Genomic DNA, 57,671 nt, shown 5'->3' with positions numbered 1-57,671 from the left:
CGTTGCCTTCGCTCGCGGGTGACAAATGCAACGTCGCTCCGGCACACAACGCCGGCCAGACCTCCCACGCCATCGCGTCAAAACCGAAGCCGGCCAGACTCGACGTGTGCTGGCCGGGGCCGAGAGCGAATGCCGCGCAGTGCCAGTCGACCAGATTACCCAGCGTGCGGTGCTCGACCATCACGCCTTTGGGCAACCCGGTCGAGCCGGAGGTGTAAATCACATAGGCGAGGTGGCTGGTGTTCAACCCCGGCACGTCGGGATCGGTCACGTTGTCGAGCGACCATTCTCGGCGATCAAGCTCGATCACTGGCAGCGCTGTGGCGGGCAAGCGATCACGCAGATCACTTTGCGTCAGTATCGCCACCGGAGCGCTGTCGCCGAGCAAGTAACTCAGGCGCTCGGGCGGATGCGCCGGATCAATCGGCACATAAGCGGCGCCAGCCTTGAGAACCGCCAGCAGCCCGACCAGCGTTTCCAGGCCGCGGCGGGCAACGATTGCAACCCGGTCATCCGGCCGCACACCGAGGCCCAGCAGATGATGGGCCAACGCATTGGCTTGCCGGTTCAGCTCGGCATAACCAAGGATTCGTCCCTGACACGTCGCGACCACGGCGTCCGGTTGTTCGGCCACTCGCGATTCGAATCGCTGATGAATCAGTTGCCCTTGCGGATAACTGACGCGAGTGTCGTTCCACTGATTGAGCCGGGCCAGTTCTGCCGGGCTATTAAGGTTGAAATCGGCGATTGCCAGTTCCGGACACTCCAGCCCTTGCTCCAGTATCAGCACCAAGCGCTCGGTCAACGCCGCGATCTCGTCAGCCGTGAAATAGGCCGGCGAATACACCAGATGCAACCAGGCCTTGTCGTTGTAACGGTTGCTGCGCAGGTGAATGGCCAGCGGTGTCGCCTCGTGCTGGTTGGAGACTTTGACCACGTGCCCCGGCGCCTCAGCGTAACGGTAGTCATGGTCGTCCTGCTCGTAGGACACCGACAGCTCGAACAGTTGCGAGCGATCTTCGCGTAACAGACCCAGCGCGCGGTTCATCTCGCTCAGCGGGTAGCGTTGGTGGCGGAAGTCCTGTTTGAGGCCATCGCCGATCGCCTTGATCAAGTCAGCGAATGACAGCTCACGGCCAAAGTCCATGCGCATCGCACTGACCTGGGTGAACAAGCCCAAGGTGCTTTTGAAACGGGCACCGGAGCGATTGAGAATCGGCAAGCCGACAACCCACTCATCACGCTGGGCGGTACGACTGAAATACACGTGCAGCGCCGCCAACAATACGTGAAAGGCCGAACCACCGAGGTGTCGCGCGGTGTCTTTCATGCGCTCGTGCAGCAGGGCCGGAAAAGCCTCGACGTGGATGCAACTCGGCGCCGCTTCAGGGTCAAGGGGTTCGCGATGACGGGGAATCAACAAGGGTTCGGGAAGGCTGCGGTATTTGTCCAGCCAGTAGCGCTGATCGAGTTCATAGCGTGATGACTGATGATAGCGCGCGTCATCTTCGATAAAGGCGACATAGGACGGTGCCGCCACATCTGGACGCTCGCCACGGGACAACGCGCTGTAAATGTCGCCCACCGATTTGAACAGCAGACCAAAACCCCAACCATCGATAATCAAATGGTGGGCCTGCGCCGCCAGCCAGTGGCGGTGCTGATCGAGGCGAATGAGACAGAAGCGGAACAGCGCTTGCCCGCTCATCACATAAGCCTGGGCCATTTGCTCTTTGACCAGCGCCCGAGCCGCCGACTGGGGATCGGGGTGCCCGCTGAAATCAAACAGCGGCATGGGCACCGGCAACGTCTGTGCAAACCCTTGCAACGGCAGCCCGTCGTGACCGACGTCCGCCAGCAGCACAATGCGCAAGGCGTCGTTCGCCGCAACCAGGCATTCGAGTGCCGATTGCATCAATGCCGGATCCAGCGGCCCGCTCAGTTCGACGTAACCGCCAATGTTGTACAGCGGCGAATCTCCGCGGCTCAGTTGGTCCAGCCAGATATCCCGCTGAGCGGCAGTCAGCGCGAATGTCTCGACAGGCACGGACAGATCGTCCGCCACGTTGGCAGAAGTAGGCTGCATAAGGTCCTTCTCATGAAATTTTGCCGGTATTCAAGCATCGGCCCCGCCACCGACATGACACCTGAAACCCGGACAACCACCACCCTGGTACGCGCTATGGGCGTGGTTATCGCAGGCACTGTCTAAAAATTCGGAGAGGAAATACTGAAAAGCTTGTAGGAAAAAAACCACATAGCAGCGCCGCCATTTACCCGAGCACTGCCGATCAGTATTCATCATCGCCCGGTTTCCGGGGCTTGAGCGTGACTGAACAGTCACTCTCGCCGTTACGCCGGCGTTCAACAGCGTCAGAACCCCGGCGCCAATATTCAGAAATAGTGGCACTTTGTGTCCCTGTTTTCCCCTACAGACGTAGGACAAATCCATAGGCTTAAATCCCGCTCCAGATCATGTTCAAGGAGAAATGACTGCGTGGGCGGCTTTTACAGAGACGGCAGACGATTCAGTGATGGCTCTGAACCAAGGATGAAGGATATGAATCTGACCGGCAGCATTCGTAATATGGAAAACCCGCACTTCTACTGGCAACTGGGTGAGTTGATTGCCAGCACCGGCGATGATCACTTCGCCACGAACATGTTCCAGTTGGTCGACACGCTGGTGCCGGTCAACCGGGTAGATCTCAGTGAGTGGACGCTGGATGAGCGTCAGGCCAGCGTGGTCGACATCAAACCGCTGGGCAGCGCCGGTTTGGCGCAGACCTGTGCCGCGCCCGATCCGCTGGAGAGCCCCGACGATCATCCGCTGCTGCAGAAGATGATCGAGATGAACGATTCACTGCTGATTCAACTGAAAGCCTCGCTCCAGCCTCGCCATCCGCAACACAGCGCACATCAATGCAATCTGGTTTCGCGCACGTCCAATCGCCGTTGCGTGATCTCGTTTTACCGACCGCATACCCAACGGGTGTTTTCCTTGCCCGAGCTATCGTTTCTCAAGCGCCTGTCCGACACCTTGCTGCCACTGATCGAACGCCACGCGCAGATCAGCCGGCAAATCCTCGCCAGACAACCGCGCCAGCCCCTGGCCGAACTGGATCAGGCACCGTTGGCGCAGGTGTTCGATGAACGCTTGGCGATCAGCGACATCGCCCTGTCAGTGCGCGAAAAAGAAGTCTGTCTGGGCCTGTTGACCGGCGGCACAGTGCCGCAAATGGCCGAACAACTGCGAGTCAAAAACAGCTCGATCGAGACATATCTGAAACGCGCCACGGCCAAACTCGGGGTCAGTGGTCGCCATGGTCTGGCGAAATGGATGGCCGGGGCCTGAGCACAACGCTCTTTTAATGCATGAGGCAGTTCGATGTTGACGTTGCGACTTTCCCTGCTGTCCATGGCGATGCTGATGGGCGGTTGTTCATTGATTCCCGAGTACCAGCGCCCCGCTTCACCCACTGCCGCGCAGTATCCCGCAGCCACGCAGCCAGCCACGAGCAGCGAGGACTGGCGCACGCTGTTCACTGATCCGGCGCTGCAACAGTTGATCGAAAGCGCGCTGGTCAACAACCGCGACCTGCGCGTGGCGGCACTCAACGTCGAAGCGTTCCAGGCGCAATACCGCATTCAGCGCGCCGACCTGCTCCCGGCGGTGTCGGCCAACGCCAACGAGTTACGCCAGCGGATGCCGCCGAGCGTGACCCAGGGCAAAGCGCTGATCAATTCGACGTACTCGGTCAACCTCGGCATCAGCGCTTATGAGCTGGACTTCTTCGGTCGCGTGCGTAGCCTCAGCGAGGAGGCCTTGCAGACCTGGCTCTCGACTGAAGAAGCGCGGCGCAGTGCCGAGCTGAGTCTGGTGGCCAACGTCGCCAACGCCTACCTGACCTGGCGCGCCGATCAGGAGTTGCTGGAGCTGACCCGCGACACCCTCGCCGCCGATGAACAGAGCCTGCACCTGACCACCCGTAATCGCGAGGCCGGCAAATCGTCGGCGCTGGAACAGGCGCAAGCGAAGACCAGCGTCGACAGCTCTCGGGCCAATCTGGCGCGCTACCAGCGCCAGGTCGCCCAGGATTTGAACAGCCTGACCTTGCTCGTTGGCGCGCCGGTGCCAGTGACCCTGCCCGCCCGTCCGCTGGCCAGCGATCTGGTGCAACAACTGCCCGCCGGGTTGCCCTCGGATCTGCTGCAGCGTCGGCCGGACATCCTTCAGGCGGAGTACAAACTGAAAGCGGCCAACGCCAATATCGGTGCGGCGCGGGCGGCGTTTTTCCCCAGTGTCAGCCTGACGGCGAATGCCGGCACGTCGAGTCGCGATCTGTCCGGATTGTTCGGCGGCGGCTCTGGCGCCTGGACCTTTCAGCCGCAGATCAACCTGCCGATTTTCAACGCCGGCAGCCTGCGCGCCAGTCTTGATTATTCGAAATTACAGAAAGATGTGGCGGTGGCCGAATACGAAAAATCGATTCAAACCGCGTTTCAGGAAGTCGCCGACGGCCTCGCCGCGCGCAGCACCTATCAGCAACAATTGCAGGCGCAGCGAGATCTCGTCGCAGCCACGCAGACGTATTACAACCTGGCGCAGAACCGCTATCAGAATGGCGTCGACAGCAGCCTGACGTTCCTCGATGCGCAGCGTTCGCTGTTCAGTTCGCAGCAAGGCCTGATCACCGATCGCCTCGCGCAACTGGTCGCCGAGGTCAATCTGTACACCGCGCTGGGCGGGGGCTGGAGCGCCGCTGAATCACGCGTGCAGTAAGCTGTGGTCACTTTTTCTTACACCTTTTGTCGCTCGATCCTGCGCCGTGCGGCGATCCGTGGCCGGCCTCTGCCTTCAGTTTGGTATCATGCGCCGCTTTTACGGTTAACCCCCCGCCAGTCCTGCTGACTGACGGGCTGCAAAAGGCGGTATTAGATGACGGCTTTGTTGACTCGCCGCAAGGTGCTTGCGGGAATGGGCGTGCTCGGGCTAGGCCTGCTCGCCGGCTGCGACACCCGTGGCCAACTGTCGTACAAGTACGGCAAGGATCTGAGTAACAAGATCATGGGGCGCACCTTCAAACTGAAGAACACCGATGGCGAAACCATGACGCTGTCGAGCTTTCGCGGCATGATGCCGATGGTCTTCTTCGGCTTCACCCAGTGCCCGGCAGTCTGCCCGACCACCCTCGCCCGCGCGGCGAAAATCAAAAAGCTGATGGGCGCCGATGGCGATCGCTTGCAGGTGATTTTCATCACCCTCGATCCCGAGCGCGACACCCCGGAAATCCTCGATGCCTACATGAAAGCCTTCGACCCGACGTTCGTTGCGCTGTACGGCACGCTTGAGGAAACCGCGGCCACGGCCAAGGAATTCGACGTGTTCTACGAGAAAGTCCCGGCCGGCGACACCTATACCATCTCGCACACTGCCACCAGTTACGTTTACGACTCCAACGGCGGCTTGCGCCTGGGTCTGTCCACGTCGCTTTCGGCAGAACAATGTACGGAAGATTTGCTTACTGTTATGGAGGTTTGCTGATGCAACCTGTTCTGAACCACCTCAAACGCGCTGTCATCGGTTTTTCTCTGCTGGGTCTGGCATTCCAGGCGACCGCAGCGACCAAAGTCGACGATGCCTGGGTCCGTGCCACCGTGCCGACCCAGTCCGCCAGCGGCGCGTTCATGACCCTCACCGCCGACAGCGACAGCAAGTTGCTCAGCGTCGCGACGCCAGCGGCCAAAGACGTGCAGATCCACGAAATGACCATGAAGAACGACGTCATGAGCATGGGCCCGGTGAAGTTTGTCGAGCTGCCGGCCGGCAAAGCCGTCAAGCTTGATCCGAACGGCTACCACGTGATGCTGATGGGCCTGACCGCTCAGTTGAAGGAAGGCGAAACTGTGCCGCTGACCCTGATCGTGGAAAACGCCAAGGGTGATAAAGAAACCCTCGAGGTTAAAGCGCCGGTTCGCGCGCTGACCAACATGGAAGGTCACGATCACAGCAAAATGCATTGATCTGACTGAGCAGCAATAAAAAAGGGGCGGCCTGATCGATGATCAGGCCGCCCCTTTTTTTGTTTTTGCTGTGCGCCACATTAATGCCTGCGGGCCAATGCCTTGCGTACGCTTTCCCGTGACATCCCCGAGCCGGAACGGGGCACGGCTTTATCTACGGGCGCCTTGGCCAACTGTTTCTTGCGCTTTTCCACCTCACGCCACTGGTAACCGAGATATCCGCCTGCCACCACAATCCCCAGCCAACCGAACACCGAACTGACGAAGAACCACAACCCGAGGGTGATCCACACGGTTTTCGAGGTGAATAACTTCAAGCTGTTATCGGCAGGCACCGGTTCAACCGGTTCAACCGCAGCCTGCTGCGTCACCGGTACTCTATGCACCCCATCCAGATCAAAGCGCAAAGCGAAGTCCGCCCCGGCCACCGGAACATCTAGCTGATTGCCTTCAGCACGATGCACCCGAATTTCGCCATCGACGAGCGACGTGGAGCTGAAACTGATCCGGGTTTCATAGCGAATCTCGCCGTTGACCTGGGTCACGATCGTTCGTTTTTGGTCAATGGGGGTGTCGCGCATATCGATTCCTTGAGCGTTCCACGTCGGACGACGTGCGAAGGGATAATCCGTTGGGCTCGAATGCTACTGAGTGGCTATTACGCTGTCCAGAAAGTGTGCTTTTAAGCTACTGACCTAGGCGAAATCCTCCGGCATGAGTCTGTTCGAGGCTACCAGCCATGATGGAAAGCGTGCTTTACATCGGATAAATCTTCGGCGACCATGTAAAGGCTCTTTTACATAGGAAGTGAAGAATGAACCGGTACTACCTCGAATTGGGCGCAGCATTAATCATCTACATGCTGGTCCTGACAGCCTCATTGATTGCCTCGCAATACCTGATGGACGCCCCCATCGTACTGCGCTCGGCCGTCGCACTGACGCCGATCGTTCCGGCGGGACTGATGTGCTGGGCCATCGTGCGCAATATGCGGCGCATGGATGAAATGCATCTGCGCATCCAGTTCGAAGCCTTGGGTTTTGCCTTTGCCGCCTCGGCACTGCTGACGTTCAGCTACGGTTTTCTGGAAAACGTCGGCGCTCCGCACATTCCGTGGACGTGCGTGTGGCCGGTGATGGGTCTGATGTGGATTGTCGGCCTGCACATTGCGCGACGCCGTTACCAATGAAAAACCGCCTCAAGGAATTGCGCGCCGAGCGCAAATGGTCGCAGGTCGATCTGGCTGAACGCCTGAGCGTGTCGCGTCAGACGATTAACGCTATAGAAAACGAACGCTACGACCCGAGTCTGCCACTGGCCTTTCAGATTGCCCGGGCATTCGGGTTATCAATCGAAAGCATTTTTGATGATGGCATGAACTGAAACGCTCCCCTCGCGTCCTCGCTACTTGCAAAAACGGACTACGCTCGGAGACACCACGGCATTGCGTGGCATCCGTTTTTCTATTGTCAGCGAGGACGACAACATGAGTCCCTTTGGCCCGGTTTTGAGCTTTCGCGGTATTCAGAATCAGAAATACTGTGTATCTGCCCTGCTGGTGCAAGACCTCAACGCGCCGGCACCCACTACACAGGTCGCGCAGGCACACAATCCGACGATCAAACGGATTGCCCGGATTCCTTTGATCAAACCGCGCATGGCCGTCTGGCGACTGGACATGCAGATCCAGCAAAGTAAAACGCAGTTGAAGATCGACTATGACTTGGGAGATGTGTCGGGCTCATTTCACGTCCCGCCTCTGGATCAGGCGCCCCGCATCGCTTACACCTCCTGCAACGGTGTGTCGGATGTCAAATACCTCAATTCGTTGGCAGATCGTTATGCCGAACGCTGGAGTCATCTCGCGCAGACCCACAAACAAGCCGAGTACCATCTGTTGGTCATGGGAGGCGATCAGATTTACAGCGATGAACTGTTGCAGACTCAAGGCCCCTTGAATGAATGGTACAAACAGTTCTCCTGGAATCGCGATGACACTCTGTGGACTGAAGAAATGGAGATTCAGGCAGACGAGTTTTTCGCCAGTGTTTATCCGCGATACTGGGCCCGACCACAGATACTGAACATGCTCAGCTGCGTTCCGACCCTGATGATGTGGGACGATCACGACATCATTGACGGTTGGGGTTCCTATCCTCAAGCCCTGCATGAAAGTCCCGTACACCAGGGGCTGTTCCGCATTGCCAGTTATTATTTTCGACTCTACCAATTACAGGTTGACGAAACCGAGAGCCGCCCGGGAGCAATTACTCGTCAAGGGCATACCTTCGCTTTTGAAGGCCTCGGTGGCCTCGCCATTGTCGTTCCCGACCTCAGGTCTGAACGCGCGCCCGACATCAAAGGCAGAAACGGCCAGCTCAAACAGCCCACGCAAATCATGTCGCAAAAAAGCATCTCGCAGATGTTTACCTGGATCAAAAGCCTGACGGTCAGCAAACCTTCACACCTGCTGTTCATCTCCAGCGTTCCGGTATCGTTCGTCAACCTTGCGCTGCTTGAGGCCCTGATCGGATGGATTCCAGGGGAGATCGGGCCGGAGGATGATTTCCGGGACCACTGGCGCCATCAGCCGCACAAAAACGAGCGTAAGCAACTGATCAATGGATTGCTCGATTTTGCCAAGTTGGCGAAATGCAAAGTCACCATTGTCTCCGGGGATGTGCATGTAGCCGCCGCCAGCGTCATTCGTTCGGCCAACCCCCGACATATCGACAATGGTGCAGAAGTCATCCATCAGTTGATTTCAACCGGCATCGTCCATCCTCCTCTGCCTGTGCTGACGATCAGAAGCCTGGAAACGATCACCGGTACCCGGGAAAAGATCGACACCGACCTTACTGCCGAAATGCAAGCCATTGGATACGACGGAAATTGCCTGATTGCCAGTCGTAACTGGCTGTCCATCGAGCCAGATAAAAGTTCCGACGGACGCAATCGGTTGTGGGTGAAATGGCACGTCGAGGGGCACGATCACCCCATTACGCGACTGATCGAGCCTGCCGGTTGAGTTCCGGAAATCCCCTGCACCGGGCCGGGTTCTTCAGCTACCGGCCCCACCATGCGCCTCTTCAAAGAAGTAATCCTTCCAACTGTCGGCCTTGTTCTTCAGCACGCCCAGCTCCTGCAATTTCTCGGCGTAGATGAACGTACGCTGCGGCACCACAGTGAAATCGATTTCCGGATCCTTGACGATTTGCTCGACCAGAGCCAGCGGCAGTTTCGACTGCTCGACACGAATGTACGCCTGAGCCGCCGCCGGCTTATCAGCCTTGATGATCTTCTCGGCCTCGGCCAACGCGTCATAGAACGCCTTGTAGGTTTTCGGGTTTTCGTCGTGGAATTTTTCTGTGGTGTAGAGCACGTTGAACGTCGCCTGCCCGCCAAGCACGTCGTAGGAACTCAGCACTTTGTGCACGTTGGGATTCTGCAGGGCCTGGTACTGGAACGGCGGGCTGGAGAAGTGCGAGTTGATTTCCGAGCCGCCGGCGATCAGCGCGGCCGTCGCATCGGGGTGCGGCAGGCTGACTGAAATGTCGTCGAATTTCTTGTACTGCGCGTCACCGAACTCCTTGGCGGTTTCGATCTGCAAAGTGCGCGACTGGAAGCCGACGCCGGCGGCCGGCACGGCAATCCGGTCCTTGTCGGTGAAGTCCTTGAGCGTTTTGATGTTCGGATTGTTGGTCAGCAGATAGTTGGGCATCGAGCCCAGTGCGGCGATGGCTTTGACATTCTGTTTACCCTTGGTGCGATCCCACACGGTGAGCATTGGCGGCACGCCGGCGGAAACCACGTCGAGCGATCCGGTGAGCAACGCTTCGTTCATCGCGGTGGCGCCGGAGATGCTGTTCCAGTCGACCTTGATGTCGAGGCCCTGTTCCTTACCGTGTTTTTCGATGAGGTTCTGATCGCGCACCACATCGAGAATCAGGTAACCGATGCCGAATTGCTGGGCGATGCTGATCTTGCCTTCGGCCTGAGCGCCGGCGCTGAACAACGCACTCGCGGCCAGAGAAGCGGCCAACAGAGTCAGTGCGGGACGTTTGAACGGTGTGGCCATGACAACCTCGCAGCATGGGGTGGTTTGCTGAAAGGCCTGACTTTATCGCTATAAAAAATAGAAATTAAATATCTTTATCGCATATCGATAGCACGGGTTGTTAAGCGAAATCGGGCTGCGCGCTTTTGATTGTGAGGTTTAAAACGATCGCAGCGTTGCACAGCTCCTACATTGGATGCCGGTGATGGTTAGGCACCTTAAACAGCCTGAAACAATAAATCCGTCGGCAGCAATATCGCCAATGGTCGTGCAACACGAGGGCCGGTCAGGCCTGCGGACGCACCATCTCCTTGATTAGCCCGCACGCCAGCGCATCAGCTGAGCGTTTAAAAGGGCGATCAGACAGCCCACCCTTGGTATCATCGCGCACACTTTTATGACGATTTAATGGCTGGAAGGTCTTTTTTGTGAGTGCTCTTTTTAACCGGTTGCGGCAGCCGCATGCCCGCCTCTTTTCGCTGATTGTTCTGGTGCTGGTGGTGCCGGTGTGCCTGCGTGCGGCGCTGGGCTGGTCGGCGCCGTTGGGCTATTTATCGGATCTGGCCATTGGCAGCCTGTTGGTGGTGTTGCTGCATCGCCGGGCGTGGTGGCTGGCCTTGCCGGTGCTGCTGTTCTGGGCCTTGCTGGCGGTGGCGACCGCTGAACTGGTCAGCGCCGTCGGGCGTCTGCCGACACCTTCCGACATTCATTACCTGATCGATCCGCAGTTCGTGGAAAATTCCACCGGTGGCGGCCTGGCCCATCCTGCACTGGGCATCACTTTGCTGCTGGCTCTGGTGTTCTGGCTGCTGACCCAATTTGCCGGCCGTGGCATGCCGCGCCCGCCCCTGCCCCGCGCAGCCTGGAGCGCGCCACTGCTATTGTTCGCCGCGCACTGGGGTGCGCAAAACCTGTGGCCGAGCGAAGCCGATCCGTGGCGCCAGTACAACCTGCCACACCAGTTGCTGGCCAGCGAGGCCGCTGATCTGCAGATCCAGGCCGAGGAGTGGCTGGACGGTGACGTCGAAGAACCCGCGCCGGCCATGGCCGGACTCACCGACGTCGACCTCAACGGGCAGAAATTGCTGGCCGCGCCGGGGCAAGCGCGCAACGTACTGATCATCGCGCTGGAAGGCATTCCCGGTGCTTACATCCGCGCCAACCGCGAGGCGATCGGCAGCCATTATCAGGAAGACCTGATGCCCAACCTCAGCCGCTGGGCCGAGCGCGGCATGAACACCCCGGATTACGTGCTGCACACACACCAGACCATTCGCGGTCTGTACGCGATGCTCTGCGGCGATTACGACAAGCTCAACAACGGCACGCCCAAAGGCGTGGAAATGCTCACCCTCAACGAGCGCAATCAGGCCTGCCTGCCGGCGCAACTGCGAGATCACGGCTTCAGCACTCACTACTTGCAAGGTGCCGGGCTGCGTTTCATGGCCAAAGACAAGATCATGCCGCACATCGGTTTCGATGCGACGCACGGTCTGGAGTGGTTCACCAACAGCAACTATCTGGAGTTCCCGTGGGGCAAGGATGACAAGGCATTTTTCGAAGGCGCGCTGGACTATGTCGGCCAACTGAAAAAACAGAAAAAACCGTGGATGCTGACGTTGCTGACCGTCGGCACGCATCAGCCCTACTCCGCACCCGAAGAATATCTGGAACGCTACGAAACGCCAAAGCAGGCGGCCGTCGGTTATCTCGACGATGCGCTAGAGCAGTTTCTCAACGGCCTCGAACGCCAAGGCATTCTGAAAGACACGCTGGTGGTGATCACCTCGGACGAGTCCCACGGCATCGACGGTGTCCGCCTGGCTTCTTCGTGGGGCTTCAACCTGACCCTGGCACCGGAGCAGGCACAACTGCCACGGCTGAACAAAGGCGTGTATGGCCACGTCGATCTGAGCACCTCGATTCTCGATTACTTCGACTTGCCGGTGCCTTCCGCCCTGAGCGGTCGCTCGCTGTTTCGCGATTACGACAGCGGCCGCGAAATCATGTCGTTCACCAACGGCAAGCTGCGCTATCACAATGGTCAGGGGATCTTCTCCGAGTGCGACATGCCGCGTCGCTGCCGCTATTACGAAAGCGCCGGCTTCATCGCCGACAGCGCCATCTATAAAGGCAACTACAGCGGTCATCCGGCCCGGCAGATCGCCGCCCGCGCCAACGCGTTGGACCTGTCGCTGCTGCGCACGCCGCTCAATCATCGCTATCAATTCGGCAGCACCAACGTCATTCCGCTGCAAGCGCAGATCAACGATGACTGGGCCGACAACCTGATCGGCGCGCAATACCTGGAAATGCCCAAAGGCTCGCACACGCGCGTGCGTCTGACCGTGCGCTCGGTCGATCCGCAGCAGGCGGCGTATATTCAGCTCAAGGCCAAGGAGTTTGAACAGGACGTGCAGATCGGTTTGCCACAGGAGATGGTGGCAACCGCCGAGCAGCCACTGGAAATGAACTTCAGCTTCGACAACCCGCAAGAGCGCAAAGCGTTTTCTTTCCATTTGCTGGGGTATGGGTTGGGTGCGGTTGAAGTGACGGACTTCAGTGTGATTACTGAATTGCCGGGGCAAGAGGATATTCTCGACGACGTGCCGGATGACGACACCGCCCAATCCACCTGATCACGCCCGTGTAGGAGTTGCCGCAGGCTCGGGCCGCGATCGGACGATCTTTTGCTTTTAAAATAAAGATCAAAAGATCGCAGCCTGCGGCCGCTCCTACAGTGGGAATCAGTGATTATCAGAACGTCGTGCGCAACCCGACCTGAATGCTGCGCCCTTCTGCCGGCGCAATGTCGCGCAGGATCGAACTGGCGTAACGCACGGTTTGATTGGTCAGGTTCTCGGCATTGACGAAGGCCAGCCATTTACTCTGGCCGACATCAAAGTGATACCCGACATTGGCGCCCAGCGTGGTGTAGCCGTCGGTGCCGCTTTCGTTATCCGGCACCCGATGTTGTGAACTGGCGTGCTCTACATCGATGCGCGCCTGCCAACGATCCAGTTCCCACAACAGACCACTGTTGAGCCGCAGCGGCGCGATTCGCGGTAAATCTTCGCCGGTGTCCAGGTTCTTCGCGCGGGTGTAGTCACCGGACAACTCCAGGGCAAACTTGCCGTAGGCATTTTCGCCAAGGTTCCAGCGGTCCTGCGCCTCAATACCGCTGAAGCGCGCCCGCACGCCGGAGTAGGTGTATTCAGGGATGCCATCGGCGTCCTCCTCGCCTTCATCATTCAATGTGCGACCCGTGCCGAGTAAACCGATGTAATTGGAGAAGTGGCTGTAGAACACACCGACACTGCCCTTGTGCGTGCCGTTATCGAAACGCAACGCCAGATCACTGGACACGGCTTTTTCTTTCGACAGCCCGGCATCACCGACTTCATAGGTGCCGGTCGCCACATGGGCACCGTTGGCGTAAAGCTCATAGAACGTCGGTGCGCGCTCGGTGTAGCCCAGCGTCGCAGCCACCGACCAGATCGGCGTCAGCGTGTACACCGCGCCAGAGGAAAGACTGCCAGCGGTGAAACTGCTGGAGCGGTCGGCGCTGGCGAAGCGTTCGTTACCCTTCGCGTCCGGGTCGACCGAGGTGTGCTCAAGGCGTCCGCCGAGGGTGAACAGCAGTCGATCGGTGGCTTGCAACTCCTCAAGAATGAACAGCGCAGCGGCATTGGTATCGGTCTTCGGCACAAACGCCTCTTCACCCAATGCCGAAAACTCGTTGCGGCTGACCTGTGCACCAATCACGCCATTGAACGGCCCCAACGGCTGATGCCGCGCCTCGACCCGTGCCTCGTAACCTTTGTTCTTGAACGTCGTGCCAACCTCGCCGCCTTCGATTTCGCGGTGCTCGTAATCGGTGTAACCGGCATCCAGTTTGATCGAGGTGAATGGCCCGTCGAGATTGCGTATCTCCGAGGCAAAGGCGTAGTGCTCCTGTTGCATGCGAATACGTACGTCTTGTTCAGCGGGCGAACCGTAATTGGAATCGTAGTTGCTGTAGGACAGACCGGCATAACCGTCATCCCAGGTGTACGACCCGCCGACCGCGCCGCCATCCTGGCGACCATCGCTGTTGGCCAGGCGATGTTTTTTCGAGTCGCCGTCGTCGTTTGCGCGTTCGCGAGCGGTTTTCGCGTAACCGGGTATTTTCAGGTCATTGAACTCGCGGGCGCTAGCGTCCAGATGCAAGGCGAATTGTCCGTTACCAGCCTCCAGTTTGCCGGCGCTGCTGCGCGTGGTGTCGGCACCGCCATAGCGCAACTCACCAGCGCCATGAATGCCATCGATGGCCTCAGTCGGGATGCGGTTATCCAAGGTGTTGACCACCCCGCCAATGGCACTGCCGCCGTACAGCAGAGCCGCCGGGCCACGGACGATTTCAACGCGCTCGACGTTGACCGGGTCCAGCGGCACGGCGTGGTCGTAAGACAGCGACGAGGCATCCAGCGCGCCGACTCCGTTGCGCAGAATACGGATGCGATCACCGTCCTGGCCACGAATAATCGGTCGACTCGCACCCGGGCCGAAGTACGACGAGGACACGCCGGGTTGCTTGTTCAGGGTTTCGCCGAGGCTGCCCTTCTGTTGGAACGTGAGGTCGTCGCCGCTAAGTACCGTCGAGGGCGAGGCAAGTGTCTGGCTGCCGAGCGGATTGCCGGTGATGACTTGCGGTTGCAGTTCGAGGGTGTCGGCGGCGAATACCGGCGACGCAAAAAGCAGCGCGGCGGCCAACGGATTGAGGCGTCGTTGCAGGGGGTGGGAACGGGCAGGCATTGCAAAATTTCCATGCGCTGAAATGTGAGGATCGCTGCCAGCGTTTTGCTTTAACGCTGGTAGAAACAGAATGAAACGAATTTTATGTTATACAATAACATTTCTTCCTGTCATCCCGATTTTCACATTTTGTTTTTTGCAGAGGCTCAACAACGCATGTTTCAAGCAGGCAGCCGCTATCGGCTCATCCGTGAAGTGCTCCGAAAGAAGCTGAAAGACTTTGCCTATCACCCTCCAATAGTCGGCCTATTAGCTGACTCTCCAAGTCGGGTCTAGCCTTACTAGTCCGAAGTCGGCACGAGCCGGCCGTAGCAGACCTGATAAGGACCCGAACATGGCAAACGAATCGAAATGCCCGTTCAACCACGCCGCCGGTGGTGGCACGACGAACCGTGACTGGTGGCCGAATCAACTCAACCTGAAAATTCTGAGTCAGCACTCGCCCAAGTCCGATCCGTTGGGCAAGGACTTCGACTACGCCAAAGCCTTCAAGAGCCTCGACTTTCAAGCCCTGAAACAAGACCTCAACGCACTGATGACCGACTCCCAGGATTGGTGGCCGGCCGACTTCGGCCATTACGGTCCCCTCTTCATCCGCATGGCCTGGCACAGCGCCGGCACCTATCGCACCGCCGATGGCCGTGGTGGCGCCGGCTCCGGGCAACAACGTTTTGCGCCGCTGAACAGCTGGCCGGACAACGTCAGCCTCGACAAGGCCCGGCGCCTGTTATGGCCGATCAAGCAGAAATATGGCCGCAATATTTCCTGGGCCGACCTGATCGTTCTCACCGGGAACGTCGCGCTGGAATCCATGGGCTTCAAAACCTTCGGCTTCTCCGGTGGCCGCCCCGATGTGTGGGAGCCGGACGAAGATGTCTATTGGGGTTCCGAGCACGAATGGCTCGGTGGCGACAGCCGTTACGGCAAAGACAAGTCAGCCATGCAGGAGCCCGGTGACGGCACGCTGGTCGCCGAGCCGGATCTGCACGGCAAAGAAGAGAGCCGCACCGATCAGGGTGAACGTAATCTGGAAAACCCGCTCGCTGCGGTGCAAATGGGCCTGATCTATGTGAACCCAGAAGGCCCTGAGGGCAATCCGGACCCGGTCGCATCGGCCCACGATATCCGCGAAACCTTTGGCCGCATGGCCATGAACGATGAAGAAACCGTCGCGTTGATCGCCGGCGGTCACGCCTTCGGTAAAACTCACGGCGCCGGCCCTGCCGATAACGTCGGGCCTGAGCCGGAAGCGGCCGGCCTCGAAGAACAGGGCCTAGGCTGGCGCAACGCGTTCGGTACCGGCAAGGGTGGCGACACCATTACTAGCGGTCTGGAAGTGACCTGGACCACCACGCCGACGAAGTGGAGTAACAACTACCTGGAAAACCTGTTCGGCTTCGAGTGGGAGTTGACCAAAAGCCCGGCTGGTGCGCACCAGTGGATTCCGAAGAACGGCGCCGGCGCTGGCACCGTTCCGCATGCCCATGATCCAAACAAGAAACTCTCGCCAACCATGCTCACCTCTGACCTGGCGCTGCGTTTCGATCCGGCCTACGAGCAGATCTCGCGGCGCTTCCTCGCCAATCCCGATCAACTGGCCGATGCGTTTGCCCGTGCCTGGTACAAGTTGATCCACCGCGACATGGGTCCGCTGTCTCGCTACCTCGGCCCGGAACTGCCGAACGAAGAACTGCTGTGGCAAGACCCGATTCCGGATGCCACGCACCCACTGATCGACGACAGCGACGCTGCCGCGCTGAAAAGCAAAATCCTCGCGTCGGGGCTTTCGGTGTCGCAACTGGTCTCGACCACTTGGGCCGCTGCCTCGACATTCCGCGGTTCGGATAAACGCGGTGGCGCCAACGGCGGCCGCCTGCGTCTGGCACCGCAGAAGTTCTGGCAGGCCAACCAGCCTGAGCAACTGGCCAAAGTGCTGCAAACCCTTGAGGGCATTCAGAACGAGTTCAATGGCGGCGCTGCCGGCAAGAAAGTCTCGCTCGCGGACCTGATCGTGTTGGCCGGGAATGCCGGGGTCGAACAAGCAGCGAAAAATGCCGGCCATTCGGTCACGGTGCCATTCACTCCGGGACGGACGGATGCCAGCCAGGAGCAAACCGACGTCGACTCCTTTGGCTTCCTTGAACCGATTGCCGATGGCTTCCGCAACTACAGCAAAGGCAAGTACACCGTTTCGGCCGAGGCGCTGCTGATCGACAAGGCACAACTGCTGACCCTCACCGCACCGGAAATGACTGTGCTGCTGGGTGGTTTGCGGGTGTTGAATACCAACGTCGGGCAAACCCGGCATGGCGTGTTCACCTCGCAAACTGAAGCGCTGACCAACGACTTCTTCACCAACCTGCTGGACATGGGCGTGGAGTGGAAGCCGACTTCAAGGGATGCGGATGAGTTCGAGGGGCGCGACCGTAAAACCGGCAGCGTGAAGTGGACGGCGACGCGGGTGGATCTGGTGTTTGGTTCCAATGCACAGTTGAGGGCGCTGGCTGAGGTGTATGCCAGTTCGGATGCGAAGGAGCAGTTTGTGAAGGACTTTGTGGCGGCGTGGACGAAGGTCACCAACCTGGACCGGTTTGACCTGAAGTAATTTTTCGGAAAATGAAAACGCCGCATTGTTTCAATGCGGCGTTTTTTGTGTGTACGGCTTGGGTTTTATGGTGATGCGTAAACCCTACCCCCTCACCCCAGCCCTCTCCCCCAGGGGGGGCGAGGGGGAAAGGGAGCCGATCTTCGTGCTGTTCAAAACCTGAGTTCGCCTCCGGACTTTCAGGTCGGCGTAACTCGAACATTCACCTCGATCAGTCCCCTCTCCCTTTGGGAGAGGGCTAGGGTGAGGGGCTTTTGATCTGTTTCAGAATCTGAGTTCGACTCCGGACTTTCAGGTCGGCGTATAGCGCAAAGACACCTCGGTCAGTCCCCTCTCCCACTGGGAGAGGGTTAGGGTGAGGGCCGGTCCACAGCTGGAACACCGACTCCGCTACACCATCAAGCCAGACTTTTGCTCACCACCTCATACACATCACTCGACAACTGCCCCGACGCCCGAATCCGCTCCAGCTCAGCCTTCATCAGCGCCTGCCGCGCACCGTCGTATTTACGCCACCGAGTCAGCGGCGCCAATTGCCGAGAAGCAATCTGTGGGTTGAAGCCGTTCAGCTCGATCACCAGATCCGCGAGGAAGCGATAACCGGAACCGTCCGCCGCGTGGAAGTTGATCAGGTTCTGCCCGGCAAACGCACCGACCAGCGCACGCACCTTGTTCGGGTTCTTGATGTTGAACGCCGGGTGCTGCATCAACGCTTTCACGCGCTCCAGACCGCCTGGCAAAGTGCTGCCGGCCTGCACGCTGAACCACTGATCCATGACCAGCGGGTTGTCCTTGAAGTGCTCGGCGAAACTGGCCAGTGCCAGCGCTTTCTGCTCTTCGAACGGCGAGTTGACCAACACCGCCAGCGCCGTCAAGCGCTCGGTCATGTTGTCGGCGCTCTCGAACTGCTCCAGCGCCGCTGCCAATACTTCCGGCTTGCCGCTGAGCATCAGGTACGACAGCGCAATATTCTGCAGCGCGCGACGAGCGAAATGCTCGGCTTCGGCCACATACGGGGTTTTCTTCGACAGGTCACGGTTGGCCTGATAACGCAGCCACAGCGCCTCGAACAAACTGTCCGCCAGTTGCTTGCGGGCAAATTCGCGAGCGGTGTGAATCGCCTCGACATCCGCCACTTCGCTGATTTCGGTCAGATAGGCCTCACCCGGCAGCGAGAGCATTTCCGCAACCATCGCCTGATCCAGCGACTCATCGGACAGCACGGTTTTCAGCGCCGACACCAGACGCGGATCAAGCTTCAGACTCTCGCCCTTCTGCTGCTGGCCGATCAACTCTTGCAGGACCTGCACCGACAGTTGCTGACCGGCATCCCAGCGGTTGAAGCCGTCGCTGTCGTGCTGCATCAGGAACATCAGTTGATCGCGGTTGTACGGGAAGCTCAGTTTCACCGGCGCCGAGAAGCCGCGCAGCAGCGATGGCAGCGGCTGTGCAGCGATATCAACGAAGGTGAAAGTCTGCTCGGCTTCAGTCACCGAGATCACGCGAGTAGTGCCTTGCGCCGATGATTCGCCAGCCAGACGCAGGGCAATCTCGTTGCCCTGGCTGTCGAGCAGGCCGAGTTCGACCGGAATCACGAACGGCAGTTTTTCAACTTTATCCGGGGTTTCCGGGCAGCTCTGGCGGAAGGTCAGGCTGTAGGTTTTCGCGGCGGCGTCGTACGACTCGCTAACCGCCAGACGCGGCGTGCCGGCCTGGCTGTACCAGCGCTTGAACTGGGTCAGATCGACACCGTTGGCATCTTCCATCGCCTTGATGAAGTCGTCGCAGGTCACCGCTTGACCGTCATGGCGCTCGAAGTACAGATCGCTGCCCTTACGGAAGCCTTCGGCGCCGAGCAAGGTGTGGATCATGCCGACCACTTCCGAACCCTTCTCGTACACGGTCAGGGTGTAGAAGTTGGAAATCTCGATAAAGCTGTCCGGGCGCACAGCGTGGGCCATCGGGCCGGCATCTTCGGCGAACTGGTGGGTGCGCAGGTAAGCCACGTCTTGAATACGCTTGACCGTGGCCGAGTTCATGTCGGCGGAGAAGCCGGAATCACGGAACACCGTGAAACCTTCCTTCAGCGACAGCTGGAACCAGTCGCGGCAGGTCACGCGATTGCCCGACCAGTTGTGGAAGTATTCGTGAGCGACGATCGCTTCAACGCGCTGGTGCGCAGCATCGGTCGCGGTTTCGGCGCGGGCCAGCACGGCGCTGGAGTTGAAGATGTTGAGACCCTTGTTCTCCATCGCGCCCATGTTGAAGTCGTTGACCGCGACGATCATGAAGATGTCCAGATCGTACTCGCGACCGTAAACCTCTTCGTCCCAGCGCATCGACTTCTTCAGGCTGTTCATCGCGTGCTGGCACTTGTCGATGTTTTCCGGCTCGACGTAAATGCGCAGCGCGACGTTGCGCTGGGTCATGGTGGTGAAGGTGTCTTCAACGCACCACAAGTCACCGGCCACCAGCGCAAACAGGTACGCCGGTTTCATGAACGGGTCTTCCCACGTAGCCCAGTGCCGGCCGTCTTCGCCCGGGCCCGAGGCAATCGGGTTGCCGTTGGAGAGCAGCACCGGGTAGCTGTGCTGTTCGGCGACCACGGTGGTGGTGAACTTGCTCATCACGTCCGGGCGGTCGAGGTAATAAGTGATCTTGCGGAAACCTTCGGCCTCGCACTGGGTGCAGAACATCGTGCCGGACTTGTACAGGCCTTCCAGTGCGGTGTTGGTTTCCGGGTGGATCTTGACGCTGGTGTCGAGCGTGAAGGTTTCGCTGGTCGGTTGCAGAGTCAGATGGTTTTCGGTCAGCTGGTAGTCGGCGTCAGACAGCGCCTGATCGGCCAGACTCACAGACAACAATTCCAGCTGCTGGCCATCGAGTACCAGCGGCGGCAGGCCCGGGCCACGCGCCGGGTTGCGGCGCATCACCAACTGCGCGTGCACCAGGCTGTGATCCTCGAACAACTCGAAGGTCAGGTGTGTTTCGTCGATCAGGTACTCGGGCGCCTGATAGTCCTTCAGGTAAATCATCTTCGGTTGTTCGGTGCGCATGCTGGCGTCCTTATTGATGCACGGCGAGCTGATAGGCCGTGTACTTGCGAATGTTGATCACGCCGGTGTCGAAGATCAGGTACTGGCCCTTGATCCCCAGCAGCGTGCCTTCGGCAATCGGGTTCTTGTCCAGGTTGAAGCTGACGATTTTGGCCGGGTATTGCTCGACCGGGTAGCGGATTTCCAGCGGTTCGACATCGGCAATGGTCTGAATCGCCTGCAGGCCGAATCGCTCCTGCAAACCTTGCAGGCCTTCGGCGCAGCTTTCGAATAACTGGTCACGTACCTGCGCCAGATCGACCGCCGCCGCATCACCCTTGAGCAACGCGCGCCAGTTGGTCTTGTCAGCCACCTGACTGCGGAACAGGTCTTCAACGAAGCCCGATTGCTGCCGTGTCGAGACGCGCATGATCGGCAATGCCTGACATGCACCCTGATCGATCCAGCGAGTCGGCAGTTGCGTAGCACGAGTAATGCCAACCTTGATGCCCGACGAATTGGACAGGTAAACCACGTGATCGGTCATGCAGAACTGCTCGCCCCACGCTGGATCGCGACAGGTGCCGGCGTCATAGTGGCAACGCTCCGGGCTCATGATGCACAGATCGCACTGCGCCAGTTTGGTCATGCACGGGTAGCAATAGCCCTGACTGAAACTGGTTTTGGTCTTGCGCCCGCAATGGGTGCAGTGGATCGCCCCCAGGTATTCCAGACGCACCGTGGTGCCGATCAACGGGTTGACCGGCACCTCGACGTCATCCAGACGAAACGCGTATTGCACGTTCGGCCCGTCCAGGCGCGCCGACATTTTGCTGATTGCACCGCGGCCAATCTCGATCAATGGATGGCATCCGACTTGAACAGGATGTTCGGCACTTCAATCGACTTCGAGGCACATTCCTGCGGGCCCATGTAACCGGTGCGCTGGTCTTCAGGCAGGTTCTGGATTTCCCAGGCGATCATCGCCTGCAACGACAGCTCGCGCTGTTCGGCGGTGAGTTTGCCACCGTCGGACCATTTGCCGATTTCCACGGCCAGCTTCAGGCTCTCGTAGATGTCCGGGGTAATGTTGTTGATCATGTCGTTAAAAGAGGACATCAGGGTCTCCGTGCTCTTTATCTACAGAAAATTTTAGGCGGCCAGTTTACGGCGGTTATACAAACCGCCCAACAAACCGGTGAAGCATCCGATGAGTAACCCGCCGACGTGGGCAGCGTTGGCGATTTCGCCGAAACCGATCATCGAGATCAGCCCGGACATGCACACCAGCAACCACACCAGCATCATCACCAGCACGCCGCGCGGGAGGCGATAGGCGGGGTTCGGCGACAGCAGCTGGAAGATCCAGCAATGCCCGAGCAAACCGTAAAGTACGCCGGACAGCCCGCCAAACAAGGTCGCGCCGCTCCAGACAAACTGTGCGTAGTTGGAAACGAGGCTGAACAACAGCGTCAAGCCGATCAGGTTAATGCTGCCCTGACGCGACTCGATACGCCGGCCCAGCTCCCAGTACCACATGCCGTTCATGGCCAGGTGGAGGATGCCGAAGTGGATCAGCATCGGCGTGACCAGCCGCCACCACTGCCCTGCCGCCAGGCTGTCGGCCAACGGTGTGAAATGGATGTACTCGCCGACCACCTGAAAATCGAGGAAGGTCAGCCAGCGCAGGGTCTGCAGATTCTCACCGAGGTACGTCAATCCACCAACGATCAGGCACAACAACAGGATGAACCCCGTGGCCTTGGCGTATTTCAGTTGCTCGGCAAAGCTCGGCCGCTTGACGGTCGGCGCGACGGGAATGTCCATTTGCTGATCGGGATCGCCAGCCGGGAAGCGTTCGTAGAGTGAACGCACGTCATCGCTGATTTCCGCCGGCGCCCACAACACTTGTTCGCCGGCCTCTTCGCTGACCCGATGCGGCACTTGCATACGTTGCAGCAGTTTGACGAAACCGCTCAAGTCCACTGCCAACGGCAGACGTAATACCGCTACCGCACTCATTGCAGCACCTCCGGCCGCTCGACATCGACCCAGACAAATTTATGCGGATCGAGGCGGGTTTCCTGATCCAGACGATAGGCGACCAGTTTGCCGTAGAGCACCGCGCTGTAATCCAGACACGCGAGGTTCGGGCGGATCGGCGCCGGTTTGCCGCTGCGCCAATAGTGGCCGACGAACAGCAACGGCTCGTCGACGCCGTAGCGCAGCAGGTTGTTTTTTTCGCTGGAGGTCAGCGGCTTCTGCGCCACCGGATCCGGCAGTGCATCCGGCTGGAAGACGATATCGCCGTAGGTTTTCGGATCGTCTTCCCAGAACTTGGTGCGGAAGAACGACCGCACCAGACCGTCGCCGCTGGTCATGGTCAGGCCATCCGGCAGGCGCATGTCAGTGCCGCGCAGCAGACGGTCGAACACGGTGCAGGCGAAGCTGTCCGGCACGGCCGAGGCCTGCAGGAAGTGTTCGTCGATGCAGCCATTGGGGAACAGCGCTCGCAACGGTTCGATCAGTCCGGCATCCCAGCAAGCGTGGACAACACGGAAACGTCCGGCGTCGACAAACAGCGGCAGCTCGTAAAACCAGCGCTGGAAATCATGCCAGTCGCCAGGATGATCTTCGAATTGAGTCAGGGTTTCGTGCAGCAGGCGTGCATGGCGCGGCGTGTGTTCACGCACGAACTGCTTGCCGCTGCCCGGTAGCGCCGGCGTGCTCCAGCCCAGCGCGTTGAATTCGTGGTTGCCCATGATGCACAAGGCCTGACCGGCCTCGACCATGTCGTGGACGATGTGCAGCGCTTCGCGAATGCGTGGGCCACGGTCGATGATGTCGCCGACGAACACGGCCATGCGCGATGGATGCCGCCAGACCCCGCCCTGCTTGTGATAACCGAGTCGGTCAAGCAAGTGTTCGAGGGTCAGGGCGCATCCGTGCACGTCACCAATCAGGTCATAACTGCGCGCGGGATCGAGCATCAGTCGCCTCCACCGCCCAGCTTGCTGCCCCAGCCGAGCTTGGTGCGGCAGACTTCGTAGTAGTTATGGTCGAGCGGATGAATCAAGCGCAGCTTCTGCGCTTTCTTGCTGACGGTGATGGTGTCGCCCGGCGCGCAGGTGAAATGGTTCTGCCCGTCACAGGAGACTTGCGGGTAAATCTGCATGTTTTTCGACACGACGATTTTCAGCTCACTGTTGCCATCGACCACAATTGGCCGGCTCGATAACATATGGGGGTACATCGGCACGATCACAATGGCATCGAGCTTGGGATGCATGATCGGCCCACCAGCGGACAGCGCGTACGCGGTGGAACCGGTCGGCGTGGCGACGATCAGGCCGTCGGCCTTCTGGCTGCAGACGAACTGGCCGTCGATGTACAACTCGAACTCGATCATCCGCGTCGATTTGCCGGGGTGCAGCACCACATCATTGAGCGCGTCGCCCTGACCAATGGCCTCGGCATGCCGGCGCACTTCGGCTTGCAGCAGGAAGCGGTTTTCCACCAGATAGTGGCCGTCGAGCACCTTGGCGACTTCGACTTCCAGCTCATCCGGGCGAATATCGGTGAGGAAGCCGAGGCTGCCACGGTTGATCCCCAGCACCGGAATATTGTGTTTGGCCAGCGCACGTGCGGCGCCGAGCAGGCTGCCGTCACCGCCGACGACGATGACCATGTCGCAGACTTCGCCGAGCATCTTGCGCGACGAGGTTTGCAGGCCGTGGCCCGGCAGCACTTCAGCGATGGTGTCTTCGAGGATCACATGCAGGTGACGATCGAGCAGAAACCGTTTCAGTCGGCGGACGGTATCCAGCACCTGGGAACTGCCCAGGCGACCGATGATGCCGATATTACGAAATTGCTCCATGGGACCTCTGCGGACAATCGAAAACGCGAAAAACACGATTATGGGCGAAAGCGCCGGTTAGACAAAATCCTTTCAGCCTCAAGGGTGTGCTCGTGTTTACGGCTATGCTCGCAAGATGATCCTATTTCCCGACTTGCTGCAGTTGCCCCACCAATTACGCCATCCGGAAGTGCGCGATCTGGCGTGGGTGATCCTCGCCCCGCCGATGCTTGCCACCACACCGTGGCCGCAGCGCCATCCGCTGGCGGGCAGTGACTGGGTGCACGATCCAGAGCGACTGGAGCACTGGTTGCGCCAGCTTGATCACGACAGCTATGGCTTGCTGCATTGGTTGTCACAGGCACGTACGCGGCGGCTGGGCTTGTATTACGAGCGTCTGTGGCAGTTTGCCGTGCAGCATGCGCCGGGCATTGAATTGATCGCCGCCAACCTGCCGATCCGCCGTGAGGGCCACACCCTCGGTGAGCTGGACATGCTGCTGCGTGATCGCGATGGCGTGCATCACCTGGAACTGGCGATCAAGCTTTACCTTGGGCCGCAAAATGGTGACGGTCGTGATCCGGCGCAATGGCTGGGGCCGGGTTGTCATGATCGGCTGGACCGCAAGCTGGCGCATCTGGCGCAACATCAGTTGCCGATTTCGGCGCGCCCGGAAAGCCGTGCAGTATTGGCGAAGCTGGACATCGAGGTGTTCAGTGCGCAGCTGTGGCTGGGCGGTTATCTGTTGTACCCGTGGCCCGGGCAGGCTGAATCACCGAACGGTGCGCATCCGCAGCATTTGCGCGGCAGTTGGTTGCATCAGAAGGACTGGCCGGCGTTTGTCGCGCAACGTCCAGCCGGACGCTGGCAACCCCTGCCCCGCCATGCCTGGCTGGCGCCGGCGCATTATCCGGCGGATCAGACCTGGACTTTGGAGCATTTACGGATGTGGCTGGAGGATCTTGAGCCACTGGCCCCGGCGCAGTTGATGGTACGCCTGATCGAGAATGTGCGAGGGCAATGGGAAGAGGCTGAGCGGTTGTTTCTGGTGTCCGACCTTTGGCCGAATGTACCCGGCCAGGCCTGATTTTTTTGTGTCGCCTGTACCGGCCCCATCGCTGGCAAGCCAGCTCCCACAGGTTTTGTGCTGTGGCCCAGATAGTGAACACACCACAAAGCTAATGGGAGCTGGCTTTGTGGTGCGACTCAGGTAGTGAGCACACCGCAAAGTTAATAGGAGCTGGCTTTGTGGTGTGGCTCAGGTAGTGAGCACACCACAAAGTTAATAGGAGCTGGCTTTGTGGTGTGGCTCAGGTAGTGAGCACACTACAAAGTTAATAGGAGCTGGCTTTGTGGTGCGACTCAGGTAGTGAGCACACCACAAAGTTAATAGGAGCTGGCTTTGTGGTGTGGCTCAGGTAGTGAGCACACAGAAGATCCCTGTGGGAGCTGGCTTGCCAGCGATTGCGGCCGACTCGGTCTAAAGGGACAGCCGCACAGCCAAAGCCGCCAACGTCACCAACAACACCGGCACCGTCAACACAATCCCGACCCGGAAGTAATACCCCCAGCCAATGTGAATGCCCTTGCGCTCCAGCACATGCAGCCACAACAACGTCGCCAGACTGCCGATCGGCGTGATCTTCGGCCCCAGATCGCTGCCAATCACGTTGGCATAGATCATCGCCTCCTTGACCACCCCGCTCGCCTGACTCGCATCGATCGATAACAAGCCAATCAACACCGTCGGCAGGTTATTCATGATCGACGACAGCAACGCCGTCAGCACCCCCGTGCCCATTGCCGCGCCCCAGACGCCGTGACCTGCGAAGACATCCAGCCAACCGGCCAGATACCCGGTCAGCCCGGCATTGCGCAGGCCATAGACCACCAGATACATGCCCAGCGAAAAAATCACGATCTGCCACGGCGCTTCCTTCATCACCTTGCGCGTGGAAATCTTGTGGCCACGGGCGGCGATGCCCAGCAACAGCGCGGCGCACACGGCGGAAATCGCACTGATCGGAATGCCCAGCGGCTCCAGCGCAAAGCAACCGATCAGCAGAATCACCAACACCGCCCAACCGGCATAGAACGTGGCTTTATCGTGGATCGCGGTTTCGGGATGTTCGAGTTGCTCAGGGTCGTACGCCGCTGGGATGTCGCGGCGGAAGAACCACAGCAACATACCCAGCGTTGCCGCGACGCTGACGAAGTTCACCGGCACCATCACCGCTGCGTAGCGGTTGAAGCCAATGTGAAAGAAGTCCGCCGAAACAATGTTGACCAGGTTCGACACCACCAGCGGCAGGCTCGCCGTGTCCGCAATAAAACCCGCGCCCATGACAAAGGCCAAGGTCGCGGCCGGAGAAAACCGTAGCGCCAGCAACATCGAAATCACGATCGGCGTGAGGATCAGCGCCGCGCCGTCATTGGCGAACAGCGCTGAAACCAGCGCGCCGAGCAGCACCATAAAGGCAAACAGCTTGCGCCCGCTGCCCCGCCCCCAACGCGCCACGTGCAACGCGGCCCAATTGAAAAACCCGGCTTCGTCGAGCAACAGGCTGATGATGATCAGCGCGACAAAAGTGCCAGTGGCGTTCCAGATGATCTGCCACACCAGCGGGATATCGCTCAGGTGCACAACGCCGAAGATCAGCGCCAGCACGGCGCCAAGCGTCGCACTCCAGCCGACGCCGAGGCCTTTGGGTTGCCAGATGACAAGGGTAATGGTCAGCAGGAAAATCAGTGATGCAGCGAGCATCCGCAACAGCCTTAAATTGAAATGGGGTTATGAAGCCAACACAAAACCTGTAGGCCTTCGCCTGCTCGCGATAGCGGACTGTCAGTTACCAATTGGTCGACTGACACACCGCTATCGCGAGCAGGCGAAGGCCTACATTGTTCCGTGTACAGGTTACTTCTTGTGTTGCTCTACGAACTGTCCGTACGCATTGATAAAGCTTTGCAGAAAAGGTTTCACCGACTCACTCAACTTGCCCGCCTCATCAAACGCCGAACCTGCCCCGCCCAGGTACGCTTCCGGCTGCTGCATGCACGGCACATTGAGAAAGACGAACGACTGGCGCAGATGCTGGTTCGCGCCGAAACCACCGATAGCGCCGGGCGATACACTGATCACTGCACCCGGTTTGCCACTCCAGACAGCCTTGCCATAAGGCCGCGAGCCGACGTCGATGGCATTCTTCAGCGGCGCTGGCACTGAACGGTTGTATTCGGGCGTGACAAACAGCACCGCGTCGGATGAAGCCACTTTTTGCCTGAAAGTGCTGTAGGCTGCCGGCGGTGAATCACCGTCGATGTCTTCGTTATACAGTGGCAGATCGCCAATTTCGACAATCTCAAGCTTTAGGTTCGCCGGGGCCAGTTCTGCCAGTGCCAGGGCGACTTTGCGATTGATCGATGCTTTGCGCAGGCTACCGACCACTACGGCGACGTTGTAGACATTGCTCATGGAAGACTCTCGATGGTCCGTGGGAGGAGCGAGTAGTTATAGATGATCCGGTGACGATTCCACCAGCACACAAGGGCAAATTCCTGCGTGCTGATTATTTTTTTCCTGTAGGAAAACTTACAGGCCTTGATGGCGGTCTACCAAGCCGCAAATCAAGCGTTTTATCTCCAGAGGTTCTAAGCAGATGGCAGCAGTACTCGTCGGTCAGTTCCATGCAAGAGATGCGGAAGGCCGCGTTTATTCCGTGCATGAGTTCCAGGAATCCAATCCGTCGGCAGACGGTTCCACTGGCTCGGAGCCGATTTACAAACTGGCGATTGGCGATCGCGTGAACAAGGTCAGCGAGAACGAGTTTCTCCTGGTCCAGTCAGGTATCACCCTGACGCGTGAACCCGAGCCAACCGTCGCTTCATAACTGGCCGTTATGAGCAGAAGTCATATGCGCAGACTTGGGGTAGGATTCAGCCACTGACCCCACCTGCTGAACATGGACTTCACGCATGCGTTTACGTCATATCGAAGTGATTCAGGCGCTCTTGCAGACCGGTCACCTGGGCACCGCCGCCGAATGGTTGCAGTTGCCGGTGGCCGAGGTCGAAGAGCGTTTGCGCGAAGCCGAGAGTCAGTTGGGGTTCATGCTGTTCGCCAGCGTGCGCGGACGCCTGCAATCGACACCCGAAGCGCGGGCGTTGCAGGTCGAAATCGCTCACGTTTATGAAGCGCTGGAGCCGGTGCAACGGCTGGCCAGCAGCCTCAGGCAATACCTCGCCCCACCTTTGCGCATCATCGGCACTGCGCCGCTGGCGCAACAATTACTGCCACAAAGTCTCGCCGCCCTGCGTCGTCGTCTGCCCGACGCACCGTGCAGCCTGTTCAGCGCGCCGACTCGCGACATTGTCCGCAGCCTGTTGCTGCGCGAGAGCGATCTCGGTTTAAGCCTGCACGACCCCGAACACCCCGACATTGATTGCCGGCCATTGGCCCAGGGCAAGCTGCAATTGCTCGCGCCCCATGGCTGGTTGCAGCCGAAACAGAAATACATTTCCCTGCAGGATCTGGCCGGTCAGGCCATGATCGGCCTCGAAGGTCAGGACCCGTTGAGCCCGGCACTGGAAAACAAACTCCAGGCGCTGCGCCCGGCGCCGAGCGTGCAGACGCGGGTGCAAACCCATCAGATGATGCGCAGCATGGTCGAGGCCGGTGAAGGCCTGGCCATCGTCGACCCGTTCACTGCACTGGGCGCGCGCCCGGCCGGGCTGGATGTCTGCCCGCTGTCGCCGGCCGTACCGATCAGCGTCTACGCGCTGACCTTCAAGCACGTCGCGCCGTCGGCAGCGATTCAGACATTACTGGCGATCCTCACGGAACAAGCCGAGGCGATGCTGGCGAGCTGATCGGGTTCTCCAACGGGTTATCGAATAATCGATACCAGAACAGCGCCACTTCGGCGGTGTTCGGATCAATGCCGCGATAGCGCAACTGGTCGATACCACCGATCACATAGCCGCAACGCTCATACAGTCGACAGGCGCCGAGGTTGTTGTTCTGGGTTTCCAGCATGATCCCCGGCAGCTTTTTCTTGCGGCTCCAGAACTGCGCGACATCCAGCAAGGCCTTGGCCACACCATGGCGGCGCGCCGGCGCATGCACCGCCAGTTCATCGATATGCGCGAAGCCGTTCCAGTTGGTGCTGATCACCAGATGGCCGACCGGCTCATCGTCGAGATAGGCCATGAAAATCGCGCTGTCCGGCGCGTTGTGGAAAGCGCTGAACTCCTCCGGATCGATGCCGTAGCACTTGCGGTACGGCACGATCGGCGTCACCCGCCATTGTTCCACAGGCTGGCCAATCACGGCGGCACCATAGGCCGCGACTTCGAAGCTGAAGTCGCTGCCCCAGATATACGGCGCAAAGCCTTCATCGGCGACGCGCACCGACAGCCCTGGGTATTTTGGATTCATGACCGGTTGCATACTGGGAAAAGTCCTCATTCCTTGACGCAATCGACGGTGTATTGCCGCCCATTGCCTTCATCTTCGTGCTGCAATCCATGCACATCCGCGACAAAACCGGGGAAGCTGCTATCGAACGTGCGAGCAAATTTCAGGTAATCAATAATCGATCGGGTCGATTCGGTAAAGCGTTCGCCGGGCATGATCAGCGGAATGCCCGGCGGATACGGTACGAGCATGACCGCCGCAACCCTGCCTTCCAGCTCATCGATCGGCACCGCTTCGACTTCGCCGCGCACCAGATGATCGTAGGCGTGGGCCGGTTTCATGGCAATTTCCGGCAGCACGGTATACATACGTTTGAGGTGTTTGGCTGTGGCGTTGCTGCGGTAGCAGGCGTGCAATTGATCGCACAAATCGCGCAGGCCCATGCCGCGATAACGCGCGGTGTCTTGCTGAGCCACACACGGCAGGCAGGTGTCGAGGCGCACATTCGCATCGTAGCTGCGCTTGAACTCCAGCAGTTCGGTGAGCAGCGTGCTCCATTTGCCTTTGGTAATGCCCATCGAGAACAGCACAAGGAACGAATACAGCCCGGTCTTCTCCACCACCAGGCCGCGCTCCCAAAGAAACTTGCTGACCACCGCCGCCGGGATGCCCTTCTCGCTCAGCGCGCCACCGGCATTGAGCCCCGGCATGACGAGGGTGACCTTGATCGGATCGAGCAACACGTAATCGTCACTGACTTCGCCGAAACCATGCCAATCGGCATCCGGTTGCAGCAGCCAGTCCTCGGTCTGCACGCGATCAATGCCTTCGACACCCGGCGGCTGCCAGATCGAAAACCACCAGTCATCGGCGGCAATGTGCTGGCGCAGATTGGCCAGCGCGCGACGAAAGCTCAGGGCTTCGTCGAAGGTTTCCTGCAACAGCGAACGCCCGGCCGGGCCTTCCATCATCGCCGAGGCCACGTCCAGCGAAGCGATGATGCTGTACTGCGGCGAGGTCGAAATGTGCATCATGAACGCTTCATTGAAACGGTCGCGGTCGAGTTGACGCGCGCCGCCGTCCTGCACATGAATCATCGACGCCTGACTGAACGCCGCCAGCAGTTTGTGCGTGGAATGCGTGGTGAATACCAGCGGGCTGTCTTCGCTGCGCGAGGTGGCCATGCCGTAGCGCCCGGTGAAGAATTCATGAAACGCCGCGTAGGCGTACCAGGCTTCATCGAAATGCAGCACTTCGACGCTGTTGCCGAGGCTTTGCTTGATCAACTCGGCGTTGTAACAGAGGCCATCGTAGGTCGAGTTGGTGACCACGGCGAGTTTGACTTTCGCTGTGCGGCCCTTGGTCAGCGGGCTGGCATCGATCTTCGCTTGAATCGATTCGCGGCTGAATTCGCTCAGCGGAATCGGCCCGATAATCCCCAGCTCATTGCGCTCCGGGCACAGGTACAACGGAATGGCGCCGGTCATGATGATGGCGTGCAACACCGACTTGTGGCAGTTGCGATCGACCAGCACCAGATCATCGCGCCCGACCATCGAGTGCCAGACAATCTTGTTGGCGGTCGAGGTGCCATTGATCACGAAAAAGGTGTGATCGGCGCCGAAATTGCGCGCCGCCCGCGCTTCCGCTTCGGCCAGTGGCCCGGTGTGATCGAGCAGAGAACCGAGTTCCGGCACCGACACCGACAAATCCGAACGCAGGGTGTTTTCACCGAAGAACTGATGGAACGCCTGCCCCACCGGACTCTTGTGATACGCCACGCCGCCGCCATGGCCGGGAGTGTGCCAGGAATAATTGGAGTCCGCCGTATGCTGCACCAGCGCCTTGAAAAACGGCGGCAGCAAGCCATCCAGATACTTGCGCGCCGCCCGCGCCACTTGCCGCGCCAGAAACGGCACGGTGTCCTCGAACAGATAGAGAATGCCGCGCAATTGATTGAGCTCGGCCATGGCATCGGCCGGGGCATTTTCCAGGGTGACCTGCTCACCGAGGGCGAAGATCGGCAGATCCGGCGCACGCACCCGTGCAAGACCGATCAGTTCGGCCATGTTCTGCAACAGATGCGAGTTAGTGCTGGCGTCCTCGGCGGCAATCAGCATGCACGCGAGGCCATGGTGAGTCGATGCCACCAACCGCCCTTCGGTGTAGTCGATGGCCGAAACGATATTGAAACCTTCCTGCTCCAACTCCCGGGCGATGCCACGGATACGGTCACCCGCGACCGTGTCGGCCTTGATGTCGCGATGGACGATCAACACCGGAAACTTCAAATCTTTGTACATGAGGCTCAGTGTCCCGAGGCGGCAGAATTGAATCGGCCAATGCACTCAGGGTAGAGGGTTGCAGCGAAAGTGGCGAGGGTGGCCAGTTGGCTTCATGGCGCCAAAAACAAAAGATCGCAGCCTTCGGCAGCTCCTACAGGGGATTGCATTCCAATGTAAGAGCTGCCGCAGGCTGCGATCTTTTGATCTTCAGGCTTGGGCGTCGGCTTCGGCGATCTGCGTCCATAACGCCGGGCCACCGGCAGACTTGGCAATGATCTCCAACCGCACCAGATGCGCCGCCAGCTCCTCTTCCGTCGCACGAATGATTCGCGCTGGCTGGCGATCCGCCGGCAAACGACGAATCTCGGTCGCCGAGTTGTCCGCACCATCGCCAGTGCCATTGCCGTCAGACGCATTACCCGCCAGCGACAGACTGGTCTGGCCACCGGTCATGGTCAGGTAGACGTCGGCGAGAATCTCCGAGTCGAGCAAAGCGCCGTGCAATTCACGGCCGGAGTTGTCGACGCCATAACGTTTGCACAACGCATCGAGGCTGTTGCGCTGCCCCGGGTGACGTTCCCGGGCCATCATCAGGGTGTCGAGGATCGAGCAGTGCTGGGTGATGTCAGCGCGATCCTGCTGGCCCATCAAGGCGAATTCGTTGTTGATGAAGCCAACGTCGAACGCCGCGTTGTGGATGATCAGCTGCGCGCCTTTGATGAACTCGAAAAACTCATCGGCGACTTCGGCAAAGCGTGGCTTGCCGACCAGGAACTCGTTGGTGATGCCGTGAACGCCGATGGCGCCTTCATCACTCTCGCGATCCGGCTGCAGATAAACGTGAAAATGCCGGCCCGTCAGGCGTCGGCCGATCAGTTCGACACAGCCGATTTCAATGATCCGGTGACCATCGGTCACCGGCATGCCGGTGGTTTCGGTATCGAGTACAACGGATCTGGTGGCCATCAGTGTTCAGCTCTCAACGGGTCGATCTTGCAAAAAACGCGGATGTTAACACGCTCGGTGGGGTGTTTCAGTCAGACCGTGGCGTCCCATTCGCGAGCAGGCTCGCTCCCACATTGGAATGCATTCCAACTTAGGGCATCAGATCTGGAATGCATTTCCCTGTGGGAGCGAGCCTGCTCGCGAAGGCCGTGCCACGGTGTAACGGCAAAATCAGCTCTGCTTGTAACCGCGCACTTCGTCGACACCACGGTTAGCCAACTGGTCAGCCCGCTCGTTACCGTGATGACCAATGTGCCCACGCACCCATTTCCAGGTGACTTTGTGGCGGTTGACCTGCTCGTCCAGCTCTTTCCACAGATCAGCGTTCTTCACCGGCTCTTTCGCGGCGGTTTTCCAGCCACGTTTTTTCCAGTTGGCCATCCACTCGTTGATGCCCTTCATCACGTATTGCGAGTCGGTCACCAGCAGCACTTCGCACGGACGCTTCAAGGCTTCGAGGCCACGGATCGCGCCGAGCAGTTCCATGCGGTTGTTGGTGGTGTTGGCTTCGCCGCCCCACAGCTCCTTTTCGACGCCCTTGCACACCAGCAAGGCGCCCCAGCCGCCCGGGCCGGGATTGCCTTTGCAGGCGCCGTCAGTGAACAGTTCTACGGTGTCGACGCTTTCAACGCTTTCGCTCATGCCACTCTATCCAGAAAAATGCCTGTCTTGCCGATCACGGATCGACAATGACCGAGGCCGGGACAAGCCCGGCCACAAATAAAAGAAGGTTTACGGTTCGATGCGACGGCGGTTGACCTTGGCCATCGGCAGCGGAATCAGCTTGCCCATCGGCTCGCGACGTTCCTGCCGCAACGGCCTGAGCCCCACGACGATCTTGCGCGCGACCAATAAATAGAAGCCACCGCCCGACAGCTGCCAGTCACCGGCCTTGCGTTCCCAGCCGGCCAGACGGGCCTGCCACTTGGGTGACGCGAGCGGCGGACGATAGCACCCGAAGCGGCGTTTCTCCAGCGCAAAGCCCAGCAGATTGAGCCAGTCGGCCACCCGCGACGGCGAGATGCAGCGCGCCTGACGCAAGGCGTCGTGGGCGAAAACATGGCGCAGACCCCAGGTGCTCCACGGGTTGATACCTATGATCAGCAAATGCCCGCCGGGGCGCACGCTGCTCGCTGCTTCACGCAGCAAACCGTGGGGCGACAGGCAGAAATCCAGGCCGTGCTGCATCACCACCACATCGGCGGCATGCTCGCTCAGCGGCCAGGCTTGCTCTTCGCAGACAATCTCGACCCCCGGCAACGGCGCACCGAGGCGCACATTGCGCTGCACTTGCGGCGCCGCCGGCGGGGTTTCGGCCGAGGGGCCGTAATGCACCAGATAACCGCCAAAGAACCGGCCCAACTCGTCTTCGAGCATGCGCCGCTCTTCATCGAGCAGAAATTGCCCGAGCGGGCCGGACAGCCATTCACGGGCTGCACCGATCAGGGCCAGCCAGTCAGGATCAGCCTGTGCGAACGCTTTATCACTCATCGCATTCTCCAAAGCGCCAGGAACTACTAAGATGCGCCAATGTTTTCCGCTTGGCGAATTCCGACGATGATACAGATCAGTGCCCTGCCCGCGTTCACCGACAACTACATCTGGTTGTTACAGGATCACCGCACCCAGCGCTGCGCGGTGGTCGATCCGGGCGATGCCGCGCCGGTACAGGCATGGCTTGCAGCGCACCCGGGCTGGGTGTTGAGCGACATTCTGATCACCCACCACCATCATGATCACGTCGGCGGCGTCGAACGCCTGAAAGCGGCGACCGGCGCCAAGGTCTACGGCCCGGCCAGCGAAAACATTCCGGGGCGCGATGTGGCGCTCAAGGACAACGACACGGTCAGCGTGCTCGGCTGGGACTTCGACGTCTATGCGGTGCCCGGTCACACCCTGGGACACATTGCCTATTACCACCACGGCCTGCTGTTCTGCGGCGACACCCTGTTCGCCGCCGGTTGCGGTCGCCTGTTCGAGGGCACGCCGGAGCAAATGCACCATTCTCTCAGCCGCCTTGCAGCGTTACCGGAAGATACGCTGGTCTACTGCACGCATGAATACACTCTGAGCAATCTCAAGTTTGCCGCCGCCGTCGAACCGACGAACCCGGACATTACCGCCCGTCTGGAAAAAGTCACCCAGCATCGGCAAAACGGTGTGATGACCCTGCCCTCGACGCTCGCCCTGGAAAAGCTCACAAACCCGTTTTTGCGCACCACTGAAACATTAGTTACACAAAAAGTGGACGAACGGGCAGGCGCTCAAAACCGGGCGCCGAGTGAGGTATTTGCGGCTCTGCGGGCCTGGAAAGATAAGTTCTAAGTACCCCGCCGCTTGGTACAAAAATTCTGAATGGTTGACCTAGGGGGGTGCGCTTTCTAGAATCCCCCGACATTTTTGCCCGGAACTTACTTCCAGCCAATGTCGTCATCCATACGTAAGTCCGTCAATTCAGACGCATTGACCCGCCTGGCGCAAGCCATCGCGGTGGCTGTGTCCGCCACGCTGGCGGGCTGTTCCAGCCATGCTCCGCAGACTGAAGCGACCCATACGCCGAACATTGCTGCGCGAGCCAAGCAGAAGCCGATCTGGCTGACCGAAAAGCCCAGCCCACAGGTTCCCCAGGACATCTGGGAACGCATGCGCCAAGGCTTTCAGCTGCAGGAAGGCCTCGGCGTCAACCCGCGCATCGAGCAACAGCGCCTGTGGTTCGCCAGCAATCCCTCTTTCCTCGAGAACGCCGGCGAACGCGGCAGTCTCTATATTCACTACATCGTCGAACGCCTCGAAGAACGCAACATGCCGCTGGAACTGGCCCTGCTGCCAGTGATTGAAAGCGCCTATAACCCGATGGCCTATTCGCGGGCCGATGCGGTGGGTCTGTGGCAATTCATTCCGTCCACCGGGCGTTACTTCAACCTGCGTCAGACCCGCTTCTATGATGGCCGTCGCGATATCACCGCTTCGACCACGGCAGCGATGGATTACCTGACCCGTCTGCACGACATGTTCAACGGTGACTGGTTGCTGGCCCTGGCGGCATATAACGCCGGCGAAGGCACGGTCAGCCGCGCGATCGAACGCAACGAAAAGCTTGGCCTGCCCACCGATTACTGGAACCTGCCGCTGCCGGCGGAAACTCAGGCGTACGTGCCGAAGTTGCTGGCACTGTCGCAAGTGGTGCTGGCGCCGGAAGCTTACGGCGTGAACCTCAACCCGATTGCCAACGAACCGTACTTCCAGGTCGTCGAAATCAACCAGCGCATGGATTTGTCCAAAGTCGCCGCGGTTGCCAACATCGACGAAGACGAACTGTTCCAGCTCAACCCGGCCTTCAAGCAACGCACCACCATCGATGGCCCTCAGCATTTGCTGGTGCCAACGTCGAAGGCGCAATTGCTGACCGCCAGTTTGCAGACCATGCGGCCTGACGAACTGATCAGCCCGCGTTCGCTGAAGCCAGTGTTCGAGGGTGCTGACCCATCGGAAGTGGCCAAGCTCAAGCGGGCTTATCGCGTGAAGCGTGGCGACAACCTTGGCTCCATCGCCAAGGCCAACAAGGTCGAAGTCAAGGATCTGCAACGCTGGAACAAGCTGACCGGCAAGAACCTCAAAGTTGGCCAGACTCTGGTCATGCAGGACACCACCAAGCGTGCTCCGGCTCGCAAGTCCGGCCGTGTGAACACGGTGATTGCGGCCAACAGCAAGAGCAAAGGCAAGGACGACAGCGCGCAGCAGACTCAGTACAAGGTCAAACGCGGCGATACGCTGTACGTGGTAGCCAAGCGCTTCAACGTTGAGATGCAGCATCTCAAGCGCTGGAATCCGGGTGCGGGCAAGGCGTTGAAGCCGGGGCAGATGCTCACGGTTTATCAGCCGCACTGACAGACGAGCCCCTGAATTTTCAGGGGCTTTTTTTTGGTTCGGATTTTGTGGCGTGCTTTAGATCGATCCCCCTCACCCCAGCCCTCTCCCCCAAGGGGTAGAGGGGGAAAGGGAGCCGATCGGGGGCTTTTCAAAATCTGAGTTCAGCTCGATATCGCACGTCGGTGCAATTCGCCTAGACACCACAGTCAGTCCCCTCTCCCTCCGGGAGAGGGTTAGGGTGAGGGGCTTTTCAAACGTGACTTCGGCTCGGCATTTTCAGGTCGGCGTAGCTCGAAGAAACAACTCGGTCAGTCCCCTCTCCCCCTGGGAGAGGGTTAGGGTGAGGGTCTCTTCGCGCAAACGATTAACCCCGCATTAACCCGCATCTTTTTCCTGTCCAGACAAGCTGTTACTGTACGGCCCACAAAGCCCAAGCCGCCTGGATCGGATCTGACTTGAAGCGTGCCCTCCTCCTGCTCCTGATCAGCCTGGCCTTGAGCTCAACCGCAAGCGCGACGATTACCGAAAGTCACGGTTATGCGCAGTTCGGCACGCTCAAGTACCCGGCCAGATTTACCCACTTCGACTGGGTCAACCCGCAAGCGCCCAAGGGCGGTACGTTGCGGGTGATGGCGTTCGGCACCTTCGATACGGTCAACCCTTACACCTTCAAGGGCACCAGCCCGGTCACCACAGCGAATTTCCTCCAGTACGGCATCAACGAGCTGAACGAGCCGTTGATGGTCGGCACCGGCCAGTATTCGCCGTCCGGCGACGAACCGGCGTCGAGTTACGGCTTGATCGCGCAATCGGTGGAGTACAGCGAAGATCGCAGCTGGGTCGTCTTCAATCTGCGTCCCGAGGCGCGTTTTCACGATGGCACGCCGATCACCGCCTACGACGTAGCGTTCTCCTATCGAACGCTGCTCAAGGACGGCCATCCGCTGTACCGCACCGCGTTGCAGGAAGTGCTGCGGGTCGACATTCTCAACAAACAGCGCATTCGCTTCGTGCTCAAGCGCTCCGGCAATCCGCTGTTGATTCTGCGCCTCGGCGAATTGCCGGTGCTGCCGCAGCATTACTGGAAAGACCGCGACTTCAAGGCCACCACCTTCGAACCGCCACTGGGCAGCGGCCCCTATCGCATCACTTCGGTGACGCCGGGCCGGCAGTTGATCTTCGAGCGGGTCAAGGATTACTGGGGCAAGGACCTGGCGGTCAATCGCGGCAAGTACAACTTCGATCGCATGGAAGTCGAGTTTTACCGCGACAGCGACGTGGCCTTCGAAGCGTTCAAGGCTGGCGAGTTCGACATCTACATCGAGCATCAGGCGAAGAATTGGGCCAACGGCTACAACTTCCCTGCCGTGCGCCGTGGCGATGTGATCAAGGCGCAGATCCCGCATCAGATCCCGACCCAGAGTCAGGGCCTGTTCATGAACACCCGCCGCGCGACGTTCGCCGACGTAAAGACCCGCGAAGCGCTGGGCCTGATGTTCGACTTCGAGTGGACCAATCGCGCGCTGTTCAGCGATGCCTACAAACGCACCACCAGCTACTACCCCAACAGTGAATTCACAACCTCCGGCCTGCCGGTCGGGCATGAATGGCTGATGCTCAAACCGTACAAGGAACAACTGCCGGCCAAGCTGTTCACCGAGCCGTTTACCTTGCCAAAAACCGACGGTCGCGGCATCCCGCGGGAAACCATGCGCAAAGCCTTGGCATTGCTCGCTGAAGCCGGCTGGAAGCTCAACGGTCAGCGTCTGCAAAACGCTAGCGGCCAACCGCTGCGGTTCGAACTGCTGCTGGTCAATCCGAACCTCGAGCGCCTGTACCAGCCCTACATCGAGAATCTCAACAGCATCGGCATCGACGCGCGCCTGCGCACCGTGGATCGGGCGCAGTACAAGCAGCGCCTCGATCAATTTGATTTCGACATGATCTCGATGACGCTCAACCAGACCCTAAGCCCGGGTCTTGAGCAGTGGCAGTACTTCCACTCCAGTCAGGTGAACGTCAAGGGCAGCAAGAATTACGCAGGCATCGCCAACCCGGTGGTCGATCACCTGCTCGAACAACTGCTCGCCGCGCGCACCCGCGACGAACAGGTCGCCGCCGGCAAGGCGCTCGACCGCGTGCTGCTCTGGCAGCACTACAGCATTCCCAACTGGTATCTGAATTATCACCGCCTGGCCTACCGCAACCGGTTGGCCTTTGTTACCACGCCGCCCTACACCCTGGGCCTGAGCGCGTGGTGGCTGAAGTCTTCGGAGAAAGATCGATGAACCCTATCCGCGCCCTGCTCGTCCAGGCCAGCGGCCTGCTGTTCGCCGGGCTGGCCTTGGCCGCCCCGCAACACGCCGTGACCCTGTACAACGAGCCGCCGAAATACCCGGCCGATTTCAAACAGTTTGATTACGTAAACCCGGACGCGCCGAAGGGCGGCATCTTTCGTCAGGCCGGTTTTGGTGGCTTCGACAGCCTCAACCCGTTTATCAGCAAAGGCGTGCCCGCCGATGATATCGGGCAGATCTACGACACCCTGACCAAGCACAGCCTCGATGAGCCCTTTACCGAATACGGCCTGATCGCCGGCAAAATCGAAAAGGCCCCGGACAACAGCTGGGTACGTTTCTACCTGCGCCCCGAAGCCCGTTTTCATGACGGCCACCCGGTGCGCGCCGATGACGTAGTGTTCAGCTTCAACACGCTGACCAAGGAAGGCTCGCCGATGTTTCGCGGCTACTACAGCGACGTCTCCGAAGTCATCGCTGAAGACCCGCTCAAGGTGCTGTTCAAGTTCAAACACAGCAACAACCGCGAGTTGCCGCTGATCCTCGGCCAGTTGCCGGTGCTGCCAAAACACTGGTGGGCCGATCGCGACTTCAACAAGGGCAATCTGGAAATCCCGCTGGGCAGCGGCCCGTACAAGGTCGCCGAAGTAAAGGCCGGGCGCTCGGTGCGCTACGAGCGGGTCAAGGATTACTGGGGCAAGGACCTGCCGGTCAATCGTGGTTTCTATAACTTCGACACGATGACCACCGATTACTACCGCGACAACACCGTCGCCCTCGAAGCGTTGAAGGCCGGGCAGTTCGATTACTGGCTGGAAATGACCGCGAAAAACTGGGCCAACGCTTACAACATTCCGGCGGTCACCGAGGGCCGCTTGATCAAGGAACAGATCGCCAACAGCAACCCGACCGGCATGCAGGGCTTCGTTTACAACTTGCGCCGTCCAGTGTTTCAGGACGTGCGCGTGCGCCAGGCGCTCGGCCTGTTGTTCGACTTCGAATGGACCAACAAGCAACTGTTCAACGGCGCCTATTTCCGTACCCGCAGCTATTTCGAGAACTCGGAAATGGCCGCCACCGGCCTGCCCGACGCCGATCAGCGGGCGATCCTTGAGCCGTTCCGCAGCAAGCTGCCGGCACAGGTGTTCAGTGAGGCGTTCGAAAACCCGAAGACCGACGCCAGCGGCATGATCCGCACCCAACAGCGCGAGGCCTATCAACTGCTGCAAGAGGCTGGCTGGAAGATCGTCGACGACAAAATGGTCGACGCCACCGGCAAACCGGTGGTCATCGAATTCCTCCTTGCGCAGACCGAATTCGAGCGCGTATTGCTGCCATTCAAGCGCAACCTCAGCGACCTCGGCATCGATCTGGTGATCCGCCGCGTCGACGTTTCGCAGTACATCAACCGCGTACGTTCGCGGGATTTCGACATGATGGTCGGCAGCTTCCCGCAGTCCAACTCACCGGGTAACGAGCAGCGCGAATACTGGATGAGCGCCGCCGCCGACAAACCGAGCAGCCGCAATTCCTTGGGTTTGAAAGACCCGATCGTCGATCAACTGGTCGAGAACCTCATCAACGCCGACTCGCGCAAAAGCCTGGTGGCCCATGCCCGTGCGCTGGATCGTGTGCTGCAATGGGGTTACTACGTGATCCCCAACTGGCACATCAAGACCTGGCGCGTGGCTTACTGGAATCACATCGGTCACCCGAGGGTCTCGCCCAAGTACGACATCGGGATTAACACCTGGTGGGTCAAACCTGACGCGAAACCTGCCATAGAAGTCGAAACCAAACTGCAAGCCGACCCTGCGGGCACGGAGTAATCAGATGCTGGCGTATATTTTTCGGCGACTGCTGCTGATCATCCCGACGCTGTTCGGCATTCTGCTGATCAACTTCGTGATCATTCAGGCCGCGCCCGGTGGCCCGGTGGAACAGATGATCGCCAAGCTCGAAGGCTTCGAAGGCGCCACCAGCCGCATTGCCGGCGGCGGTGCCGAGGTGTCCGTGGCTGGTTCGTCCTATCGCGGCGCGCAGGGCCTGGACCCGGCGCTGATCAAGGAAATCGAGCACATGTACGGGTTCGACAAATCGGCCCCGGAACGTCTGTGGATCATGGTCAAGAACTACGCGCAGCTGGATTTCGGCGACAGTTTTTTCCGCGACGCCAAGGTCATCGACCTGATCAAGGAAAAGATGCCGGTGTCGATCTCGCTGGGGCTGTGGAGCACGCTGATCATGTACCTGGTGTCGATCCCGCTGGGGATCGCCAAGGCCACGCGGCATGGCAGCCACTTCGATGTGTGGACCAGTTCGGCGATCATCGTCGGTTACGCGATCCCGGCGTTCCTCTTTGCGATCCTGCTGATCGTGGTGTTTGCCGGCGGCAGTTATCTCGACTGGTTCCCGCTAAGGGGCCTGACCTCGAACAACTTCGATGAACTGAGTTTCGGCGGCAAGATCCTCGATTACTTCTGGCACTTGGCGTTGCCGGTGACTGCGCTGGTGATCGGCAACTTCGCGACCATGACCCTGCTGACCAAAAACAGCTTCCTCGACGAGATCAACAAGCAGTACGTGGTCACCGCCAAGGCCAAAGGCCTGACCCGCCACCGTGTGCTCTACGGCCACGTGTTCCGCAACGCCATGCTGTTGGTGATTGCCGGTTTCCCGTCGGCGTTCATCGGCATCTTCTTCACAGGCTCCTTGCTGGTCGAAGTGATCTTTTCCCTCGACGGTTTGGGTCTGATGAGTTTCGAAGCGGCGATCAACCGCGATTACCCGGTGGTGTTCGGCACCCTGTTCATCTTCACCCTGCTGGGGCTGGTGGTGAAACTGATCGGCGACCTCACCTACACCTTGGTCGATCCGCGCATCGACTTCGAAAGCCGGGAGCATTGAGATGAACCTGTCCCCTCTCAACCGCCGCCGCTTCGAACTGTTCAAAGCCAACAAGCGCGGCTGGTGGTCGCTGTGGCTGTTTCTGATCCTGTTCGGCCTGAGCCTCGGTGCCGAGCTGATCGCCAACGACAAGCCGCTGGTGGTGCATTACGACAACAACTGGTACTTCCCGGCGATCAAGCGCTACCCGGAAACCGCCTTCGGCGGCGAATTCCCGCTGGAAGCCAACTATAAGAGCCCGTACATCCGCGAACTGCTCAAGGCCAAGGATGCGTGGGTGGTGTGGGCGCCGATTCCCTACAGCTATCAGAGCATCAACTACGACTTGAAAGTCCCGGCGCCCGCGCCACCGTCGGCGGACAATCTGCTGGGTACTGACGATCAGGGTCGCGATGTGTTGGCGCGGGTGATTTATGGCTTCCGCATTTCGGTGCTTTTTGCGCTGACGTTGACCGTGTTGAGTTCGATCATCGGCGTGATTGCCGGGGCCTTGCAGGGTTTCTATGGCGGCTGGGTCGATCTGGCCGGCCAACGTTTTCTGGAAATCTGGTCGGGTTTGCCGGTGCTGTATCTGCTGATCATCCTCGCCAGTTTCGTCCAGCCGAATTTCTGGTGGCTGCTGGGGATCATGCTGCTGTTCTCGTGGATGAGCCTGGTCGACGTGGTGCGCGCCGAGTTCCTCCGTGGCCGCAACCTCGAATACGTGCGCGCCGCGCGGGCGCTGGGCATGCAGAACGGCGCGATCATGTTCCGCCACATTCTGCCCAACGCGATGGTCTCGACCATGACGTTTATGCCGTTCATCCTCACCGGCGCCATCGGCACCCTCACCGCTTTGGACTTCCTCGGTTTCGGCTTGCCGGCCGGCAGTCCGTCGCTGGGTGAACTGGTCGCCCAGGGCAAATCCAACCTGCAAGCGCCGTGGCTGGGCATGAGTGCCTTCGCCGTACTCGCATTGATGTTGAGTTTGCTGGTGTTTATCGGCGAGTCCGCTCGCGATGCCTTCGACCCGAGGAAGTGAAATGAATCAGGACAATCTGATCGAAGTGCGCGACCTCGCCGTCGAGTTCGGTTTCGGCGAGCGCGTGCACCGGGTCGTCGAAGGCGTGAGCTTCGACATCAAGCGCGGCGAAACCCTCGCGCTGGTCGGCGAATCCGGCTCGGGCAAATCGGTGACCGCGCACTCAATCCTGCGCCTGCTGCCCTACCCGATGGCCCGCCATCCGGCCGGCAGCATCAACTACGCCGGGCAAAACCTGCTGGGCCTCAGTGAAAAAACCATTCGCCACATTCGCGGTAATCGTATCGCGATGATCTTTCAGGAGCCGATGACCTCGCTGAATCCGCTGCACTCGATCGAGAAGCAGATCAACGAAGTCCTCGGCATCCACAAGGGCCTGACCGGCAAAGTGGCGACCAAACGCACGCTGGAACTGCTGGAGATGGTCGGCATCCCCGAGCCGCACAAGCGTCTCAAGGCCCTGCCCCACGAATTGTCCGGTGGCCAGCGTCAGCGGGTGATGATCGCCATGGCCCTGGCCAACGAGCCGGAATTGCTGATTGCCGACGAGCCGACTACGGCGCTGGACGTGACCGTTCAGCTGAAAATCCTCGATTTGCTCAAGGAATTGCAGGCCAGATTGGGCATGTCGCTGTTACTGATCAGTCACGATTTGAACCTGGTGCGAAGAATTGCGCATCGCGTATGTGTCATGCAGCGCGGTTGCATCGTCGAACAGGCATCGTGCGCAGAGCTGTTCCGTTCGCCGCAGCATCCGTACACTCGGGAATTGCTCGGCGCGGAGCCCAGCGGAGGCCCGGCGAGCAATAAAATCGGCGCGCCGCTGCTTGAGGTCGAGGACCTGAAAGTCTGGTTCCCGATCAAGAAAGGCCTGCTCAAGCGCACGGTGGATCACGTCAAGGCAGTGGACGGCATCAATTTCAGCCTGCCTCAGGGTCAGACCCTGGGGATTGTCGGGGAAAGCGGTTCCGGCAAATCCACGCTGGGTCTGGCGATTTTGCGGCTGATCGGCAGCAAAGGCGCGATCCGCTTTGAAGGCAAGCAGCTAGACTGCCTGACGCAGAACGAGGTTCGCCCGTTGCGTCGGCAGATGCAGGTGGTGTTTCAGGACCCGTTTGGCAGCCTGAGCCCGCGCATGTGTGTCAGCGACATCGTTGGCGAAGGCCTGCGGATTCACAAGATGGGCACCGCCGAGGAGCAAGAGGCGGCGATTATTGCGGCATTGAAGGAGGTAGGTCTGGATCCGGAAACCCGGCACCGCTACCCCCACGAATTTTCCGGTGGGCAACGGCAACGAATCGCCATTGCCCGGGCTTTGGTGCTGAAACCGGCGCTGATCCTGCTGGACGAGCCGACGTCGGCGCTCGACCGGACGGTGCAGCGGCAAGTGGTGGAGCTGTTGCGTTCACTGCAAGCCAAGTACAACCTGACGTATTTGTTTATCAGCCATGACCTGGCTGTGGTGAAAGCGCTGAGCCACCAGCTGATGGTGGTCAAGCATGGCCAAGTGGTCGAACAGGGAGACGCGCAAAGTATTTTTGCCGCCCCCCAACATCCGTATACACAGCAGTTGCTGGAAGCCGCTTTTTTGGCACCAGCCACTGCGCAATAACCTGAAAGAGGAGCAACACATGGGTTTTCTCGCCGGTAAGCGCGTACTGATCGTCGGTGTCGCCAGCAAGCTGTCCATCGCATCCGGCATCGCTGCCGCCATGCATCGCGAGGGCGCTGAGCTTGCCTTCACTTATCAGAACGACAAACTGAAAGGTCGTGTTGAAGAATTCGCCCAAGGCTGGGGTTCGAGCCCTGAGCTGTGCTTCCCGTGCGACGTGGCCAGCGATGAAGAAATCGCCAAGGTCTTCGAAGCACTGAGCAAGAAGTGGGACGGCCTGGATTGCATCGTCCACTCCGTTGGTTTCGCCCCGGGCGACCAACTGGATGGCGACTTCACCGAAGCCACCACCCGTGACGGTTTCCGCATCGCTCACGACATCAGCGCCTACAGCTTCGTGGCCCTGGCCAAGGCCGGCCGCGAAATGATGAAAGGCCGCAACGGCAGCCTGCTGACCCTGTCGTACCTGGGCGCCGAACGCACCATGCCTAACTACAACGTGATGGGCATGGCCAAGGCTTCGCTGGAAGCTGGCGTACGTTACCTGGCCGGCTCCCTGGGCCCGGACGGCACCCGCGTCAACTGCGTATCGGCTGGTCCGATCCGTACCCTGGCAGCCTCGGGCATCAAGAACTTCCGCAAGATGCTGGCCGCCAACGAAGCGCAAACCCCGCTGCGTCGCAACGTCACCATCGACGAAGTCGGCAACGCCGGCGCCTTCCTGTGCTCCGACCTGGCGTCGGGCATCAGCGGTGAAATCATGTACGTCGACGGCGGCTTCAACACCACCGCCATGGGCAACATCGAAGAGTGATCTTCGCTTAGCCAATAAAAAACCCGCCAATCTGGCGGGTTTTTTTATGCCTGCTATTTCTTGAACAACCCAAATCCCTTGTAGGAGTGAGCCTGCTCGCGATGGCGTCGGGTCAGCAACATTCATGTCTCTGGACCACCGCGATCGCGAGCAGGCTCACTCCTACAAGGGGATTGGGGTTACTCCAGACATTGTGCGAACAGCTTTTGAATCGGCTGATTGCGCTGACTGTAACGCTGCAGCAAAACCATCTCACGATAGAACGTCAGTTCGCCCAGCTCGATGATCCTGACCTTGAGCGGATGGTCCAGCCACAGCCCTGCTTTGGGCAGCAGTGAAACACCCAGCCCCGACTCGACCATTTTCACGATCGCTTCCAGTTCATCCAACTCCAGCGCTACGTTGACCTCTATGCGCTGCTCGCGCAGAAACCGCGTCACCAATCGCCCGCCAAACGAATTGCGGTCGTAGCGCACATGCGGCCGTTCGGCGAGTAACCGCAGCGCATCGTCGCCATCGACCTGCGATGGCACGATCAACACAAACGGCTCACGCCGGATCACCTGCGCCGACAGCTCTTTGGGCAGTTCGAACGGCGGCTTGATCATGATTGCCAGATCAACTTCGCCGGCATCCACCTGACTGAGCAGGTTCAACGAAACGCCCGGCACCAGTTTTGGCTCAAGCCCCGGTGCCTGTTGACGCAAGCGCAACAACGCCTGAGGCAACAACCCGGTTTGCGCAGTGGCCACGGCACCGATTTTCAGCTCGCCGCGAAACTCACTGACGTCCTCGCTGACCGCCATGCGGCCAAAAATCGCCAGCATTTCCTGCGCCATCGGCACCGCCCGCTGCCCCGCCGGATTGAGCATTGCCTGGCGGCCCGTGCGGTCGAACAGGCGAATCCCCAAGGCCTGTTCAAGATTGCGGATTTGCGCGCTGACTGCCGATTGCGTCAGGCCAATGTGCAACCCCGCCGCAGCGAAAGTGCCATGCCGCGCCACGGCAAGAAAGGTCTTCAGTTCACGCAGCATGCGCACCTCGACTGATCGAAATAATTTGAGCTCGGCGCAAAAACTATCGTCTTTCAATCACATTTCACAGCACTAAACTCAGTCAACCGAACCGATCGAGAATCCCACTATGCAGCTCAGCCCTTTTCATCTGGCCATTCCGGTGTATGACCTCGCAGCCGCACGGCACTTTTATCGCGAGGTGTTTGGTCTGGAGGAAGGTCGCTCCAGTGATCACTGGGTCGATTTCAATTTCTTTGGTCATCAACTGGTGATTCACCTGGCACCGAAAAACGCCTCGCAGGAAGCCGCGCACACCAACGCCGTCGATGGGCATGACGTACCAGTGCCGCATTTTGGCGTGGTGTTGGGGATGCAGGAATGGGAGGCGCTGGCCGAGCGTTTGCAGTCGCTCGAGACCAAGTTTGTGATTGAGCCGGGAATTCGCTTTCAGGGTTTGGTCGGGGAACAGGCGACGATGTTTCTGTTTGACCCGTGCGGCAATGCGCTGGAGTTCAAGGCGTTCAAGGACATTGGGCAGTTGTTTGCCAAATAGATATGTATGGTTCGGGCTGACGCATTCGCTAGCAGGCTAGTTCCCACATGGATTTGTGGTGAACCGGGATTTTGAGAACACCCGACACCATTGTAGGAGTGAGCCTGCTCGCGATGGCGGTGGGTCAGCCGATGACGATGTTGAATGTGCGGACGCCATCGCTGGCAAGCCAGCTCCCACAGGTTTCTCGGGTGTTCACAAAATCCCGGTTCACTGCAGATCCCTGTGGGAGCTGCGGTGCGACGATTCGACTTGCCAGCGATGAGGCCCGAATCAACAACGCTTCAAGGCCTGCTTGTGCACATACATCGCACTATCGGCATCCGCCAGCAGCCGATCCACGGTCTCATGGCGCTTGGCGTCGTACTCGATCTGCCCGACGCTGAAGCGAATCGCATACCCGCGATGCAACGTGGCATTGCGCTCTTCGAGAATATCCTTGAGCCGCGCCATGATCGCTGTGGTTTCGACATGGCTGGAGCCGGTCAGCAGCGCAACGAACTCATCGCCACCGAGCCGCCCGACCACGTCACTTTCGCGAAAGGCAATACGCAGCACATCGGCGAAGGTCTTCAGCGCACTGTCACCTTCGGCATGCCCATACAGATCGTTGATCTGCTTGAAGTCATTGAGGTCGAAAAACAGCAAGGTTGCCGGCCGTTCCAGGCGCGCGCAGGCGTCCAGCGCATGCTGCGCCAGTTGCTTGAAACCACGGCGATTGGACAGCAAGGTCAATTCATCCATGCTCGCGATCTGCACAGCAGCCAACTCTTGCTCGGCCATTTCCGCCAGATCACGCAACAGCGCACGCTCTTCCTGGTCGAGGTCGCGGGGCTTGGTGTCGATCAGGCACAGCGTGCCCATTTTATTGCCATTGGGCACAGTCAGCGGGTAACCGGCGTAGAAGCGAATGTTCGGCGCGCCGGTGACCAGCGGGTTGTCATGGAAGCGCACATCCTCGCGGGCGTCCGGCACCAACAGCAGGCCGTCGTTAAGAATTGCATGGCCGCAGAATGAAACATCCCTCGGCGTTTCGCTGACATCAAGCCCCACACACGATTTGAACCACTGCCGGTTGGTGTCGACCAGCGTCACCAGTGCAATCGGCACATTGAACAGGCGTTTCGCCAACCGTGTCAGTCGGTCGAAACGCTCTTCAGGGGCGGAATCGAGCAGTTCAAGACCGTGCAACGCTTGAACGCGCGCCGTTTCATTCGCAGGTTTTCCTGGAACCAGCATCAGCACACTCCATTGGCAACAATGCTTTCAAGCGTAGCGCTAATTTGGCAATGGCTCACATTTGCGCCACCGGGCATGGCCCGCCCGCCTCGGCCCACAGCTTGAATTGCGCGACAAAAATATCGTGCGGCACTGGCACGGGTGCACGCCCGGCCCCGGGGTTCCAGCCCCACAGCACCAGTTTGTCTTCGCTGACGTGTTTGATCAGCGCGGCAAAGTCGCGATCACCATTGCTCGAACGATCTTTGATCATCGCGCAGAGTTTGTCCGGCGGCAGGCCGATCCAGGCCATTTTGTGCGCCGCCGGCGGCAGGCTCCAGTGCGGCGCACCCGGCGGTGCATGCGGGCCGTAACTGGCCGGCGGATTGTTTTCCGCGTGACAGGTCGCGCACGGCAAACCGGCGGCGCCCTTGCCGTCCATGCCGCGCACCACGTTCATGGCGTGGGGGATGCCAGCGTCGAACTGCAACGGCGAATCACCGGGAATATGGCAGTTCTGGCAACGCGGGCTCTGGAAAACTTTCTGCACCGTGCCGAACGCTTTCAGCGCTTCCTGATCATCGGCGAACAGGTCCGAGGCATAACCGCCCAGCCCCAGTAAAACCACCGTGCCCAACACTAGATGTCGTTTCATCTCACACCCCCGACAGTTGCAGCGGCAACTCGCGCAGGCGCTGCCCGGTCAGAGCGAACACCGCGTTGGCCACCGCCGGCGCGGTCGGCGGCACACCGGCCTCGCCGATGCCGCCGGGTTTGTCGCTGCTGGGCACGATGTGCACTTCCACCACCGGCATCTCGTTGAGCCGCAGCACCTGATAATCGTGATAGTTGGACTGCACGACCGCGCCGTCCTTGAGCGTCAGCTTGCTGTGCAGCGCCATGCCCAGACCGAAAGTGATGCACGACTCCATCTGCGCCGCGATGCTCTGTGGATTCACCGCGATCCCGCAGTCCACCGCGCAGACCACGCGATGCACGCGAATCGCCAGATTGTCCTGCGACACCTCGGCGACCTGCGCCACGTAGCTGCCGAACGACTCGTGCACCGCCACGCCTAGCGCATGGCCGTCCGGCAACGGTGCTTTCCAGTTGGCTTTCTCCACCGCCAGATTGAGCACGCCCAAATGCCGAGGATGCTCCTTGAGCAAGGTGCGTCGGTACTCCACCGGATCTTTGCCTGCCGCCGTGGCCATCTCATCGATCAGCGATTCCATGACAAACGCCGTGTGGCTGTGACCTACCGAGCGCAGCCACAGCACATTGATCCCGGTTTGCGGTGAATGCAGATCGACCTGGTGGTTGGCCAGGGCTTTGACATAAGGGCTGTCGGAAACGCCTTCGACCGACGTTGCATCAACGCCGTTCTTGACCATGGTTTTTTCCAGCATCGTGCCGGCCATGATCGACTGCCCGACCAATACATGCTGCCAGCTCGACGGCAGGCCATCGGCACCGAGCCCGATCCGCGCCTGATGCAGGAACATCGAGCGGTAGTAACCGCCACGAATATCGTCTTCCCGCGACCACACGGTTTTCACCGGCATGGCCGCGGCTTTAGCCACTTGCACGGCTTCGGCGACAAAGTCTGAAGTCGGGTTGGCCCGGCGCCCGAAACCGCCGCCCAGGAATTCGGTGTGGATCTCGACCTGCTCCGGTTTCAGCCCGGTGATCTTGCCGGCGACCATTTGATCGAGCGTCTGAAACTGCGTGCCGGTCCAGATTTCGCATTTTTCAGCGCTGATCTTCACCGTGCAGTTGAGCGGTTCCATCGGCGCGTGAGCCAGATACGGCACGCTGTATTCGACATCGATCTTCTTCGCCGCTTTGCCAAAACTGCCCTTGGCATCCCCGGCCTGACTCGCCGACGTGCCTTGTGTCGTGGCCAATTTACGGAAGCTCGCCAGCAGTTTCTCGCTGCTCAGGTCCGCATTCGGCCCCAATTCCCAATCGACTTTCAGCGCATCACGGCCCAGTTTCGCCGCCCAGTAATGATCAGCAATCACCGCGACCCCGCTCGGCACCTGCACCACTTTGTGCACGCCCGGCACCGCCAGCGCTTCAGCACCTTCGAAGGATTTAACGCTGGCACCAAATACCGGTGGCCGCGCAACCATCGCGGTCATCAGGCCTTCAAACTGCACGTCCATGCCGAACTTGGCGCGACCGGTGATTTTCTCCGGGGTATCGAGGCGCTTGGTCGGTTTGCCGATAATTTTCCAGTCCTTGGCTTCCTTGAAAGTGATCGATTTGGGATCCGGCACCGGCAGTTGTCCGGCGGCATCTGCCAGCTCGCCGTAAGTCGCGCGCTTGTCACCAGCGATGACCACGCCCGATTCGGTACGAATCGCCGACGGTGCCACTTCAAAGCGCTTCGCCGCTGCCTCTACCAGCATTTGCCGCGCCGTCGCGCCTGCCAGTCGATAACGGTCGAACTCCATCCACGTCGACGTCGAGCCGCCGGTAATCTGCATGCCGCCAAACCCCGGCATGCCGTAATCCGCCGCTGACGCCGGCGAGTGTTCAACGCGGATCTTCGACCAGTCCGCGTCCAGTTCTTCGGCAATCAACATGGTCAGGCCGGTCCAGATGCCCTGGCCCATCTCCGAATGGCCCAGTAAAACGGTGACGCTGTTGTCAGCGGCAATGCGCAGGAACGCATTCGGCGCGAAAACCTTGCCTTCATTCTCCGCCGCATAGGCAAATTTGTGGCCGCCGGGGACGACAAACGCCACCACCAACCCGCCGCCCAACACGGCACTGCCCTTGAGAAAACCCCGACGCGATACAGGACTGTTCATCGTCTATCTCCCACAGATTGAATCAGCCGATTTCCGACGCACGCTTAACCGCTGCGCGAATCCGGGGATAGGTGCCGCAGCGGCAAATATTGCCGGAGAGCGCCTGATCGATATCGCTGTCGGTGGGTTTGGGGATTTTCGCCAATAAGGCCGCGGCAGACATGATCTGCCCCGACTGGCAGTAACCGCACTGCACCACGTCGAGTTCGGCCCAGGCTTGCTGCACCGGGTGCGAGCCGTCGGTGGACAGGCCTTCGATGGTAAGAATTTTTTGTCCATGGGCCACGGCAGTCGCGGGGGTGATGCAGGCGCGCAACGGCGCGCCGTCAACGTGCACGGTGCAGGCCCCGCACTGGGCCATGCCGCAGCCGAATTTGGTGCCGGTCAGGTGCGCGACATCGCGCAGGACCCAGAGCAACGGCATGTCCGCGGGGACATCGAGCTCCTGATCCTTGCCATTGATATTCAAGGTCAGCATCGGGGAAATTCCTCAGACTCACGGTGTTCTGAAGGGGCGCCGCTGTGGCCATCGATGCCTACGCGCGCCTCGGCTTATCCCTTTCAGCAAAGCCTAATTTGCGTACGAAGCCAGACGTTGCGACCACCGGTCATGCAGATGTCGACTTTAATCCTACAGTTGATAACGACTCTCACCGAGCCTGCACAGTAGAAAACTCGTCATGAGCGAAACCGGTCCGCGATTACCACGCGGGTTATCCATCAGATTGGTCTGGAGTTGCGAACATGGGATTTGTCACCAGCAAAGACGGCGTCGAGATTTTCTACAAGGACTGGGGCCCGAAAGACGCGCCAGTGATCCACTTCCACCACGGCTGGCCGCTCAGTTCCGACGATTGGGATGCGCAGATGCTGTTTTTCCTCGGCAAGGGCTTTCGGGTGGTTGCCCATGATCGCCGTGGGCATGGGCGTTCGAGCCAGGTCTGGGACGGGCACGATATGGATCATTACGCCGACGATACGCTGGCCGTGGTTAATCATCTGGGCCTGAAGAACGTGGTGCATGTCGGTCACTCGACCGGTGGCGGTGAGGTGATTCATTACATCGCCCGGCATGGCCAGGACAATGTGGCCAAAGGCGTGCTGATCAGTGCGGTGCCACCGTTGATGGTGCAGACCGAGAGCAATCCGGGTGGGCTGCCGAAGTCGGTGTTCGATGATTTTCAGGCACAACTGGCGGCGAATCGCGCGCAGTTTTATCGCGATATTCCGACCGGGCCGTTTTATGGCTACAACCGGCCGGGTGCCACGCCTTCAGAGGGGATCATTGCCAACTGGTGGCGTCAGGGCATGATCGGTGGGGCGAAGGCGCATTACGACGGGATCGTGGCGTTCTCGCAGACGGATTTCACCGAGGACTTGAAGAAAGTCACCGTGCCGGTGCTGGTGATGCATGGCGAGGATGACCAGATTGTGCCGTACGCGGATTCGGGGCCGTTGTCGGCGAAACTGCTGCCGAACGGCACGTTGAAATCGTATCCGGGGTTCCCGCACGGGATGCCGACGACGGAGGCCGAAACGATTAACGCGGATCTTTTAGCCTTTATTCGCGGCTGAAAATGGACCGGTGCCTGACACTTATCTCTGTGGCAGCCAGCCTGCTGGCTCCCCTATTAGCTATTTGTCACACCAAAAATCCTCAACCCACCTCAATTCCTGTGGGAGCTGGCTTGCCAGCGAAGGCGGCGGCACCTTCAACATCGTTGTTGCCTGACCTACCGCTATCGCTGGCAAGCCAGCTCCCACAGTGTTTTGTGCCAACCCGCAATTCTGTGATCCACACCAATCCCTTGTAGAAGCCAGCCTGCTGGCGATGGCGACGGGTCTGCCAAAGAAGGTGTTGGCTGAACTAGCGCATTCGCTAGCAGGCTAGCTGTGATCCCACAAAGGTCGGCTGAGGGTTGCAACTATTCTTCGGTACGCCCCGTGCTTTCGCGATCACGTTCGTAGTGGTGAGCCAGTGGAAGCGCCGGCAGCCACGCCTCGCGGCGGATGGTCCAGAGTTCATAGGTGGGCTTGAACTGATTAGGCTCATCGAGCGATCCGACGTTGACCTCTACTTCATCTTCGGAACGCGTGAACACCGGTGAGCCGCAGCGGGGGCAGAAAAAGCGCCCGTTGTAGTTGCGGGTTTCGCCGGTGACTTTCAACGCATCCTCGGGAAATATGGCCGAGGTGTGAAAGAGCGTGCCGTGACGTTTGCGGCAATCGAGGCAGTGGCAGATGCCGACTCGGTAGGGCTGACCTGTCACTTCGAAACGGACATCGCCGCATAGGCATCCGCCGGTCGATCGATTCATGTCACACCTCCTCTTCAGATTTTTATATTACCGACAGCCCTCACCCTAACCCTCTCCCAGAGGTAGAGGGAACTGACCGCGCTGAATGTGCAAGTTGCACCGACTTGAGATACCGAGTCGAACTCAGGTTTTGAAAGGCCTGGAGATCTGCTCCCTTTCCCCCTCGCCCCCTTTGGGGGAGAGGGCTGGGGTGAGGGGGGAATCGCACTGACACACCGCAAAACCCAAAGCCCCCGCCATCCAGTATTTTCATCAATAAACACGAAGCCGTGATCACGTTTAAAGCACACAAACCGTTACGCCCTCCTCCCTACAACACCTTGCGTCGTTACCTACGCGTACGCCAGAATCCGCCGGCTTACACGGCTATGGGCCGGGCTATATCGTTTGCCTGTCACTGCAAAACAGTGATCGGGTTTGGTAGCCCGCTTCAAATTGTCGTTGTTGCGACATCGTCGATGCTGTCTCCTTTTTTGAGGTTATGGCTTTGAATGGTGGGCATGCGTGGGGCTCCTCCGTGAGCGCCGGGTTTCCCGATTTGACCGGTCTACCAACCCGCGCATGGCCGCCACCCGCCGTTTGGTAGCGAGGGTGATGGCTCCCATTTTTTTCAAATTGGAGCTTTATCTATGTTCAAAATCACGCCAAATCCACCGCCCACCGATCCAATCCCTCACGACCCCGCGCTCAACCCGCAAAAGGTCAAAGAGGCAACCGACCGCGCCCTCGACTACTACCTGCGACCCGAAGCACTGGGGGCTCCACCAAGCTCGCCCCCGTTTCGCCCGGTCTATCTGGTCGACCCCACGCTAGATGAAGAAACCCTGTTGGTCGAAGCCTGTGAGTCGCTTTCCTACGCCCACTCCATGGCCGGTAACATCGCCAACTCAATAGGCGGCCCGGAGCGCAAACCGCTGCTGGCGCTGCAACAGGTGATCATGCTGAACGAGCTGTTGGTCAACCGACTGCTGGACAAGCTGCGCATCCCGCAGTAGTCAACAGACGGACTGAGTGAGGGGTCACACCCTCACTTTCGCTCTGCCGCCTCCCGCAGATTGATGAGCAGCACTCATCAAGCCATCCCGATTTACCCGTCTAGTCCTCACCAGTCACCTCGCTTAGTCTTCTCCCCACGCCCAATGGGAGATCGACATGCACAAGTACACACTCGGCATCCGTTCACTCGAAGTATCCGCCCTCGGCTTTGGCTGCATGGGCCTGAGCCGTGGTTATGGCCCGACCACGGATACCCAGAGAATCGCAGAATCGCAGTGGACGGAGCCCTTCACGATGGCCACGGACACACGCAGCAGCGCTGCCCTCCCCGCACTCATGGCGCTCTGCCTGAGCGTTGGCGCGATGTTCAGCCTTACCACCCAAGCAGCCGAGGCACCGAAATCCATGACCACCGCGCAAACCACCGGACAAACCCTTTCGAGCAAACAACAGACGATTCCACTGATTGCTGCGTTCATGGCGACCAGCGACATGCCCAACCTCAACGCGGCCCTCAATCAAGGACTCGACGCCGGCCTGACGATCAGCGAAACCCGGGAAATTCTCGTGCAGCTCTACGCCTACGTCGGCTTCCCGCGCAGCCTCAATGCCTTGAATGAACTCATGACCGTGGTGCAGGCGCGCAAACAACGCGGCATTGAAGATGCGCCGGGGCGTGAGCCGGGCCGGGCGATTCCAGTCGGGGATGAACTGCTGGCCGCCGGCACCGCGAATCAAACGAAGATCTCGGGCGCCCCGGTCAAAGGCCCGGTGTTCGAATTCGCCCCGGTGATCAACCGGTACCTGCAAAGCCACCTGTTCGGCGACATCTTCGAGCGCGACAACCTCGACTGGCAAAGCCGCGAACTGGCCACCGTCGGAGCGCTGGCAGCGACGCCGGGCGTGGAACCGCAACTGCGCGCGCATATGGCGGCAAGCTTGCGCGTCGGGCTCAGCGCGGCACAGTTGGGCGAGGTCACTGAGCAGTTGAAAAAACACGAGGATGCGCAGACTGCCGAACGTGCGAATGCAGCGCTCAAGGAGGTTTTGGCGGCTTCGAAAAAATGACCTGAAAATGGACCTGATATCGATGTCTTAAAGAAAATCGGCGTTCGGGGTTGTGGTGAATGCGCTGATCTACAAGCCCTTGCCCGCGATCAGCGTCCATACTGTGGTTTTCAAAAGTCGGGACACCGCCATGCCCTCCCCCGAATCCAGCCTTTTGCAGAGCTGGCATGCCAACGCTGATGCCTGGATCGAAGCGATCCGCAGCGGCGCCATTGAAAGCCGTCAGCAGGTTACCGATCAGGCGATTGTGCTGGCGATCATGGGCCGCCAACCGCAGCGCGTACTTGATCTGGGTTGCGGCGAAGGCTGGTTGTTGCGGGCGCTGGCGGATCGCGGGATTGAAGCTGTCGGTGTGGATGGCGATGCGCGGCTGATCGAGGCGGCGCGTCTGGCGGGGGCGGCGCGGGTGCATGTTGCGAGTTACGAAGCGCTGGTCGATGGCAAGGTCGATATCGGTCGTGACTACAACCTGGTGTGCGCGAATTTCTCGCTACTGCATCAAGACATAATTCCGCTGCTTGCCGCGATGAATGCCTTGCTTGTTCCCACAGGGGTTGTGGTCATTCAGACACTGCATCCATGGTCTGTCGCGGCAGGCGATTATCAGGATGGCTGGCGCGAAGAATCGTTCGCGGGATTCAAAGGTCAGTGGCAGCCGATGCCGTGGTATTTCCGCACGTTGTCGAGTTGGCTGAATGCGCTGGACATGGCCGGGTTCCAATTGGCCGGTTTGCAGGAGCCACAGCATCCGCAAAGTCCAGTGCCGCAGTCGTTGCTGATGGTTGCCGAGCGCCGCTGAGATTTCAGAAACACCATCAATCATTGTGGGAGCTGGCTTGCCAGCGATGGCGTCGGGTCAGTCAACATTGATGTTGAAGGTACTGGCCTCATCGCTGGCAAGCCAGCTCCCACAGTGGTTTGGGTGTGCCAGGAATTTGTGACCACCATACAAACCTGTGGGAGTGAGCCTGCTCGCGATGACGGTATTTCAGGCGACATCAATGTTGAATATCAGACCGCAATCGCTGGCAAGCCAGCTCCCACAGTGGTTTCGGGACCACGGATGCGGTACTGCGCCAGCAGGCGCATGACGTAGCCGATCTTGATCAGGGTCGGGCCGAGGATGGTCAGGGCGTGCATCGCCACCAGCAGCGCAATCGGCATCTGGCCGTTGTAGAGATAAGCGCCGTAGATGCCGGTCAATTTGACTCAATCTTTAGTCGTTATGACTACGATCTGACGCCCGCTAACTTGTCGATCTACGGCACCGGCAATCGACCAAGGACTGACTACGCTGTTAATCCAGCGTGTCTAACCTGCCGAGGATGACTGCCATGCAACGCTTTCAGAAACTCACGCCCTGCCTGTGGTTCGACGATCAGGCCGAAGCCGCTGCGAAGTTCTATTGCTCGATCTTCGATCATTCGAAAATCACCGGCCTGACCCACTACAGCAAGGTCGGTCAGGAATTTCACGGTAAGCCGGAAGGTGCGGTGATGACCGTCAGTTTCGAACTCGATGGCCAGACCTTCACCGGCCTCAACGGTGGGCCGATGTTCAAATTCAGCGAGGCGATCTCGTTTCAGGTCAACTGCCAGAATCAGGAAGAAGTCGACCATTTCTGGGGCCATCTGTCCGAGGGCGGCCCGGTCGAAGCCCAGCAATGCGGCTGGCTCAAGGACAAATTTGGGGTGTCATGGCAGATCGTGCCGGTGGCCTTTATGCACATGATGCTGGATGCCGACACCAGCAAATCGCAGCGAGCGATGCAGGCCATGTTCACGATGAAAAAACTCGACATTGCCGAACTCGAACGGGCCTTTGCCGGCCAGAGCTAATACACTGGCGCGCTGGCCTGCCGGGAATAACAACGATGAAACACGCTGCCGCCAAAAACCCTGAAAAAGCCCCGCGTTTCTGGCGCGACGCGGCGCTGCCGTTCATTGAAGCGCGGGCCATCGCCGATGGCCGCGAGGTCTGCTACGCGCGCCATTCCCACGCGCATTTTTCCATCGGCGCAATCACCGCCGGGCGCAGCACCTATGTGCATGAGCAAGCTCAGTTCGAAGTCGCGGCGGGCAC

General features: G+C 59.5%; 50 protein-coding genes and 1 pseudogene (2 of these 51 only partly in view). 27 read left to right on the top strand and 24 right to left on the bottom strand.

Annotation, left to right across the window (positions count from 1 at the left end; genetic code table 11):
- A protein-coding gene (locus ACM6IN_RS10435) for an amino acid adenylation domain-containing protein (RefSeq protein ID WP_414915930.1) crosses the window boundary here: on the bottom strand, positions 1–2,086 show its 5' end (the start). Its footprint begins 4,325 nt before the window's first position; only the first 2,086 of its 6,411 coding nucleotides appear in the window; its start codon is at positions 2,084–2,086; its stop codon lies beyond the left edge, outside the window.
- A 474-nt stretch (positions 2,087–2,560) separates the two neighbouring features.
- Between ACM6IN_RS10435 and ACM6IN_RS10430 the strand changes: the two genes are divergently transcribed.
- From ACM6IN_RS10430 to ACM6IN_RS10415, 4 genes are all read left to right on the top strand, one after another.
- Positions 2,561–3,355 (top strand): helix-turn-helix transcriptional regulator, encoded by a 795-nt coding sequence (locus ACM6IN_RS10430; RefSeq protein ID WP_095111863.1) that lies wholly within the window; start codon positions 2,561–2,563, stop codon positions 3,353–3,355.
- 33 nt (positions 3,356–3,388) lie between these two features.
- Positions 3,389–4,783, top strand: a complete 1,395-nt coding sequence (locus ACM6IN_RS10425) for an efflux transporter outer membrane subunit (RefSeq protein WP_123376747.1) — start codon at positions 3,389–3,391, stop codon at positions 4,781–4,783.
- Between the two features lie 156 nt (positions 4,784–4,939).
- Positions 4,940–5,545 (top strand): SCO family protein, encoded by a 606-nt coding sequence (locus tag ACM6IN_RS10420; protein WP_007915980.1) that lies wholly within the window; start codon positions 4,940–4,942, stop codon positions 5,543–5,545.
- A complete protein-coding gene (locus tag ACM6IN_RS10415; protein WP_007915979.1) occupies positions 5,545–6,024 on the top strand; it encodes a copper chaperone PCu(A)C in 480 nt (159 codons plus the stop codon). The genes ACM6IN_RS10420 and ACM6IN_RS10415 overlap by 1 nt, the downstream gene beginning before the upstream one ends.
- Before the next feature lie 80 nt (positions 6,025–6,104).
- Here ACM6IN_RS10415 and ACM6IN_RS10410 read toward each other — a convergent pair whose 3' ends face one another.
- Entirely contained in the window at positions 6,105–6,605 is a 501-nt protein-coding gene (locus ACM6IN_RS10410) for a hypothetical protein (RefSeq protein WP_414915929.1), read from the bottom strand.
- A 233-nt stretch (positions 6,606–6,838) separates the two neighbouring features.
- On the opposite strand from ACM6IN_RS10410, the gene ACM6IN_RS10405 reads away from it, so the two are divergent.
- The 3 genes from ACM6IN_RS10405 (at position 6,839) to ACM6IN_RS10395 (ending at position 9,052) form a co-directional block, all read left to right on the top strand.
- A complete protein-coding gene (locus ACM6IN_RS10405; protein WP_095111859.1) occupies positions 6,839–7,213 on the top strand; it encodes a hypothetical protein in 375 nt (124 codons plus the stop codon).
- Positions 7,210–7,407 carry a helix-turn-helix transcriptional regulator gene (locus tag ACM6IN_RS10400; RefSeq protein WP_095111858.1) on the top strand — a complete coding sequence of 66 codons (198 nt, stop codon included), beginning with the start codon at positions 7,210–7,212 and terminating at the stop codon, positions 7,405–7,407. The genes ACM6IN_RS10405 and ACM6IN_RS10400 overlap by 4 nt, the downstream gene beginning before the upstream one ends.
- Before the next feature lie 61 nt (positions 7,408–7,468).
- Positions 7,469–9,052, top strand: coding sequence for an alkaline phosphatase D family protein (locus ACM6IN_RS10395; protein WP_141232651.1), 1,584 nt, complete (start codon positions 7,469–7,471; stop codon positions 9,050–9,052).
- Between the two features lie 33 nt (positions 9,053–9,085).
- On the opposite strand, the gene ACM6IN_RS10390 is transcribed toward ACM6IN_RS10395, so the two are convergent.
- Positions 9,086–10,102 carry an ABC transporter substrate-binding protein gene (locus tag ACM6IN_RS10390; protein WP_414893682.1) on the bottom strand — a complete coding sequence of 339 codons (1,017 nt, stop codon included), beginning with the start codon at positions 10,100–10,102 and terminating at the stop codon, positions 9,086–9,088.
- A gap of 407 nt (positions 10,103–10,509) precedes the next feature.
- On the opposite strand from ACM6IN_RS10390, the gene ACM6IN_RS10385 reads away from it, so the two are divergent.
- Positions 10,510–12,720, top strand: coding sequence for an LTA synthase family protein (locus tag ACM6IN_RS10385; RefSeq protein WP_414915928.1), 2,211 nt, complete (start codon positions 10,510–10,512; stop codon positions 12,718–12,720).
- A 118-nt stretch (positions 12,721–12,838) separates the two neighbouring features.
- Here ACM6IN_RS10385 and ACM6IN_RS10380 read toward each other — a convergent pair whose 3' ends face one another.
- Positions 12,839–14,875: a TonB-dependent receptor gene (locus ACM6IN_RS10380; RefSeq protein WP_414915927.1), complete on the bottom strand. Its 2,037-nt coding sequence runs from the start codon at positions 14,873–14,875 to the stop codon at positions 12,839–12,841.
- Between the two features lie 334 nt (positions 14,876–15,209).
- On the opposite strand from ACM6IN_RS10380, the gene katG reads away from it, so the two are divergent.
- The gene (gene katG, locus ACM6IN_RS10375; protein WP_414893684.1) at positions 15,210–17,480 is read left to right on the top strand and encodes a catalase/peroxidase HPI; all 2,271 of its coding nucleotides are present in this window, start codon (positions 15,210–15,212) and stop codon (positions 17,478–17,480) included.
- Positions 17,481–17,878: 398 nt separating this feature from the next.
- On the opposite strand, the gene pepN is transcribed toward katG, so the two are convergent.
- From pepN to ACM6IN_RS10345, 6 genes are read right to left on the bottom strand one after another with little or no spacing between them, the layout of a single operon-like run.
- Positions 17,879–20,536: an aminopeptidase N gene (gene pepN, locus ACM6IN_RS10370; protein ID WP_414893685.1), complete on the bottom strand. Its 2,658-nt coding sequence runs from the start codon at positions 20,534–20,536 to the stop codon at positions 17,879–17,881.
- A gap of 10 nt (positions 20,537–20,546) precedes the next feature.
- Positions 20,547–21,377 carry a DUF2797 domain-containing protein gene (locus ACM6IN_RS10365; RefSeq protein WP_007919231.1) on the bottom strand — a complete coding sequence of 277 codons (831 nt, stop codon included), beginning with the start codon at positions 21,375–21,377 and terminating at the stop codon, positions 20,547–20,549.
- The gene (locus tag ACM6IN_RS10360) at positions 21,374–21,634 is read right to left on the bottom strand and encodes a YeaC family protein (protein ID WP_007919229.1); all 261 of its coding nucleotides are present in this window, start codon (positions 21,632–21,634) and stop codon (positions 21,374–21,376) included. The genes ACM6IN_RS10365 and ACM6IN_RS10360 overlap by 4 nt, the downstream gene beginning before the upstream one ends.
- A gap of 33 nt (positions 21,635–21,667) precedes the next feature.
- Positions 21,668–22,537: a rhomboid family intramembrane serine protease gene (locus tag ACM6IN_RS10355; protein ID WP_095111852.1), complete on the bottom strand. Its 870-nt coding sequence runs from the start codon at positions 22,535–22,537 to the stop codon at positions 21,668–21,670.
- Complete coding sequence (locus ACM6IN_RS10350; RefSeq protein ID WP_007919225.1) at positions 22,534–23,505, bottom strand: metallophosphoesterase; 972 nt, start codon at positions 23,503–23,505, stop codon at positions 22,534–22,536. The genes ACM6IN_RS10355 and ACM6IN_RS10350 overlap by 4 nt, the downstream gene beginning before the upstream one ends.
- Positions 23,505–24,395: an NAD(+) kinase gene (locus ACM6IN_RS10345; protein WP_003224174.1), complete on the bottom strand. Its 891-nt coding sequence runs from the start codon at positions 24,393–24,395 to the stop codon at positions 23,505–23,507. Before ACM6IN_RS10345 ends, ACM6IN_RS10350 begins: the two co-directional genes overlap by 1 nt.
- Before the next feature lie 115 nt (positions 24,396–24,510).
- Between ACM6IN_RS10345 and ACM6IN_RS10340 the strand changes: the two genes are divergently transcribed.
- On the top strand, positions 24,511–25,461 hold the full coding sequence (locus tag ACM6IN_RS10340; protein WP_414915926.1) for a DUF1853 family protein: 951 nt from the start codon (positions 24,511–24,513) through the stop codon (positions 25,459–25,461).
- 393 nt (positions 25,462–25,854) lie between these two features.
- On the opposite strand, the gene ACM6IN_RS10335 is transcribed toward ACM6IN_RS10340, so the two are convergent.
- Both ACM6IN_RS10335 and ACM6IN_RS10330 read right to left on the bottom strand, forming a co-directional pair.
- Entirely contained in the window at positions 25,855–27,138 is a 1,284-nt protein-coding gene (locus ACM6IN_RS10335) for an arsenic transporter (protein ID WP_116029626.1), read from the bottom strand.
- A 153-nt stretch (positions 27,139–27,291) separates the two neighbouring features.
- Positions 27,292–27,849, bottom strand: coding sequence for an NADPH-dependent FMN reductase (locus ACM6IN_RS10330; RefSeq protein WP_108226072.1), 558 nt, complete (start codon positions 27,847–27,849; stop codon positions 27,292–27,294).
- Positions 27,850–28,033: 184 nt separating this feature from the next.
- Here ACM6IN_RS10330 and ACM6IN_RS10325 point away from each other — a divergent pair, with 184 nt between their 5' ends.
- Together ACM6IN_RS10325 and ACM6IN_RS10320 are read left to right on the top strand one after the other, a co-directional pair.
- Entirely contained in the window at positions 28,034–28,264 is a 231-nt protein-coding gene (locus ACM6IN_RS10325; RefSeq protein WP_007910567.1) for a hypothetical protein, read from the top strand.
- Between the two features lie 85 nt (positions 28,265–28,349).
- Entirely contained in the window at positions 28,350–29,243 is an 894-nt protein-coding gene (locus ACM6IN_RS10320) for a LysR family transcriptional regulator (protein ID WP_414915925.1), read from the top strand.
- Here the strand turns inward: ACM6IN_RS10320 and ACM6IN_RS10315 are convergent.
- The 5 genes from ACM6IN_RS10315 to ACM6IN_RS10295 all read right to left on the bottom strand — a co-directional run bounded on the left by ACM6IN_RS10315 (position 29,209) and on the right by ACM6IN_RS10295 (position 34,571).
- Positions 29,209–29,823, bottom strand: coding sequence for a GNAT family N-acetyltransferase (locus ACM6IN_RS10315; RefSeq protein ID WP_007910569.1), 615 nt, complete (start codon positions 29,821–29,823; stop codon positions 29,209–29,211). The two genes, ACM6IN_RS10320 and ACM6IN_RS10315, sit on opposite strands and share 35 nt — an antisense overlap.
- Before the next feature lie 14 nt (positions 29,824–29,837).
- Positions 29,838–32,093, bottom strand: coding sequence for an Orn/Lys/Arg decarboxylase N-terminal domain-containing protein (locus ACM6IN_RS10310; RefSeq protein WP_095111848.1), 2,256 nt, complete (start codon positions 32,091–32,093; stop codon positions 29,838–29,840).
- Positions 32,094–32,282: 189 nt separating this feature from the next.
- The gene (gene dnaQ, locus ACM6IN_RS10305) at positions 32,283–33,041 is read right to left on the bottom strand and encodes a DNA polymerase III subunit epsilon (protein WP_007910571.1); all 759 of its coding nucleotides are present in this window, start codon (positions 33,039–33,041) and stop codon (positions 32,283–32,285) included.
- A gap of 210 nt (positions 33,042–33,251) precedes the next feature.
- On the bottom strand, positions 33,252–33,722 hold the full coding sequence (gene rnhA / locus ACM6IN_RS10300) for a ribonuclease HI (RefSeq protein WP_007910572.1): 471 nt from the start codon (positions 33,720–33,722) through the stop codon (positions 33,252–33,254).
- 90 nt (positions 33,723–33,812) lie between these two features.
- Complete coding sequence (locus tag ACM6IN_RS10295) at positions 33,813–34,571, bottom strand: class I SAM-dependent methyltransferase (RefSeq protein WP_007910573.1); 759 nt, start codon at positions 34,569–34,571, stop codon at positions 33,813–33,815.
- 66 nt (positions 34,572–34,637) lie between these two features.
- Here ACM6IN_RS10295 and gloB point away from each other — a divergent pair, with 66 nt between their 5' ends.
- The 8 genes from gloB (at position 34,638) to fabI (ending at position 45,601) form a co-directional block, all read left to right on the top strand.
- Positions 34,638–35,405 (top strand): hydroxyacylglutathione hydrolase, encoded by a 768-nt coding sequence (gloB, locus tag ACM6IN_RS10290; RefSeq protein ID WP_414915924.1) that lies wholly within the window; start codon positions 34,638–34,640, stop codon positions 35,403–35,405.
- 99 nt (positions 35,406–35,504) lie between these two features.
- Positions 35,505–36,968, top strand: a complete 1,464-nt coding sequence (locus ACM6IN_RS10285) for a transglycosylase SLT domain-containing protein (protein WP_007910577.1) — start codon at positions 35,505–35,507, stop codon at positions 36,966–36,968.
- A 437-nt stretch (positions 36,969–37,405) separates the two neighbouring features.
- The gene (locus ACM6IN_RS10280) at positions 37,406–39,238 is read left to right on the top strand and encodes an extracellular solute-binding protein (RefSeq protein WP_414915923.1); all 1,833 of its coding nucleotides are present in this window, start codon (positions 37,406–37,408) and stop codon (positions 39,236–39,238) included.
- The gene (locus ACM6IN_RS10275; protein ID WP_414915922.1) at positions 39,235–41,076 is read left to right on the top strand and encodes an extracellular solute-binding protein; all 1,842 of its coding nucleotides are present in this window, start codon (positions 39,235–39,237) and stop codon (positions 41,074–41,076) included. Before ACM6IN_RS10280 ends, ACM6IN_RS10275 begins: the two co-directional genes overlap by 4 nt.
- 4 nt (positions 41,077–41,080) lie before the next feature.
- Positions 41,081–42,154, top strand: a complete 1,074-nt coding sequence (locus tag ACM6IN_RS10270; RefSeq protein WP_007910584.1) for a microcin C ABC transporter permease YejB — start codon at positions 41,081–41,083, stop codon at positions 42,152–42,154.
- A gap of 1 nt (position 42,155) precedes the next feature.
- Positions 42,156–43,175 carry an ABC transporter permease gene (locus ACM6IN_RS10265; RefSeq protein WP_414915921.1) on the top strand — a complete coding sequence of 340 codons (1,020 nt, stop codon included), beginning with the start codon at positions 42,156–42,158 and terminating at the stop codon, positions 43,173–43,175.
- 1 nt (position 43,176) lies between these two features.
- Positions 43,177–44,787 (top strand): ABC transporter ATP-binding protein, encoded by a 1,611-nt coding sequence (locus tag ACM6IN_RS10260; protein WP_273915542.1) that lies wholly within the window; start codon positions 43,177–43,179, stop codon positions 44,785–44,787.
- Between the two features lie 19 nt (positions 44,788–44,806).
- Positions 44,807–45,601 (top strand): enoyl-ACP reductase FabI, encoded by a 795-nt coding sequence (gene fabI / locus ACM6IN_RS10255; protein ID WP_007910591.1) that lies wholly within the window; start codon positions 44,807–44,809, stop codon positions 45,599–45,601.
- A 179-nt stretch (positions 45,602–45,780) separates the two neighbouring features.
- Here fabI and ACM6IN_RS10250 read toward each other — a convergent pair whose 3' ends face one another.
- On the bottom strand, positions 45,781–46,635 hold the full coding sequence (locus ACM6IN_RS10250; RefSeq protein WP_414915920.1) for a LysR family transcriptional regulator: 855 nt from the start codon (positions 46,633–46,635) through the stop codon (positions 45,781–45,783).
- 109 nt (positions 46,636–46,744) lie between these two features.
- Here ACM6IN_RS10250 and ACM6IN_RS10245 point away from each other — a divergent pair, with 109 nt between their 5' ends.
- Positions 46,745–47,170: a VOC family protein gene (locus ACM6IN_RS10245; RefSeq protein ID WP_007910594.1), complete on the top strand. Its 426-nt coding sequence runs from the start codon at positions 46,745–46,747 to the stop codon at positions 47,168–47,170.
- Positions 47,171–47,443: 273 nt separating this feature from the next.
- Here ACM6IN_RS10245 and ACM6IN_RS10240 read toward each other — a convergent pair whose 3' ends face one another.
- The 4 genes from ACM6IN_RS10240 to ACM6IN_RS10225 are packed head-to-tail and all read right to left on the bottom strand — an operon-like array spanning position 47,444 to position 51,685.
- On the bottom strand, positions 47,444–48,409 hold the full coding sequence (locus ACM6IN_RS10240; RefSeq protein ID WP_095111842.1) for a sensor domain-containing diguanylate cyclase: 966 nt from the start codon (positions 48,407–48,409) through the stop codon (positions 47,444–47,446).
- A gap of 55 nt (positions 48,410–48,464) precedes the next feature.
- On the bottom strand, positions 48,465–49,043 hold the full coding sequence (locus tag ACM6IN_RS10235; RefSeq protein ID WP_123376734.1) for a hypothetical protein: 579 nt from the start codon (positions 49,041–49,043) through the stop codon (positions 48,465–48,467).
- A gap of 1 nt (position 49,044) precedes the next feature.
- Positions 49,045–51,207, bottom strand: coding sequence for a molybdopterin cofactor-binding domain-containing protein (locus ACM6IN_RS10230; RefSeq protein WP_414915919.1), 2,163 nt, complete (start codon positions 51,205–51,207; stop codon positions 49,045–49,047).
- Between the two features lie 22 nt (positions 51,208–51,229).
- Positions 51,230–51,685 (bottom strand): (2Fe-2S)-binding protein, encoded by a 456-nt coding sequence (locus ACM6IN_RS10225; protein WP_003224136.1) that lies wholly within the window; start codon positions 51,683–51,685, stop codon positions 51,230–51,232.
- 266 nt (positions 51,686–51,951) lie between these two features.
- Here ACM6IN_RS10225 and ACM6IN_RS10220 point away from each other — a divergent pair, with 266 nt between their 5' ends.
- Positions 51,952–52,782 carry an alpha/beta fold hydrolase gene (locus tag ACM6IN_RS10220; RefSeq protein WP_095118413.1) on the top strand — a complete coding sequence of 277 codons (831 nt, stop codon included), beginning with the start codon at positions 51,952–51,954 and terminating at the stop codon, positions 52,780–52,782.
- Between the two features lie 350 nt (positions 52,783–53,132).
- On the opposite strand, the gene ACM6IN_RS10215 is transcribed toward ACM6IN_RS10220, so the two are convergent.
- Complete coding sequence (locus tag ACM6IN_RS10215; protein ID WP_414915918.1) at positions 53,133–53,525, bottom strand: GFA family protein; 393 nt, start codon at positions 53,523–53,525, stop codon at positions 53,133–53,135.
- A gap of 629 nt (positions 53,526–54,154) precedes the next feature.
- Here ACM6IN_RS10215 and ACM6IN_RS10210 point away from each other — a divergent pair.
- The 3 genes from ACM6IN_RS10210 to ACM6IN_RS10200 all read left to right on the top strand — a co-directional run bounded on the left by ACM6IN_RS10210 (position 54,155) and on the right by ACM6IN_RS10200 (position 56,388).
- Positions 54,155–54,520, top strand: a complete 366-nt coding sequence (locus ACM6IN_RS10210; RefSeq protein WP_122660744.1) for a DUF6124 family protein — start codon at positions 54,155–54,157, stop codon at positions 54,518–54,520.
- 157 nt (positions 54,521–54,677) lie between these two features.
- The gene (locus ACM6IN_RS10205) at positions 54,678–55,589 is read left to right on the top strand and encodes a carboxymuconolactone decarboxylase family protein (protein WP_414915917.1); all 912 of its coding nucleotides are present in this window, start codon (positions 54,678–54,680) and stop codon (positions 55,587–55,589) included.
- A gap of 130 nt (positions 55,590–55,719) precedes the next feature.
- Positions 55,720–56,388 carry a class I SAM-dependent methyltransferase gene (locus ACM6IN_RS10200; protein WP_007910612.1) on the top strand — a complete coding sequence of 223 codons (669 nt, stop codon included), beginning with the start codon at positions 55,720–55,722 and terminating at the stop codon, positions 56,386–56,388.
- A 212-nt stretch (positions 56,389–56,600) separates the two neighbouring features.
- Here the strand turns inward: ACM6IN_RS10200 and ACM6IN_RS10195 are convergent.
- A pseudogene (locus tag ACM6IN_RS10195) lies at positions 56,601–56,792 on the bottom strand (hypothetical protein); the annotation flags it as partial.
- 131 nt (positions 56,793–56,923) lie between these two features.
- On the opposite strand from ACM6IN_RS10195, the gene ACM6IN_RS10190 reads away from it, so the two are divergent.
- Both ACM6IN_RS10190 and ACM6IN_RS10185 read left to right on the top strand, forming a co-directional pair.
- Positions 56,924–57,427 (top strand): VOC family protein, encoded by a 504-nt coding sequence (locus tag ACM6IN_RS10190; RefSeq protein ID WP_160040761.1) that lies wholly within the window; start codon positions 56,924–56,926, stop codon positions 57,425–57,427.
- Positions 57,428–57,462: 35 nt separating this feature from the next.
- On the top strand, positions 57,463–57,671 hold the 5' portion of the coding sequence (locus tag ACM6IN_RS10185) for a helix-turn-helix domain-containing protein (protein WP_414915916.1). Its footprint extends 625 nt past the window's final position; the window shows 209 of its 834 coding nt (coding positions 1–209); the start codon lies at positions 57,463–57,465; the stop codon falls past the right edge of the window.

It is taken from the genome of Pseudomonas sp. IT-P395, assembly GCF_949767675.1.
In the GTDB taxonomy this organism is placed as follows: domain Bacteria; phylum Pseudomonadota; class Gammaproteobacteria; order Pseudomonadales; family Pseudomonadaceae; genus Aquipseudomonas.
Note: the sequence above shows the minus strand (reverse complement) of the source record. Positions and strands in the feature narration are given on the sequence as shown.

Coding starts and splice junctions, on each gene's coding strand:
- ACM6IN_RS10295 (WP_007910573.1), bottom strand. CDS start 34,571: ATGAGTGATAAAGCGTTCGCACAGGCTGATCCTGACTGGCTGGCCCTG.
- ACM6IN_RS10340 (WP_414915926.1), top strand. CDS start 24,511: ATGATCCTATTTCCCGACTTGCTGCAGTTGCCCCACCAATTACGCCAT.
- ACM6IN_RS10215 (WP_414915918.1), bottom strand. CDS start 53,525: ATGAATCGATCGACCGGCGGATGCCTATGCGGCGATGTCCGTTTCGAA.
- dnaQ (WP_007910571.1), bottom strand. CDS start 33,041: ATGGCCACCAGATCCGTTGTACTCGATACCGAAACCACCGGCATGCCG.
- ACM6IN_RS10415 (WP_007915979.1), top strand. CDS start 5,545: ATGCAACCTGTTCTGAACCACCTCAAACGCGCTGTCATCGGTTTTTCT.
- ACM6IN_RS10310 (WP_095111848.1), bottom strand. CDS start 32,093: ATGTACAAAGATTTGAAGTTTCCGGTGTTGATCGTCCATCGCGACATC.
- ACM6IN_RS10285 (WP_007910577.1), top strand. CDS start 35,505: ATGTCGTCATCCATACGTAAGTCCGTCAATTCAGACGCATTGACCCGC.
- ACM6IN_RS10410 (WP_414915929.1), bottom strand. CDS start 6,605: ATGCGCGACACCCCCATTGACCAAAAACGAACGATCGTGACCCAGGTC.
- ACM6IN_RS10235 (WP_123376734.1), bottom strand. CDS start 49,043: ATGAAACGACATCTAGTGTTGGGCACGGTGGTTTTACTGGGGCTGGGC.
- ACM6IN_RS10200 (WP_007910612.1), top strand. CDS start 55,720: ATGCCCTCCCCCGAATCCAGCCTTTTGCAGAGCTGGCATGCCAACGCT.
- ACM6IN_RS10350 (WP_007919225.1), bottom strand. CDS start 23,505: ATGCTCGATCCCGCGCGCAGTTATGACCTGATTGGTGACGTGCACGGA.
- ACM6IN_RS10320 (WP_414915925.1), top strand. CDS start 28,350: ATGCGTTTACGTCATATCGAAGTGATTCAGGCGCTCTTGCAGACCGGT.
- ACM6IN_RS10355 (WP_095111852.1), bottom strand. CDS start 22,537: ATGAGTGCGGTAGCGGTATTACGTCTGCCGTTGGCAGTGGACTTGAGC.
- gloB (WP_414915924.1), top strand. CDS start 34,638: ATGATACAGATCAGTGCCCTGCCCGCGTTCACCGACAACTACATCTGG.
- ACM6IN_RS10240 (WP_095111842.1), bottom strand. CDS start 48,409: ATGCTGGTTCCAGGAAAACCTGCGAATGAAACGGCGCGCGTTCAAGCG.
- ACM6IN_RS10270 (WP_007910584.1), top strand. CDS start 41,081: ATGCTGGCGTATATTTTTCGGCGACTGCTGCTGATCATCCCGACGCTG.
- pepN (WP_414893685.1), bottom strand. CDS start 20,536: ATGCGCACCGAACAACCGAAGATGATTTACCTGAAGGACTATCAGGCG.
- ACM6IN_RS10390 (WP_414893682.1), bottom strand. CDS start 10,102: ATGGCCACACCGTTCAAACGTCCCGCACTGACTCTGTTGGCCGCTTCT.
- ACM6IN_RS10360 (WP_007919229.1), bottom strand. CDS start 21,634: ATGTCCTCTTTTAACGACATGATCAACAACATTACCCCGGACATCTAC.
- ACM6IN_RS10420 (WP_007915980.1), top strand. CDS start 4,940: ATGACGGCTTTGTTGACTCGCCGCAAGGTGCTTGCGGGAATGGGCGTG.
- ACM6IN_RS10345 (WP_003224174.1), bottom strand. CDS start 24,395: ATGGAGCAATTTCGTAATATCGGCATCATCGGTCGCCTGGGCAGTTCC.
- ACM6IN_RS10405 (WP_095111859.1), top strand. CDS start 6,839: ATGAACCGGTACTACCTCGAATTGGGCGCAGCATTAATCATCTACATG.
- ACM6IN_RS10225 (WP_003224136.1), bottom strand. CDS start 51,685: ATGCTGACCTTGAATATCAATGGCAAGGATCAGGAGCTCGATGTCCCC.
- katG (WP_414893684.1), top strand. CDS start 15,210: ATGGCAAACGAATCGAAATGCCCGTTCAACCACGCCGCCGGTGGTGGC.
- ACM6IN_RS10430 (WP_095111863.1), top strand. CDS start 2,561: ATGAATCTGACCGGCAGCATTCGTAATATGGAAAACCCGCACTTCTAC.
- ACM6IN_RS10230 (WP_414915919.1), bottom strand. CDS start 51,207: ATGAACAGTCCTGTATCGCGTCGGGGTTTTCTCAAGGGCAGTGCCGTG.
- ACM6IN_RS10315 (WP_007910569.1), bottom strand. CDS start 29,823: ATGCAACCGGTCATGAATCCAAAATACCCAGGGCTGTCGGTGCGCGTC.
- ACM6IN_RS10245 (WP_007910594.1), top strand. CDS start 46,745: ATGCAGCTCAGCCCTTTTCATCTGGCCATTCCGGTGTATGACCTCGCA.
- rnhA (WP_007910572.1), bottom strand. CDS start 33,722: ATGAGCGAAAGCGTTGAAAGCGTCGACACCGTAGAACTGTTCACTGAC.
- ACM6IN_RS10210 (WP_122660744.1), top strand. CDS start 54,155: ATGTTCAAAATCACGCCAAATCCACCGCCCACCGATCCAATCCCTCAC.
- ACM6IN_RS10275 (WP_414915922.1), top strand. CDS start 39,235: ATGAACCCTATCCGCGCCCTGCTCGTCCAGGCCAGCGGCCTGCTGTTC.
- fabI (WP_007910591.1), top strand. CDS start 44,807: ATGGGTTTTCTCGCCGGTAAGCGCGTACTGATCGTCGGTGTCGCCAGC.
- ACM6IN_RS10325 (WP_007910567.1), top strand. CDS start 28,034: ATGGCAGCAGTACTCGTCGGTCAGTTCCATGCAAGAGATGCGGAAGGC.
- ACM6IN_RS10265 (WP_414915921.1), top strand. CDS start 42,156: ATGAACCTGTCCCCTCTCAACCGCCGCCGCTTCGAACTGTTCAAAGCC.
- ACM6IN_RS10400 (WP_095111858.1), top strand. CDS start 7,210: ATGAAAAACCGCCTCAAGGAATTGCGCGCCGAGCGCAAATGGTCGCAG.
- ACM6IN_RS10250 (WP_414915920.1), bottom strand. CDS start 46,635: ATGCTGCGTGAACTGAAGACCTTTCTTGCCGTGGCGCGGCATGGCACT.
- ACM6IN_RS10380 (WP_414915927.1), bottom strand. CDS start 14,875: ATGCCTGCCCGTTCCCACCCCCTGCAACGACGCCTCAATCCGTTGGCC.
- ACM6IN_RS10220 (WP_095118413.1), top strand. CDS start 51,952: ATGGGATTTGTCACCAGCAAAGACGGCGTCGAGATTTTCTACAAGGAC.
- ACM6IN_RS10335 (WP_116029626.1), bottom strand. CDS start 27,138: ATGCTCGCTGCATCACTGATTTTCCTGCTGACCATTACCCTTGTCATC.
- ACM6IN_RS10425 (WP_123376747.1), top strand. CDS start 3,389: ATGTTGACGTTGCGACTTTCCCTGCTGTCCATGGCGATGCTGATGGGC.
- ACM6IN_RS10260 (WP_273915542.1), top strand. CDS start 43,177: ATGAATCAGGACAATCTGATCGAAGTGCGCGACCTCGCCGTCGAGTTC.
- ACM6IN_RS10190 (WP_160040761.1), top strand. CDS start 56,924: ATGCAACGCTTTCAGAAACTCACGCCCTGCCTGTGGTTCGACGATCAG.
- ACM6IN_RS10205 (WP_414915917.1), top strand. CDS start 54,678: ATGCACAAGTACACACTCGGCATCCGTTCACTCGAAGTATCCGCCCTC.
- ACM6IN_RS10330 (WP_108226072.1), bottom strand. CDS start 27,849: ATGAGCAATGTCTACAACGTCGCCGTAGTGGTCGGTAGCCTGCGCAAA.